The sequence below is a fragment of the Blastochloris tepida genome (assembly GCF_003966715.1).
GTDB classification, from domain to species: Bacteria; Pseudomonadota; Alphaproteobacteria; order Rhizobiales; family Xanthobacteraceae; genus Blastochloris; species Blastochloris tepida.
On sequence record NZ_AP018907.1, the window covers coordinates 3,844,350 to 3,900,983 of the forward strand.

The 56,634-nt window shown below is 69.2% G+C and carries 51 protein-coding genes and 1 other RNA gene (1 of these 52 cut by a window edge); 41 read left to right on the top strand and 11 right to left on the bottom strand.

Features of this window, described 5'->3' with window-relative positions; all coding sequences use genetic code 11:
- Positions 1–68 precede the first annotated feature (68 nt).
- Positions 69–1,178: a CobW family GTP-binding protein gene (locus BLTE_RS17445; protein WP_126401880.1), complete on the bottom strand. Its 1,110-nt coding sequence runs from the start codon at positions 1,176–1,178 to the stop codon at positions 69–71.
- 116 nt (positions 1,179–1,294) lie between these two features.
- Positions 1,295–2,611: a D-alanyl-D-alanine carboxypeptidase family protein gene (locus BLTE_RS17450; RefSeq protein ID WP_126401881.1), complete on the bottom strand. Its 1,317-nt coding sequence runs from the start codon at positions 2,609–2,611 to the stop codon at positions 1,295–1,297.
- 370 nt (positions 2,612–2,981) lie between these two features.
- Between BLTE_RS17450 and BLTE_RS17455 the strand changes: the two genes are divergently transcribed.
- The 9 genes from BLTE_RS17455 to BLTE_RS17495 all read left to right on the top strand — a co-directional run bounded on the left by BLTE_RS17455 (position 2,982) and on the right by BLTE_RS17495 (position 16,316).
- On the top strand, positions 2,982–3,878 hold the full coding sequence (locus BLTE_RS17455; RefSeq protein WP_126401882.1) for an EamA family transporter: 897 nt from the start codon (positions 2,982–2,984) through the stop codon (positions 3,876–3,878).
- A gap of 124 nt (positions 3,879–4,002) precedes the next feature.
- Positions 4,003–5,307 carry a UDP-glucose dehydrogenase family protein gene (locus BLTE_RS17460; RefSeq protein ID WP_126401883.1) on the top strand — a complete coding sequence of 435 codons (1,305 nt, stop codon included), beginning with the start codon at positions 4,003–4,005 and terminating at the stop codon, positions 5,305–5,307.
- Between the two features lie 19 nt (positions 5,308–5,326).
- Complete coding sequence (gene hrpB / locus BLTE_RS17465) at positions 5,327–7,792, top strand: ATP-dependent helicase HrpB (protein ID WP_126401884.1); 2,466 nt, start codon at positions 5,327–5,329, stop codon at positions 7,790–7,792.
- Between the two features lie 320 nt (positions 7,793–8,112).
- Positions 8,113–9,702: a methyl-accepting chemotaxis protein gene (locus tag BLTE_RS17470; protein WP_160140661.1), complete on the top strand. Its 1,590-nt coding sequence runs from the start codon at positions 8,113–8,115 to the stop codon at positions 9,700–9,702.
- Positions 9,703–9,832: 130 nt separating this feature from the next.
- On the top strand, positions 9,833–10,363 hold the full coding sequence (locus tag BLTE_RS17475) for a retropepsin-like aspartic protease family protein (protein WP_126401886.1): 531 nt from the start codon (positions 9,833–9,835) through the stop codon (positions 10,361–10,363).
- A 114-nt stretch (positions 10,364–10,477) separates the two neighbouring features.
- Complete coding sequence (gene pgm / locus BLTE_RS17480; RefSeq protein ID WP_126401887.1) at positions 10,478–12,124, top strand: phosphoglucomutase (alpha-D-glucose-1,6-bisphosphate-dependent); 1,647 nt, start codon at positions 10,478–10,480, stop codon at positions 12,122–12,124.
- Positions 12,125–12,409: 285 nt separating this feature from the next.
- Entirely contained in the window at positions 12,410–13,378 is a 969-nt protein-coding gene (locus BLTE_RS17485; protein WP_126396738.1) for an IS110 family RNA-guided transposase, read from the top strand.
- A 144-nt stretch (positions 13,379–13,522) separates the two neighbouring features.
- Positions 13,523–15,022 (top strand): phosphomannomutase/phosphoglucomutase, encoded by a 1,500-nt coding sequence (locus BLTE_RS17490; protein ID WP_126401888.1) that lies wholly within the window; start codon positions 13,523–13,525, stop codon positions 15,020–15,022.
- 325 nt (positions 15,023–15,347) lie between these two features.
- Positions 15,348–16,316: an IS110 family RNA-guided transposase gene (locus BLTE_RS17495; protein ID WP_126396710.1), complete on the top strand. Its 969-nt coding sequence runs from the start codon at positions 15,348–15,350 to the stop codon at positions 16,314–16,316.
- Between the two features lie 211 nt (positions 16,317–16,527).
- Here BLTE_RS17495 and BLTE_RS17500 read toward each other — a convergent pair whose 3' ends face one another.
- The 3 genes from BLTE_RS17500 to BLTE_RS17510 form a co-directional block, all read right to left on the bottom strand.
- A complete protein-coding gene (locus tag BLTE_RS17500) occupies positions 16,528–17,124 on the bottom strand; it encodes a TadE/TadG family type IV pilus assembly protein (RefSeq protein ID WP_126401889.1) in 597 nt (198 codons plus the stop codon).
- Positions 17,124–17,606: a TadE/TadG family type IV pilus assembly protein gene (locus BLTE_RS17505; protein ID WP_160140662.1), complete on the bottom strand. Its 483-nt coding sequence runs from the start codon at positions 17,604–17,606 to the stop codon at positions 17,124–17,126. Before BLTE_RS17505 ends, BLTE_RS17500 begins: the two co-directional genes overlap by 1 nt.
- A 340-nt stretch (positions 17,607–17,946) precedes the next feature.
- Positions 17,947–18,432, bottom strand: a complete 486-nt coding sequence (locus BLTE_RS17510) for a pilus assembly protein N-terminal domain-containing protein (protein ID WP_126401891.1) — start codon at positions 18,430–18,432, stop codon at positions 17,947–17,949.
- Positions 18,433–18,705: 273 nt separating this feature from the next.
- On the opposite strand from BLTE_RS17510, the gene BLTE_RS17515 reads away from it, so the two are divergent.
- The 10 genes from BLTE_RS17515 to BLTE_RS17560 all read left to right on the top strand — a co-directional run bounded on the left by BLTE_RS17515 (position 18,706) and on the right by BLTE_RS17560 (position 28,067).
- Positions 18,706–18,855, top strand: coding sequence for a Flp family type IVb pilin (locus tag BLTE_RS17515; RefSeq protein WP_126401892.1), 150 nt, complete (start codon positions 18,706–18,708; stop codon positions 18,853–18,855).
- A 223-nt stretch (positions 18,856–19,078) separates the two neighbouring features.
- On the top strand, positions 19,079–19,243 hold the full coding sequence (locus BLTE_RS17520; RefSeq protein ID WP_126402285.1) for a Flp family type IVb pilin: 165 nt from the start codon (positions 19,079–19,081) through the stop codon (positions 19,241–19,243).
- Positions 19,244–19,485: 242 nt separating this feature from the next.
- Entirely contained in the window at positions 19,486–19,992 is a 507-nt protein-coding gene (locus BLTE_RS17525; RefSeq protein WP_126401893.1) for an A24 family peptidase, read from the top strand.
- Between the two features lie 238 nt (positions 19,993–20,230).
- Entirely contained in the window at positions 20,231–20,983 is a 753-nt protein-coding gene (gene cpaB / locus BLTE_RS17530; protein WP_126401894.1) for a Flp pilus assembly protein CpaB, read from the top strand.
- 17 nt (positions 20,984–21,000) lie between these two features.
- Positions 21,001–22,407, top strand: coding sequence for a type II and III secretion system protein family protein (locus BLTE_RS17535; RefSeq protein WP_126401895.1), 1,407 nt, complete (start codon positions 21,001–21,003; stop codon positions 22,405–22,407).
- Positions 22,408–22,424: 17 nt separating this feature from the next.
- Positions 22,425–23,138: a CpaD family pilus assembly protein gene (locus BLTE_RS17540; protein WP_126401896.1), complete on the top strand. Its 714-nt coding sequence runs from the start codon at positions 22,425–22,427 to the stop codon at positions 23,136–23,138.
- The gene (locus BLTE_RS17545; protein ID WP_126401897.1) at positions 23,135–24,412 is read left to right on the top strand and encodes a CpaE/TadZ family protein; all 1,278 of its coding nucleotides are present in this window, start codon (positions 23,135–23,137) and stop codon (positions 24,410–24,412) included. The genes BLTE_RS17540 and BLTE_RS17545 overlap by 4 nt, the downstream gene beginning before the upstream one ends.
- Positions 24,413–24,419: 7 nt before the next feature.
- A complete protein-coding gene (locus BLTE_RS17550; protein WP_126401898.1) occupies positions 24,420–25,895 on the top strand; it encodes a TadA family conjugal transfer-associated ATPase in 1,476 nt (491 codons plus the stop codon).
- 4 nt (positions 25,896–25,899) lie between these two features.
- The gene (locus BLTE_RS17555) at positions 25,900–26,883 is read left to right on the top strand and encodes a type II secretion system F family protein (protein WP_126401899.1); all 984 of its coding nucleotides are present in this window, start codon (positions 25,900–25,902) and stop codon (positions 26,881–26,883) included.
- Between the two features lie 209 nt (positions 26,884–27,092).
- Positions 27,093–28,067 (top strand): type II secretion system F family protein, encoded by a 975-nt coding sequence (locus tag BLTE_RS17560; protein ID WP_126401900.1) that lies wholly within the window; start codon positions 27,093–27,095, stop codon positions 28,065–28,067.
- A 249-nt stretch (positions 28,068–28,316) separates the two neighbouring features.
- On the opposite strand, the gene BLTE_RS17565 is transcribed toward BLTE_RS17560, so the two are convergent.
- The gene (locus tag BLTE_RS17565) at positions 28,317–29,228 is read right to left on the bottom strand and encodes a tetratricopeptide repeat protein (protein WP_126401901.1); all 912 of its coding nucleotides are present in this window, start codon (positions 29,226–29,228) and stop codon (positions 28,317–28,319) included.
- Between the two features lie 151 nt (positions 29,229–29,379).
- Here BLTE_RS17565 and BLTE_RS17570 point away from each other — a divergent pair, with 151 nt between their 5' ends.
- The 5 genes from BLTE_RS17570 (at position 29,380) to BLTE_RS17590 (ending at position 32,751) form a co-directional block, all read left to right on the top strand.
- Positions 29,380–30,759 carry a leucyl aminopeptidase family protein gene (locus BLTE_RS17570; RefSeq protein WP_126401902.1) on the top strand — a complete coding sequence of 460 codons (1,380 nt, stop codon included), beginning with the start codon at positions 29,380–29,382 and terminating at the stop codon, positions 30,757–30,759.
- A gap of 69 nt (positions 30,760–30,828) precedes the next feature.
- Positions 30,829–31,179 (top strand): MarR family winged helix-turn-helix transcriptional regulator, encoded by a 351-nt coding sequence (locus tag BLTE_RS17575; protein ID WP_126401903.1) that lies wholly within the window; start codon positions 30,829–30,831, stop codon positions 31,177–31,179.
- The gene (locus BLTE_RS17580) at positions 31,176–32,045 is read left to right on the top strand and encodes a C40 family peptidase (protein WP_126401904.1); all 870 of its coding nucleotides are present in this window, start codon (positions 31,176–31,178) and stop codon (positions 32,043–32,045) included. The genes BLTE_RS17575 and BLTE_RS17580 overlap by 4 nt, the downstream gene beginning before the upstream one ends.
- 66 nt (positions 32,046–32,111) lie before the next feature.
- Positions 32,112–32,429, top strand: a complete 318-nt coding sequence (locus BLTE_RS17585; protein WP_126402286.1) for a toxin-antitoxin system TumE family protein — start codon at positions 32,112–32,114, stop codon at positions 32,427–32,429.
- The gene (locus BLTE_RS17590; RefSeq protein WP_126401905.1) at positions 32,410–32,751 is read left to right on the top strand and encodes an HVO_A0114 family putative DNA-binding protein; all 342 of its coding nucleotides are present in this window, start codon (positions 32,410–32,412) and stop codon (positions 32,749–32,751) included. The genes BLTE_RS17585 and BLTE_RS17590 overlap by 20 nt, the downstream gene beginning before the upstream one ends.
- Before the next feature lie 165 nt (positions 32,752–32,916).
- Here BLTE_RS17590 and BLTE_RS17595 read toward each other — a convergent pair whose 3' ends face one another.
- Positions 32,917–33,774: a prephenate dehydratase gene (locus tag BLTE_RS17595; protein ID WP_162499895.1), complete on the bottom strand. Its 858-nt coding sequence runs from the start codon at positions 33,772–33,774 to the stop codon at positions 32,917–32,919.
- Positions 33,774–34,544 carry a 3-deoxy-manno-octulosonate cytidylyltransferase gene (locus BLTE_RS17600; protein ID WP_126401907.1) on the bottom strand — a complete coding sequence of 257 codons (771 nt, stop codon included), beginning with the start codon at positions 34,542–34,544 and terminating at the stop codon, positions 33,774–33,776. Before BLTE_RS17600 ends, BLTE_RS17595 begins: the two co-directional genes overlap by 1 nt.
- 424 nt (positions 34,545–34,968) lie before the next feature.
- Here BLTE_RS17600 and BLTE_RS17605 point away from each other — a divergent pair, with 424 nt between their 5' ends.
- The 8 genes from BLTE_RS17605 (at position 34,969) to BLTE_RS17635 (ending at position 43,644) form a co-directional block, all read left to right on the top strand.
- On the top strand, positions 34,969–36,858 hold the full coding sequence (locus BLTE_RS17605; protein WP_126402287.1) for an extracellular solute-binding protein: 1,890 nt from the start codon (positions 34,969–34,971) through the stop codon (positions 36,856–36,858).
- Positions 36,859–36,890: 32 nt separating this feature from the next.
- Entirely contained in the window at positions 36,891–38,786 is a 1,896-nt protein-coding gene (locus BLTE_RS17610; RefSeq protein ID WP_126401908.1) for an extracellular solute-binding protein, read from the top strand.
- A gap of 251 nt (positions 38,787–39,037) precedes the next feature.
- Positions 39,038–40,153, top strand: a complete 1,116-nt coding sequence (locus tag BLTE_RS17615; protein ID WP_126401909.1) for a microcin C ABC transporter permease YejB — start codon at positions 39,038–39,040, stop codon at positions 40,151–40,153.
- Positions 40,153–41,316 carry an ABC transporter permease gene (locus tag BLTE_RS17620; RefSeq protein WP_126401910.1) on the top strand — a complete coding sequence of 388 codons (1,164 nt, stop codon included), beginning with the start codon at positions 40,153–40,155 and terminating at the stop codon, positions 41,314–41,316. Before BLTE_RS17615 ends, BLTE_RS17620 begins: the two co-directional genes overlap by 1 nt.
- A gap of 38 nt (positions 41,317–41,354) precedes the next feature.
- A complete protein-coding gene (locus BLTE_RS17625; RefSeq protein WP_126401911.1) occupies positions 41,355–41,576 on the top strand; it encodes a hypothetical protein in 222 nt (73 codons plus the stop codon).
- Positions 41,577–41,582: 6 nt separating this feature from the next.
- Positions 41,583–41,735: a hypothetical protein gene (locus BLTE_RS18210; RefSeq protein ID WP_160140663.1), complete on the top strand. Its 153-nt coding sequence runs from the start codon at positions 41,583–41,585 to the stop codon at positions 41,733–41,735.
- Positions 41,735–42,019, top strand: coding sequence for a type II toxin-antitoxin system VapC family toxin (locus BLTE_RS17630; protein ID WP_126401912.1), 285 nt, complete (start codon positions 41,735–41,737; stop codon positions 42,017–42,019). The genes BLTE_RS18210 and BLTE_RS17630 overlap by 1 nt, the downstream gene beginning before the upstream one ends.
- Positions 42,016–43,644, top strand: a complete 1,629-nt coding sequence (locus BLTE_RS17635; protein WP_126401913.1) for an ABC transporter ATP-binding protein — start codon at positions 42,016–42,018, stop codon at positions 43,642–43,644. The genes BLTE_RS17630 and BLTE_RS17635 overlap by 4 nt, the downstream gene beginning before the upstream one ends.
- A 143-nt stretch (positions 43,645–43,787) precedes the next feature.
- Here the strand turns inward: BLTE_RS17635 and BLTE_RS17640 are convergent, their stop codons facing one another.
- The gene (locus BLTE_RS17640) at positions 43,788–44,201 is read right to left on the bottom strand and encodes an HIT family protein (RefSeq protein WP_126401914.1); all 414 of its coding nucleotides are present in this window, start codon (positions 44,199–44,201) and stop codon (positions 43,788–43,790) included.
- Positions 44,202–44,329: 128 nt separating this feature from the next.
- Here BLTE_RS17640 and BLTE_RS17645 point away from each other — a divergent pair, with 128 nt between their 5' ends.
- The 5 genes from BLTE_RS17645 (at position 44,330) to recR (ending at position 48,359) form a co-directional block, all read left to right on the top strand.
- Positions 44,330–44,848: a hypothetical protein gene (locus BLTE_RS17645; protein WP_126401915.1), complete on the top strand. Its 519-nt coding sequence runs from the start codon at positions 44,330–44,332 to the stop codon at positions 44,846–44,848.
- Positions 44,849–44,930: 82 nt separating this feature from the next.
- Positions 44,931–45,027: signal recognition particle sRNA small type (gene ffs / locus BLTE_RS17650), an RNA gene on the top strand.
- A gap of 181 nt (positions 45,028–45,208) precedes the next feature.
- The gene (locus tag BLTE_RS17655) at positions 45,209–47,047 is read left to right on the top strand and encodes a DNA polymerase III subunit gamma/tau (protein ID WP_126401916.1); all 1,839 of its coding nucleotides are present in this window, start codon (positions 45,209–45,211) and stop codon (positions 47,045–47,047) included.
- 57 nt (positions 47,048–47,104) lie between these two features.
- The gene (locus BLTE_RS17660) at positions 47,105–47,422 is read left to right on the top strand and encodes a YbaB/EbfC family nucleoid-associated protein (RefSeq protein ID WP_126401917.1); all 318 of its coding nucleotides are present in this window, start codon (positions 47,105–47,107) and stop codon (positions 47,420–47,422) included.
- 334 nt (positions 47,423–47,756) lie between these two features.
- Positions 47,757–48,359 carry a recombination mediator RecR gene (gene recR / locus BLTE_RS17665; protein ID WP_126401918.1) on the top strand — a complete coding sequence of 201 codons (603 nt, stop codon included), beginning with the start codon at positions 47,757–47,759 and terminating at the stop codon, positions 48,357–48,359.
- A 13-nt stretch (positions 48,360–48,372) separates the two neighbouring features.
- Here the strand turns inward: recR and BLTE_RS17670 are convergent, their stop codons facing one another.
- Positions 48,373–49,722, bottom strand: a complete 1,350-nt coding sequence (locus BLTE_RS17670; RefSeq protein ID WP_126401919.1) for an AmpG family muropeptide MFS transporter — start codon at positions 49,720–49,722, stop codon at positions 48,373–48,375.
- A 614-nt stretch (positions 49,723–50,336) separates the two neighbouring features.
- Between BLTE_RS17670 and def the strand changes: the two genes are divergently transcribed.
- Positions 50,337–50,852, top strand: a complete 516-nt coding sequence (gene def / locus BLTE_RS17675) for a peptide deformylase (RefSeq protein ID WP_126402288.1) — start codon at positions 50,337–50,339, stop codon at positions 50,850–50,852.
- Positions 50,853–50,957: 105 nt separating this feature from the next.
- On the opposite strand, the gene BLTE_RS17680 is transcribed toward def, so the two are convergent.
- A complete protein-coding gene (locus BLTE_RS17680) occupies positions 50,958–51,416 on the bottom strand; it encodes a MerR family transcriptional regulator (RefSeq protein ID WP_244600046.1) in 459 nt (152 codons plus the stop codon).
- A gap of 464 nt (positions 51,417–51,880) precedes the next feature.
- On the opposite strand from BLTE_RS17680, the gene BLTE_RS17685 reads away from it, so the two are divergent.
- From BLTE_RS17685 to BLTE_RS17695, 3 genes are all read left to right on the top strand, one after another.
- Positions 51,881–55,078: an SEL1-like repeat protein gene (locus tag BLTE_RS17685; protein ID WP_126401920.1), complete on the top strand. Its 3,198-nt coding sequence runs from the start codon at positions 51,881–51,883 to the stop codon at positions 55,076–55,078.
- Positions 55,079–55,331: 253 nt separating this feature from the next.
- On the top strand, positions 55,332–56,258 hold the full coding sequence (locus tag BLTE_RS17690; RefSeq protein ID WP_165439203.1) for a sulfite exporter TauE/SafE family protein: 927 nt from the start codon (positions 55,332–55,334) through the stop codon (positions 56,256–56,258).
- Positions 56,255–56,634, top strand: partial view of a TIGR02186 family protein gene (locus BLTE_RS17695; protein WP_244600047.1) — the beginning only. Its footprint extends 415 nt past the window's final position; the window shows 380 of its 795 coding nt (coding positions 1–380); it begins with the start codon at positions 56,255–56,257; the stop codon falls past the right edge of the window. The genes BLTE_RS17690 and BLTE_RS17695 overlap by 4 nt, the downstream gene beginning before the upstream one ends.

Genomic DNA, 56,634 nt, shown 5'->3' on the forward strand with positions numbered 1-56,634 from the left:
GCCTGCAAGGGGAAGCCTGCCTGCGGGGGGAATCTGCCTGCCCGGGAGAATGCGGCGGACGGCCGCGTTTACGACAGGCGCAGGCCTGGCACCGCCAGCGGGTTGTCCGTCAGCGCCGCAGCATCGGGCGTGTCGACCTGCGGCTCGCCGAGGAAGGCCGCAAACAGGCGGCGGACCACGGACGCGTCGAGGTCGCGGGCGATCAGAACGAGACGGGTGCGCGCGTCGCCGTCCGGCCAAGCCGGCAGCGTCAGCGGCGGGTGGAAAATGTGCTGGACGCCGTGTAGCACCACCGGCGTATCCGGATGCTCGGCGAGCTTGACCACGCCCTTGAAGCGCAACAGGTTCGGGCCGTGGGCGGCCCGCAGGAGATCGACGAAGCCGTCGAGCGCGGCCCGCGAGATCGCCCGCTCGGTGGTGACGGTGAAGGCGCGAATGCGGTCGTCGTGGCGGTTCGGGCTGTCGCAGCGGCCCTGCGCCTCCGCGGCTGCCACCGATTCCTCCGACAGCCAGCGTATGACGTCGGAGGTCTTGCCCGCCGGATCGAACGGCCCGGCGCCGAGCAACGCCGCCGGCGTGGCCTCGCCGGCCGCCGCATCGAACCTCGGCGCACCCGGTGCCAACTGGTCGAGACGGGCGAGTAGACGGTCGAACGCCGGGCGGGACGCCTCGGTGATCAGGTCGGTCTTGGTCAGCACGATGCGGTCGGCCACCGCCACCTGCTTCACCGCCTCGGGATGGGCGTCGAGGGTCGCCGCACCATTGACGCCGTCGACCACGGTGACGACCCCGTCCAGCCGGTAGCGCTGGACCAGATAGGGGTGCGCCATCAGCGTGTGCAGCACCGGCGCCGGGTCGGCGAGCCCGGTGGTCTCGATCGCGACGCGCGAGATCGGCGGGGCGCGGCCATTGTCGATCCGCCGCAGCAGATCCTCCAGCGCCGAAACCAGCTCGCCGCGCACGCTGCAGCACAGGCAGCCCGACGACAGCAGCACGACGCCCTCATCGACATGCTCGACCAGCAGATGGTCGAGCGCGATCTCGCCGAACTCGTTGATCAGCACCGCGGTGTCGGCCATCGCCGGATCGCGCAGCAGGCGGTTGAGCAGCGTCGTCTTGCCGGCACCGAGAAAGCCGGTCAGCACGGTCACCGGCAGAGCGGCCGGACGGGCGGTCATCGCAAGGTTCCTTCAAGACGGGCGAGGCGCTGTTTGCGCATCGCCTCAGCCTGCGCTGCCCCGCTTCAGTTGCAGCCAAGCCCTATTTGCTGCCAAGCCTCATTTGCTACCCGGCCTCAATTGGCGCGCGGACGGGGCCGCGGCACCGGCACGCTGCCGGTGCCAGCGGTCGGGGCATAGGCCGAAAGGTTCGGCACGGCCGGCGTCATGGGCTTGGTCAGCGGCAGCGGCGCGCCGCCGGCCGCCACGCTCGCCGCCACCGCTCGGCCATCCGGGTTGATCCGGCGCGCAGCCATCAGCGTGGCCGGTGCGGGCGAGGGCGCGATGCCCGCCAGCATGGTGTCGCCGCGCGCCGGGCCGGTATAGACCGGCACCGCCGGGCGGATGACCACCGGCCCGAGCAGGCTCGGCCGCGCCGGCTTGGCGGATTTGGCGGCCGCTGCGCCGGTCGCGCTTGCGGCGGCGGCGCTTGCCCTGGCTGCGGCCGGCCGGTCGCCGTGAATGGTGGCGTAGATGTCGTCAGGGTCGGAGCTGGTCCTGGGCACTGCCGTGCCCGCCGGCTCGTCGTCGTCGGTGTCCTCGGCCTGCTTGCGGCCCTTGCCGCATACCATTTCGCTGATGCTGACCGGGCCGCCGCCGGAATTGGCGATCGAATCGACGCTGGAGGCGGATTCGAACAGGCTGAAGCGCGGCTGGAACCCCTGCTCCAGCAGGGCGGCCGCGGTTTCGTTGCGTTCGTTCGCGGTGGTGCCGCCGAACACCACCGCGATCAGCCGCTTGCCGCCGCGCGTGGCGGTGACCACCACATTGAAGCCCGAGGCGCAGATGAAGCCGGTCTTCATCCCGTCCGTGCCCTCGTAGCGGTGCAGCAGAGCGTTGTGGTTGCGCATCTTGATCTTGCCGAGCTGGATCGCCGGAATACGGAACAGCGCCTCGGCCTGGGGAAACTCGTGGATCAGCGCGCGGGTCAGCACGGCCATGTCGCGCGCCGTGGTGTACTGCTCGGCGTCGGGCAGGCCGTGCGGATTGACGAAGTTCGAGCCGCTCATGCCGAGCCGTCGGGCATAGGCGTTCATGTCGGCGGCGAAGCCCGCCACCGAGCCGCCCAGCGTCTCGGCGATGGCGACGGCGACGTCGTTGGCCGACTTCACCATCAGCATGCGCAGCGCATTTTCGAGCGTAATCTGGGTGCCGGCCTTGAAGCCCATCTTGGAGGGCGACTGCGCCACCGCATTGTCGGAGAAGGTGACGATCGTCTCCGGCCAGGCGCGGCCCTCGCGGATGCGCGACAGTGCCACATAGGTGGTCATCAGCTTGGTGACGGAGGCGGGATACCAGGGCCGGCCGGCCTCGCGCTGGTGCAGAACCTGACCGCTGTCGGCGTCGACCACCAGCGTCGGCGCCGCGCCGGCCGGGGCGGCGGCGAGGAGCATCCCGGCCACAGCGAGCCAGCGGACCGAACGGGACTGAAACGTCGGCAAGACCTCACTCCTGTCTCGGCTCTGATCGTGGACGCCCGAGGCGGCGCGCGGCGCCGCTGTTCCGTTTGGGCAGTCGCGGGCCGGCCGCTCACCAGACGTCGTCGGCACAAGGCCTCTTTCTAGCCCATTTGCACCGGGGCGCAAACCGAGCCGGCCGGGCGGCAGACACGCTCCGGGCGAGATGCGGTTTCCGCGCAACAGCGCCGGTTTCGGCGCTATAGATGAAGGCGCGTCCTTTCCGCCGGCGGCCGGGGCCGGTCCGGCGAGGACGATCGGGCATCAGACGGAAACCGTACAAGACGCGGCGGAGCGGCCGAAGCGAATGGCTTTCGAACTCCTGTGGATCCCGGCGACGCTGTTCGCGGCCGCCACCCAGACCGCCCGCAACGTGCTGCAGCGAAACCTCACCGACAGCCTCGGCACGGTCGGCGCCACGCTGGTGCGCTTCCTCTACGGCCTGCCGTTCTCCCTGCTGTTCCTGGCGCTGGTCGCGGCCGCCTCGGGCGTGCTGCCGCCGCTGCCGGGGCAGAAGACGTTGGCCTGGGCGGCGTGCGGCGGGCTCGCCCAGATCGGCGGCACGGCGCTGATGCTGGCGGCGATGCAGCGCCGCTCGTTCGCCGTCACCATCGCCATGCTGAAGGCGGAGCCGGTGCTCGTGGCGCTGGCAGGTTTCTATATGCTTAACGATTTGCCGAGCGTCGCCGACGCCGCCGGCATCGCCACCGCCACCTGCGGCGTGGTGCTGGTGTCGCTGGCGCCTTCGCGCGGGCGCGGCGACACCGCCGATCTCGGCGCGGCCGGGCTCGGGCTTGCCGCGGGCGCGCTGTTCGCGGTGGCGGCGGTCGGCTTCCGCGGCGCCATCCTCGCCGTTCCGGCGGCCAATCCGCTGCTGGCGGCCTCCACCGTCCTGGTCGTGGCGCTCGCCTTCCAGACGGCAATTCTCGTTGTCTGGCTGGCACTTGCCGACCGCGCTCGGCTATTTGCGACGTTCGCGGCGTGGCGGCCGTCGCTGGCCGCCGGCTTCACCGGGGCGCTCGCCTCGCAGTTCTGGTACATCGGCTTCGCCCTCACCTCGGCCGCCAATGTCCGCACCCTGGCGTTGGTCGAGGTGCCGTTCGCGCACGTCGTGTCCGGCCGGCTGCACGAGGCGGTGACGCCGCGCGAGATCGCCGGCATGGCGCTGATCGTTGCCGGGGTGGCCGTGCTGCTGCTGGGCTGAGGCGGGCGGATCGCCCTCCTTCGCCCGTGGTGGCGCCGTGGCCGATCTCGCCTTCCGCCGCCGCCATTGCTAGAACGTGGCCTCTGTCCGGCCTGGACGCCGGCTGCAGCGGGGAGTTGAGCCGATGCGTGTCGCAATGATCGGAACGGGCTATGTCGGGCTGGTGTCCGGCGCCTGCTTCGCCGATTTCGGCCATCAGGTGATTTGCGTCGACAAGGATGCCGGCAAGATCGCCGCGCTGGAGCGTGGCGTGATGCCGATCTACGAGCCGGGGCTCGACGATCTGGTGGCGAACAACGTCAAGGCCGGCCGGCTGTCGTTTGCCACCGACCTTGCCGAGCCGGTGCAGAGCGCCGATGCGGTGTTCATCGCCGTCGGCACACCGTCCCGCCGCGGCGACGGCCACGCGGATCTGTCCTACGTCTATGCGGCCGCCCGCGAGATCGCGGCGAGCCTGTCCGGCTATACCGTCGTCGTCACCAAATCGACCGTGCCGGTCGGCACCGGCGACGAGGTCGAGCGCGTGATCCGCGAGGCGCGCCCCGATGCCGATTTCGCGGTGGTCTCCAATCCGGAATTCCTGCGCGAGGGCGCGGCGATCTCCGACTTCAAGCGGCCGGACCGCATCGTCGTCGGCACCGAGGATCCGCGCGCCCGCGAGGTGATGGCGGAGCTCTACCGGCCGCTCTACCTCAACGCCGCGCCGATCCTCTACACCCAGCGCCGCACCTCGGAGCTGATCAAGTACGCCGCCAACGCCTTCCTGGCGATGAAGATCACCTTCATCAACGAGATCGCCGACCTGTGCGAGCAGGTGGGCGCCAATGTGCAGGAGGTGGCGCGCGGCATCGGCCTCGACAACCGCATCGGCTCGAAGTTCCTGCACGCTGGGCCGGGCTATGGCGGCTCGTGCTTTCCCAAGGACACCCAGGCGCTGGTCAAGACCGCGCAGGATGCCGGCGTGCCGCTGCGCATCGTCGAGACGGTGGTGGCGGTCAATGACGTGCGCAAGCGCGCCATGGCCCGCAAGGTGATCGCGGCGCTCGGCGGCGCGCCGCGCGGCCGTACCGCGGCGGTACTGGGCCTCACCTTCAAGCCCAACACCGACGACATGCGCGATTCCCCCGCGCTCGCCATCGTCACCGCGCTGGAGGATGCCGGGGTGACGGTGCGCGCCTACGATCCCGAGGGCATGGAGCACGCCCGCGCGCTGCTGCCCAACGTCACCTATTGCGAGGGGCCGTATCAGGCGGCCGAGGGCGCCGACGTGCTGGTGATCGTCACCGAATGGGACGCCTTCCGCGCCCTCGATTTCGCCCGGCTCAAGACCATCATGAACCAGCCGGCGCTGGTCGATCTGCGCAACATCTACCGTTCGGATGACGTGGCCAAGGCCGGCTTCACCTATACCTGCGTCGGGCGCGGCTGAGCGGGTGTCTGCGGCTGCGATGGCGGGGGATCCACTCCCGGTCGACGAGGCGTTGCCGGGGCTGACCGCGGCGCTCCGAGAGCGCGCGAACGCCGTGCTGGTGGCGCCGCCCGGCGCCGGCAAGACCACGCGCGTGCCACTGGTGCTGCTCGACCAGGACTGGGCCGCGGGCAGGAAGATCCTGCTGCTGGAGCCGCGGCGTCTCGCCGCCCGGGCCGCCGCTGCCCGCATGGCGGCGACGCTCGGCGAGCGGGTCGGCGACACGGTGGGCCTGCGCGTGCGCTTCGCCTCGCAGGTCTCGGCCCGCACCCGGCTGGAGGTGGTCACCGAGGGCGTGTTCACCCGGCTGATCCTCGACGACCCGACGCTGGAGGGTGTCGCGGCGGTGATCTTCGACGAATATCACGAGCGCTCGCTCGATGCCGATCTCGGCCTCGCGCTGGCGCTCGATGCGCAAGGGGCGCTGCGGCCGGATCTGAAGCTCCTGGTGATGTCGGCGACGCTGGACGGCGCCCGCGTCGCCCGCCTCTTGGGCGAGGCGGACGTGATCGAGAGCCAGGGCCGCGCCTTCCCGGTCGACACCCGCCATGTCGGGCGCAACCCGGCGCTGCGGCTGGAGGACGAGGTGGCGGCGTGCGTGCGCCGCGCACTGGCGGAGGAGGACGGCTCGCTCCTGGTGTTCCTGCCCGGTGCCGCCGAGATCCGGCGCGTCGCCGAGCGCCTCACGGAGAGCGTGCGCGACCCGGCGGTCGACATCGCCCCGCTCTATGGCGCCCTCGATGCCGCTGCGCAGGACCGCGCGGTCGAGCCCTCGCCGCCCGGGCGGCGCAAGGTGGTGCTGGCGACCTCGATCGCCGAGACCAGCCTGACCATCGCGGGCGTGCGGGGCGTGATCGATTGCGGGCTCGCCCGCGTGCCCCGCTATGAGCCGGACGTCGGGCTGACGCGGCTTGAGACCGTGCGGGTGTCGCGGGCCGCCGCCGACCAGCGGCGCGGCCGCGCCGGGCGCACCGAGCCCGGCGTGTGCTGGCGGCTGTGGGACGAGCCGCAGACCATGAGCCTGCCGGCCTTCGCCACGCCCGAGATCCTCGCCGCCGACCTCGCCTCGCTGGTGCTCGATCTCGCCGCCTGGGGCGTCACCGACCCGGCGACGCTGGCCTGGCTCGATCCGCCGCCGGCCGGCGCTTGGGCCGAGGCCCGCGCGCTGCTGGTCGAGCTCGATGCGCTCGACGCGGGAGGCCGGCTGACCGAGGAGGGGCGGGCGCTGCGACGCCTGCCGCTGCATCCGCGGCTTGCCCGCATGGTGGTGGACGGCGCCCGGGCCGGTGCGGCGGGGCTTGCCGCAGAGGTCGCCGCCATCCTGTCCGAACGCGGCCTCGGCGGCGATGATGTGGATCTCGATAGCCGGCTGCAGTCCTTCCGGCGCGACCGCTCGCGCCGCGCCGAGGATGCGCGACGGGCCGCGGCCGGCTGGGCGCGGCTCGCCGGCGGCGCGCCGAAGGGGCAGACCTCCGCCCTGTCGCCGGCGCTGCTGCTGGCACTGGCCTATCCCGATCGCCTCGCCAAGGCGCGCGGCCGGCCCGGCGCCTTCCTGCTCGCCAATGGCCGCGGCGCCGGGCTCGATCCGGCGACCGCTTTGGCGAAGAGCCCGTTCCTGGCGGTCGGCGAACTGGCCGGTGCAGCCGCCGAGCCGCGCATCCTCATTGCCGGTGCGCTCGATCTTGCCGACATCGAGACGCATTTCGCGGCGCACATCGAGGCCCGCACCGAGCTTTCGTTCGATACCGGGGCGGCGGCGCTGCGTGCGCGCAAGGTCCGCCGGCTCGGCGCGCTGGCGCTCGCCGAGGCGCCGCTGCCGGTGCCGGGCGATGACGCCGCTGCCCGCGCGCTGGCCGAGGGCGTGGCAAAGCTCGGGCTCGCTCGCCTGCCCTGGACGAAAGCGCTTGTGCAATGGCGCGACCGCGTCGCCTTCCTGCGCAAGGCGGAAGGCGAGGTGTGGCCCGACCTTTCGGATGCCGCGCTCGCTGCGGCCGCGGCTGGCTGGCTGGCGCCGCACCTCGTCGGCAGGAGCGCGCTGGCCGACATCGACGCGGCGACGCTGGAGGCGGCACTGCACGCGCTGGTGCCGTGGGACATGGCGCGGCGGCTCGACGCCGAGGCGCCGACCCATTTCACCGCGCCGACCGGCTCGCGCCTCGCCGTCGATTACGCCGCTGAGGCCGGTCCCACCGTGTCGGTGCGGGTGCAGGAACTGTTCGGCCTTTCTACTCATCCGGCGCTGGCCGGCGGCCGGGTGCCTCTGGTGCTGGAGCTGCTGTCGCCCGCCCACCGGCCGATCCAGGTGACGCGCGACCTGCCGGGGTTCTGGAAGGGCTCGTGGAGCGCGGTGCGGGCCGAAATGCGCGGCCGCTATCCTAAGCACCCCTGGCCGGAAGACCCGGCGGCGGCCGTGCCCACCACTCGCGCCAAGCCCCGCGGCACCTGATTACGTCGCGCCGAACCTGAACGCGCCGGTCGGGCGTGTGTTTGCGCTGCAATATGATTATGCACGGCAGGCGCGAGTTTCGCAGCGTAATGCAGGTGCCGATCGCGTTAAACTTTGGTTCAAGCTAGCATTGCGAAAGTTAAACTCAGCAATCATTCCGTTTGGAACCATTCGTACAGGCTTTTGTGTCTCAATTGAGTGACCGGCCCTGCCTCCGGGGGTCGCCTGTACGGGGAACTGCAATGCGCCTGGGTGTGCGAGGACGTCTTTATCTGTTGGTTGGCCTGTTCGCACTGGGGTGCGGCATCCTCGCGGGTGCGATGGTCTGGCTGCAACGCGGACAATTGGTGGAAGCCCGCCGTGTCCAGCTTGAGGCGCTGGTCCAGTCCACCCTCGGCATTCTCGACGCCTATGACAGGCTCGCCAAGTCCGGTGCCATGAGCGAGGACAAGGCCCGTGAGGCCGCCTTCACGGTGCTCGGCAACATCCGTTTCGGCGAGGGCGACTATTTCTTCGTGCAGGATCGTGAGGGCGTCATCCGGGTGCATCCCAACCCCAAGCTGGTCGGCGCGACGCTTCTCGACTTGAAGGACAGCAACGGCGTCTATTTCGGGCGCGAGCTGAAGGCGGCGGTCGATCGCGACGGCCAGGGCTTCGTCGACTATGCCTTCCCGCGGGCCGGCAGCGACGTGGCCGCCGACAAGACCACCTTCATCAAGCTGTTCAAGCCGTGGGGCATGGCGGTCGGCACCGGCGTCTATGTCGACGACATCAATGCCGAGGTGGCCGAGGCGGCGCTGAAGAGCGGCGCCGTGACCCTGGTCATCGTCCTGGTGCTCGGCGCCGTGGTGTTCTGGATCGCCCGCGGCATCGCCGGGCCGCTGCAGTCGTTGCGCAAGGCGATGCTCGACCTCGCCGAGGGCCGCGACATCGCCACTATCGACACCTCCCGCAAGGACGAACTCGGCGAGATGGGCGGCGCGGTGCTGGTGTTCCGCGACAACGCCCGCAAGCGCGCCGAGCTGGAAGCGCAGGCCAAGGCCGAGGAGGCCGCCCGTGCCGAACGTCAGGCCCGCGTCGAAGCGGCGATCGCGGCCTTCCGCGCCGACGTGCAGACCGTGCTCGGCGCGCTCAACGTCAATGTCGAAGGGCTGGAGGCCACCGCCAAGTCGCTGACCGGCGTCTCCCAGGAGGCGAGCGAGCAGGCGGTCTCGGCGGCCGGCGCCTCCGAGCAGGCGGCGAGCAACGTTCAGAGCGTGGCCTCGGCGGCCGAGGAGCTCGGCTCCTCGGTCCAGGAGATCGCCCGCCAGGTGACCCAGGCCAACGACATCGTCACCAAGGCCGCAGAGATGGCCGAGAAGACCAACGGCCAGGTCGGCGCGCTCGCCGCCTCGGCGCAGAAGATCGGCGACGTGGTGGATCTGATCCGGGCGATTGCCGAACAGACCAATCTGCTCGCGCTCAACGCCACCATCGAGGCGGCGCGCGCGGGCGAGGCCGGCCGCGGCTTCGCGGTGGTGGCGAGCGAGGTCAAGACGCTGGCCAGCCAGACCGCCAAGGCCACCGAGGACATCGGCGCCCAGGTCGCCGGCATCCAGTCGGCCACCGGCGAGGCGGTGCAGGCGATCGGCGCGATCAGCGCCACCATGGACGAGGTGCAGCGCTTCACCGCCGGCATCTCGGCCGCGGTGGAGGAGCAGGGCGCCGCCACCCACGAAATCTCGCGCAACGTCTCCGAAGCCTCGACCGGCACCGCGACGGTGGCCCAGAACGTCTCCTCGGTCACCACGGCGATCAGCGAGGCCAACCGCTCGGCCCGCCACGTGCTGGACTCGACCGGCGAGTTGGCCCAGGCCGCGCAGCGGCTGCAGGGCTCGGTCGACACCTTCCTGAAGCAGGTGGCGGCCTGACCGTCCGTCCCCTGATCCTGGCCGCAAGGCCAATCCGCGAGCCCGCCGGATCCCCCGTCCGGCGGGCTTTGCTTTGGCGGGGTCTTAACGTGTGTGGGTTAGAGTGGTGCCGCCCTGGGGAGACACCGGCATGTTCAAATGGGCGATCATGACCGCGTTCGCGGTCGGCGCGGCGGCAGTGTTCGTGGTCCAGGCCATCGATCCGGACCAGCTCGGGTCGAGCGCGCCGCCCGGTCAGCCGGACCGGCCCGCCCGCGAGACGGCGGCCGGTTGCGAGGATGCCAAGCCCGAGCCGCTGTCGCTACGCATGGATGGCAGCGGCCATGCCTGGGGCACGCTGGCCACCAAAGACGGCGAGATCCGCGTCATCGTCGACACCGGCGCCTCGATGACCTCGCTGTCGCAAGAGGATGCGCGCCGGCTCGGTCTCGCGCCGCACGATCCCAGCCGCCGCAAGGCCCGGTTCCAGACCGCCAACGGACTGGTGGTCGCCGAGCTCGACCGGCTGCTCAATGTCCGGGTCGGGCATCTGTGCGTCTACACGCTCGACGTGGCGGTGATGCCGCCCGGCGCCCTGAAGGGCAGCCTGCTGGGGATGAACTTCATGCGCAAGATGCGCAAGGTCGAGGTCGGCCAGGGCCGCGTCGTCATCAGCCAGTGATCCCTATTCCGGCCCGCCGGGCGGCTGGACTTCGGCCGCATTCCGCAGCAAAGCTGCCGGCATTCACGCCCGTGCCGCTCCCCCGCCTCATTTGTTCGAGCGCAAGGATCTCCGATGACGATTTCGCCCCTCGCCGGCAAGCTTGCGCCTGCCGATCTCCTGGTCGACCTCGCCCGCCTGGAGCGCGCCTATTACGACCGCGCGCCCGACATGGACGATCCGGCCCAGCGGGTCGCCTTCGGCACCAGCGGCCATCGCGGCACCTCGCTCTCAGGCTCGTTCAACGAGGCCCACATCCTGGCGGTCACCCAGGCGATCTGCGAGTACCGCGCCGGCCAGGGCATCGACGGGCCGCTCTATCTCGGCAAGGACACCCACGCGCTCTCGGCGCCGGCCGAGCGCACGGCGCTGGAGGTCCTGGCCGCCAATGGCGTGACGGTGGCGGTCCAGCCCGGCCACGGCATCACGCCGACGCCCGCGGTCTCGCGCGCCATCCTGGTGCACAATCGCGGCCGCACCGATCGCTTCGCCGACGGCATCGTCATCACGCCCTCGCACAATCCGCCCGAGGATGGCGGCTTCAAGTACAACCCGCCACACGGCGGCCCGGCCGACACCGACGCCACCAAATGGATCGAGGCGCGCGCCAATGCGCTGCTGCGCGAGGGCAATCGCGGCGTGAAGCGGGTGCCCTACGAGACCGCGCGCAAGGCCGACACCACGCTCGGCTTCGACTTCGTGGCGCCCTATGTCGATGATCTCGGCAGCGTGCTCGACATGGCGGCGATCCGCTCAGCCGGCCTCAAGCTCGCGGCCGATCCGCTGGGCGGTGCGGCTCTGCCCTATTGGGAGCCGATCAACGCCCGCTGGAGCCTCGATATCGACGTCGTCAACACCACGGTCGACGGCCGCTTTGCCTTCATGAGCGTCGATCATGATGGCAAGATCCGCATGGACTGCTCCAGCCCCTACGCCATGGCCAGCCTGGTGCGGCTGAAGGATTCCTATCAGGTGGCGTTCGCCAACGACACCGACGCCGACCGCCACGGCATCGTCACGCCGTCGGCCGGGCTGATGAACCCGAACCACTATCTGGCGGTGGCGATCCGCTATCTCCTCACCCACCGCGCCGACTGGCCGGCGGATGCGGCGATCGGCAAGACGCTGGTATCCTCCAGCATGATCGACCGGGTGGTGGCAAAGCTCGGGCGGAGGCTCGCCGAGGTGCCGGTCGGCTTCAAATGGTTCGTGCCGGGCCTGATCGACGGCTCGTTCGCGTTCGGCGGCGAGGAGAGCGCGGGCGCGAGCTTCCTGCGCCGCGACGGCACGGTGTGGACCACCGACAAGGACGGGCTGATCATGGATCTGCTCGCTGCCGAGATCACCGCGGTGACCGGCAAGGATCCCGGTGTTCACTACCAGGAGCTGACGGCGGAGTTCGGCGCGCCGCTCTACACCCGCATCGATGCCCCGGCGACGCCGGAGGAGAAGGCGCGGCTCGGCAAGCTGTCGCCGGACGCGGTGACGGCAAGCGAGCTCGCGGGCGATGCCATCACCGCCAAGCTCACCAATGCGCCGGGCAATGGCGCGGCGATCGGCGGCCTGAAGGTGACGACGGATGCCGGCTGGTTCGCGGCGCGGCCCTCGGGCACCGAGAACATCTACAAGATCTACGCCGAGAGCTTCCGCGATCAGGCCCATCTCGATGCCATCGTGTCGGAGGCCAAGGCGATCGTCGGCGCGGCGCTGGCGGGGGCGTGACGCGTCCTTCCGATGGTGGGGAGAGAGCGTCGTCCCGGACGGCGTGCAGCGCCGAGCCGGGACCGTCTTCCGGAAGGAGTGTCTTGTTCGGATGGCGATCCCGGGTTGGAACGGCGAACTGTGCTTTGATGGGTGCACCGGCTCGGGGTGGCCACCCCGAGCCGGTGCGGGCGGCACGCCGTATCCCGGGTGAGCCTTCGAGGCCGTCGCGAGCAGAAGCGGCCGTCCGTCCCAAGCCAACCCGAACAGTTGCACGGGGCTTTTGACCCCGCTTCCAAGCCTGGGATGCTTGTCATGCTGCCACACCCGACGCCGTTTGCCACCCACCTTGTGGGCATCGATGTCTCCAAGGACTGGCTCGACATCGCCTTCGACGACACCAAGGTCGAGCGCGTCGATAACACCCCCGCGGCTCTCCAGCGCTTGGCCAGGCGCCTGGTGAAGGCCGGGCTCACCACCGCCGGCCTGGAGCCGACCGGCGGCTATGAACGCCTGGCGGTCGCGGTGCTGCGCGAGGCCGGCCTCACCGTGCTGCAGGTCGACAGCTGGCGCTGCCGCCAGTTCGCCAAGGCCTGCGGCCAGCGCGCCAAGAGCGATCCGCTCGACGCCCGCATCATCCGCGCCTTCATGCTGCATCACCCCTGCCGGCCGTTCCCGGAGCCCTCGCAAGCGCAGAGCGACCTGACCGCCTGGGTGCGCGAAATCACCCGCGCCGAGGCCGACATCCGCCGCCTGGAGAACCGCAAGGCCCACCCCACCCTGGCGGCCATCACCGCCCGGCTCGATGCCGAAATCGCCGCCCTGCGCGAGACCGTCGCCGCGGCCGAACAGGCCATCGAGGCGTTGATCGCCGCCGATCCGGCGATGGACGCCAAGGCCAAGATCATCACCTCGGTGCCGGGGATCGCCAACAAGACGGCCCGCGTCCTGCTCGCAGAAGCTCCCGAACTCGGCCGGTTCACCCCCCGCCAAGCCGGTGCCATCGGCGGCTGCGCACCCTATCGCAACGACAGCGGCAAAGCGCGGCGGCCGGCCCATATCGAGGCCGGACGCCGCGCGCTCAAGCGCGCCTGCTATCTCGCCGCCTTCGCCGCCATCCACTGGAACCCGTGGGCCAAACAGCTCTACGCCGACCTCAAAGCCCGCGGAAAACCCGCCAAGGTCGCCCTCATCGCCATCGCTCGAAAGCTCCTGACCATCCTCAACGCCATGATTCGAGACAACAAACCCTGGCGAGACCCCAAAACCGCATGACAGTTGCTCGTCGCTGCGCGCCGCCCGGGATGACGACTGAACCCGCCCGGGATGACACCGTGCTGATGTCCGCCGCCATCGATCCGTCCGAAACGGCGGTGTATAGGGAGGCGAGTGCAGCTTCCGGTCGCCAAGGTTTTTTCGATGTATCCCGTCCCGCATCCCGCGCTTCCGCCCAACAGCCTCGCCTATGAGACGCGCCCGCTGGTGAAGCCGACCGGCTTCCGCGAATACGATGCGCGCTGGCTGTTCGAAAAAGAGATCAACCTGATGGGGGTGCAGGCGCTGGGCTTGGGGCTCGGCACCTTCATTCGCCGCAGCGGCGTGCGTCCCGAGATCGTGGTCGGCCACGATTTCCGCAGCTACTCGGCATCGATCAAGTATGCGCTCACCGCGGGCCTGATGGCGGCGGGGATGAAAGTGCACGACATCGGCCTTGCGCTGTCGCCGATGGCCTATTTCGCCCAGTTCGCGCTCGACGTGCCGTGCGTCGCCATGGTCACCGCCTCGCACAACGACAATGGCTGGACTGGGGTGAAGATGGGCATGCAGCGGCCGCTCACCTTCGGCCCCGATGAGATGGCGCGGCTGCGCGACATCGTGCTCGCCGCCGATTTCGACCTCAAGCCGTCCGCCGGCTATGTGTTCGTGCCCGATTTCGCCGAGCACTACATCGCCGACCTGCTGGAGCGCCCCAAGCTCACCCGCCGGCTCAAGGTGGTGTGCGCCTGCGGCAACGGCACCGCCGGCGCCTTCGCGCCGCGGGTGCTGGAGGGATTGGGCTGCGAGGTGGTGCCGCTCGATGTCGAGCTTGATCACACCTTCCCGCGCTACAATCCCAACCCCGAAGACCTCAAGATGCTGCACGCCATCGCCGATACGGTGACGGCGACGGGCGCCGATGTCGGGCTCGGCTTCGACGGCGATGGCGACCGCTGCGGCGTAGTCGACGATCATGGCGAGGAGATCTTCGCCGACAAGGTCGGCGTCATGCTGGCGCGCGATCTTTCGGCGATCCACCAGGGTGCGACCTTCGTGGTCGACGTCAAGTCGACCGGCCTTTTCGCCACCGATCCGGTGCTGAAGGCCAACGGCGTCAAGGCCGACTACTGGAAGACCGGCCACTCCTACATCAAGCGCCGCGTCGCCGAGCTTCAGGCGCTCGCCGGCTTCGAGAAGAGCGGGCACTTCTTCTTCGGGGCGCCGGTCGGCCGCGGTTACGACGACGGGCTGGTGTCGGCGATCGCGGTTCTCGACATGCTCGACCGCAATCCGGGCCGCTCGCTGTCGGACCTCAAGAATGCGCTGCCCAAGACATGGTCGTCGCCGACCATGTCGCCGCACTGCGACGACGAGGTGAAGTATCGCGTGGTCGAGGCGGTGGTGGCGCATTTCACGTCGGCGAAGGCGATTGGCGAGCCGGTTGCCGGCCAGCCGGTCCGCGACGTCAACACCGTCAATGGCGTGCGGGTCACGGTCGAGGACGGCACCTGGGGTCTGGTGCGCGCCTCCTCCAACAAGCCCGAGCTGGTGGTGGTGGTGGAAAGCCCGGTGTCGGAGGCGCGCATGCGCGAGATGTTCGCGGCGGTGAACGACGTGCTGCGCACCCACGAGGAGGTCGGCGCCTACAATCAGACGATCTGAGCGGGAGCCGGGCCTTTCGTCGTCCCGGACGGCGCGCAGCGCCGAACCGGGACCGTCCCCGCCTCACGTCGTCCCGGACGGTGCGTAGCGCCGAGCCGGGACCGTTTTCAGGAGGGGGACCTCTTTCGGATGACGATCCCGGGTCTTGGAACGGCGAACTGTGCTTTGATGGGTGCACCGGCTCGGGGTGGCCACCCCGAGCCGGTGCGGGCGGCACGCCGTATCCCGGGTGAGCCTTCGAGGCCGTCGCGAGCAGAAGCGGCCGTCCGTCCCAAGCCAACCCGAACAGTTGCACGGGGCTTTTGACCCCGCTTCCAAGCCTGGGATGCTTGCCATGCTGCCACACCCGACGCCGCTTGCCACCCACCTTGTGGGCATCGATGTCTCCAAGGACTGGCTCGACATCGCCTTCGACGACACCAAGGTCGAGCGCGTCGATAACACCCCCGCGGCTCTCCAGCGCTTGGCCAGGCGCCTGGTGAAGGCCGGGCTCACCACCGCCGGCCTGGAGCCGACCGGCGGCTATGAACGCCTGGCGGTCGCGGTGCTGCGCGAGGCCGGCCTCACCGTGCTGCAGGTCGACAGCTGGCGCTGCCGCCAGTTCGCCAAGGCCTGCGGCCAGCGCGCCAAGAGCGATCCGCTCGACGCCCGCATCATCCGCGCCTTCATGCTGCATCACCCCTGCCGGCCGTTCCCGGAGCCCTCGCAAGCGCAGAGCGACCTGACCGCCTGGGTGCGCGAAATCACCCGCGCCGAGGCCGACATCCGCCGCCTGGAGAACCGCAAGGCCCACCCCACCCTGGCGGCCATCACCGCCCGGCTCGATGCCGAAATCGCCGCCCTGCGCGAGACCGTCGCCGCGGCCGAACAGGCCATCGAGGCGTTGATCGCCGCCGATCCGGCGATGGACGCCAAGGCCAAGATCATCACCTCGGTGCCGGGGATCGCCAACAAGACGGCCCGCGTCCTGCTCGCAGAAGCTCCCGAACTCGGCCGGTTCACCCCCCGCCAAGCCGGTGCCATCGGCGGCTGCGCACCCTATCGCAACGACAGCGGCAAAGCGCGGCGGCCGGCCCATATCGAGGCCGGACGCCGCGCGCTCAAGCGCGCCTGCTATCTCGCCGCCTTCGCCGCCATCCACTGGAACCCGTGGGCCAAACAGCTCTACGCCGACCTCAAAGCCCGCGGAAAACCCGCCAAGGTCGCCCTCATCGCCATCGCTCGAAAGCTCCTGACCATCCTCAACGCCATGATTCGAGACAACAAACCCTGGCGAGACCCCAAAACCGCATGACAGTTGCTCTCGGCTCCGCCTCGCCCGGGACGACGCGGAAAGAGTCGTCGTCCCGGCCAAGCGAAGCGCGAGCCGGGACCGTTTTCCGGAAGGACCGTAGGGCGGAATAGCGAAGCGTATTCCGCCGTCACCAGCCGGCATGTCGGATTGGCGGAATACGCTTCGCTATTCCGCCCTACTCATGGCAACTCACGGCGCACTGGCGGCCGCCTCAGCTCCGCGAGCGCATGTAGATCTGGTCGGACAGGTTGAACGTTCCGGTCAGCACGTAGCCGATGGTTGGCGTGTAGGCGTAGGTGGCCTCGCCCAGCAGCCAATAGGTGGTCTTCGTGGTGTCGACGAGGCCGGCCGGCACGGCGACCGTGCTGCCCGGGGCGCGCGCGCTGCCGCGCCGGGTTCGGCTCCATTTCACCGTTGCGGTGCCGTTCTTGTCGAGGGCGAGGCAGCTCACCACCACTCCCATCTCGGCCGTCGAATAGGGCGTCATCACCGCCTCCGTGACGTCGAGCAGGCCGGTGATCTTGGTCTCCTCGGGCGTCGGCGCGACGGCGCTCCAGCATCCGGCCACGGTCTTGGTGGGGTCGCTCGGCTGCGGATTGCGCAACTGCGAGGACAGATCGGCGACCGTGCGCGCCACTTGCGAGGTCTTGCGGTCGATGCTGAGGAGCTGGCCCACCTCGATGGCGCCGAAGAACAGCGCCAGCATGAAGGGCGCGATCAGCGTGAATTCGACGATCGCCATGGCGCGCCGCGACCGGCCGAAGCGGCGAAGACGGCGCAGGCGAAAGGGCGTGCGGGGGATGTTCATCACGGCGAACCCGTTCCGCCGCTCGCCGAAGCGTAGGGCTCGTTGGTAAATGCCAATGTCGAAACCAGCAGACGCTTGCCGTTGCCGAGGTCGGCGAGGTCGAAGCCGAAGGTACGGATCAGCACCGGGTACTGGTAGAGCGCACGCACCACCACGACGCTGCCGGCGGCGCCGGGATCCCAATTGTCGCCGGTGGCGGTGACATTGCCGGCCTCGTCGGTCGGCGACGGCAGGCTCGGCACGCCGCTGGTCGAGGACTTCACGTCGATCAGCACGCCATTGTCGCAATCGATCAGCGCGGTCACATTGGCGCAGAGGGCCTGCTTGAACTGCTCCCGGGTGAAGTTCTGCGTCTGCGCCTGCCCGGTCAGGATCAGCCGTGCCGCCTCGGTGGTGGCGGTGTCGAGCTGCATGCTGGCGAGCTGCACCAGCCCGGTCTCCAGGATCGCGAACATCAGGCCGAGGAACAGCGGTCCGATCAACGCGAACTCGACGGCGGTTGCGCCGTCCTTGTTCGCCTTGAGGCGGCGAAAAGGCTGCCCGCCGCACCTGCGTGCCAGGGCGTGTGCAAGGGATCGTCGAAAGCCCGGCCTGTCTGCCCGCGCCATCTTTCCGGCTCCGCCTCTTCACGGTTTCCGGCTGATCCCGTCGGGATGCCGGACGCCGCCTCAATTGGACGTTGCCGGACGCTATCGCAGGGCCGTTGATTTCAGGTTAGGGCGAGGCGGCAAAAGCCGGGGGTGCCGGCAAGGTTTCGTCAAGCATGCCGGGATGGGAAGCACCCGGGTTCGGGGTCCCGAAAGGGATCGACCGGAAACCGCATCAGTGCGCCGTTGCGCCGCTTGCGAGCTTGTTGCGGTCCTCGGACTGCTTCTTCATGTTTTCGAAGTAATCCTTGGAGTCGCCGAGGACGACGGCGCCCTCGCACCGCGGCGCGCAGGCATAGGTCAGGCGGTCCATCTCCTTGCCGCCGCGAAACACGGTCACGGTGCTGTCGCGCGGCGACACCACGCGGACCAGATGCTCGGCGACGGTCTTGCCCTTGGCGTCCAGCATCATCAGATTGGTCAGGCCATAGCCCTTGCCGGTCACCACCATCAGCGAGCCGTTCTGGGTGGTGGCGTCGGCGATCGCCGGGTTGCCGACCACGATGGTGGAGACGTCGGCCGGCAGCGGCAGCACCCGCGCCTGATCGAGCACCACCGTCATCGTCTCGGTGGCCTGCGCCCGGTCCGAGACCGCCAGCGGCGCAGCGGCGAGCACGCCCGCCGACATGATGGCCCAGGCGAGAGCATGGATACGGCGCATGGTGGCCCTCCCGAGTCGAACCGCGCGGGCGAAACCCGCACGTGCGGCGAGATTGATCCGAAAATGGTGAAGAAAGTCCGAACGGCACCGGCGGCGGTGCCGCCGGCCGGAGGTCCGGTTCGGCGGAAAGCTTGCCTTAACCACGCCAACCGTTTGCCGCAGGCGAACCGATGCCGGCAATTTGAGTTAATCCGCCGTGAAACGGCCGACGACTAGCATCCGGGCGCGGGCGCCCCAGGGCGCCGGGAAACGCGAACCGGTGTGGAGAGTGTCGTGAAGAGTCTCATCGTGCGTCTGTGGCGGGACGAGCGGGCGGTGGTGGCCGCAGAATATGGCTGGGTCGCTGCCGGGCTGTCGGTGGCGACGCTGGTCGCCGCGCTGGCCATCGCGGAGCGGCTCGAACGGGCGGCGCCGCTGTGGTGAGACGCAACGGAAGCTGTGCTTCGGTAATTCCCAAGATTCGAGAGATCTTGATCAGCATCGGTTAACCCTGAAGCAGGCAACGACTGTTGCGGGTCGAGTCCTTGATCGGTTTAACCGGATGGAAAGAGCCGGTGGCTTAAGGTCCAGACCGATCCCGAGAGGCCGGAACGACAACGGTTATCGGGTCGTGCGCAGACAGACACTTGTGGACCGAAGGACACTGATCATGAAGATTCTCGCGCGTTTCGTTAAGGACGAGTCGGGTGCCACCGCCATCGAGTACGGCCTGATCGCCGCCGGCATCTCGGTTGTCATCATCACCGCCGTGCAGCTCGCTGGCACCAACCTCAATGCCACTTGGGGCACGATTGCGGCAGCTCTCAAGTAAGCCGCTGGGCCAAACAGAATAGACTTCTGCAGATGGGGCCCCGGCATCGTCCGGGGCCTCTTTGCGTTGGGGTGGCGGCAACGGAGCGTTTAGGCCGGTTGCATATATTGACGGCCAATATGGACGGCTAGGCATCCTTCGCCGCGCGCACCTGACGCGGCCGGCGGCGGGGCCGCGCGCCGGGGCGGACCTGGGTCGGACGTCTTGCGGACGCTGCCGCGGACTGCGGCGAGGAGGTGGGCATGAGCGTGTTGATGGTGGTGCTGCTGGTCTTCCCGATGGCGATGGCGTTCGCGGCGGCGAGCGATCTCCTCACCATGCGCATCTCCAACAAGGTGTCGCTGGCGCTGGTTGGCGGTTTCGCGCTGGCGGCGCTGTTCATCGGAATGCCGCTCAAGGACATCGGTTGGCACGTTGGCGCCGCCGCCCTGATGTTTGCGGTGTGCTTCGGCTTCTTCGCCGCCGGCTGGATGGGCGGCGGCGACGCCAAGCTTGCCTCGGCCACCGCGCTGTGGCTGGGCTGGGGCCACCTTCTCGATTACGCGCTCAGCGCCTCGCTGCTCGGCGGCCTGCTGACGCTCGTGCTGCTGTCGGCGCGGGTTGTGCCGCTGCCGGCGGTGATGATGCGGCAGGACTGGGTGGCCCGCCTCCACTGCGCCAAGAGCGGCATTCCCTATGGCATCGCGCTCGCCGCTGCCGGCCTGCTGATCTATCCGAACACGGTGTGGATGGCGGCTCTGCAACCTTGACTAGTATTTTCCAGCGCGACTTCTCGCGCAGGTTTTAAGATCTCGTACAGTTGTGGCGCCACAACCCCAAAACGAATTTATAAAATACGACAACTCAAAGATACATCTCTCGGTATTCGTTGCGGTTTGTTAATCGACTTTCTCAGGTGGTGAACGCCGGTTAACCATAAATTGACCATTCCCTGATCTAATCCGCCATCGATCGGGCCGTCTGGCCGGGTCGATCAGGGAAGACGTCATGAAAAGCGCTCGCGTCGTGGTTCTGCTCATCGCGCTCGGAGCGGGGGGCGTGGCCGCACTGCTGGCCACCAAATCCAAGGCTCCGGCTCCGGTTGCCGCGCCGGTCAAGACGATCGACACGGTCGAGGTGCTGGTGGCGCGCGCCGACATCGGCACCGGCAATGTCGTCAAGCCGGCCGACATCGACTGGGAAACCTGGCCCGCCGCCGCCGCCGGGGCGCACTTCATCACCCGCGCCCAGAAGCCCAATGCGCCCGAGACGCTGGCCGGCGCGATCGCCCGCACCCCCTTCCTGAAGGGTGAGCCGATCCGCGAATCCAAGCTGATCAAGGCCGACGGGTCGGGCTTCATGGCGGCGATGCTGCCGGCCGGCATGCGCGCCATCTCGGTGGAGATTTCGCCGGAGACCGGCGCCGCCGGATTCATCCTGCCGAACGACCGCGTCGACGTCATCGTCACCAAGAAGTCGGGCGGCGACAGCAATGAGACCCTCGCCGAAACGGTGCTGACGAATGTGCGGGTGCTCGCCATCGACCAGACCATCGAAGAGAAGAACGGCGAGAAGGTCGTGGTCGGCAAGACGGCGACGCTCGAGTTGAGTGCCAGGCAGACCGAGATCCTGGCCCAGGCACGCCAGAGTGGACATCTCTCCCTGGCACTGCGCTCGCTTGCCGATGCCAACGATCAGGAGCCGGTGCGCACCGGCGTGACGATCGTCCGCTTCGGCGCCGCAACCACAGCGCCGCGTTGAAGATCGGGGGGCGGGTCATGACAGGGTGGATCCACCGGACGGCGCTGGCGGTCATGGCCGCGGCTCTCCTCTTGCCGGCATCGGTGCCGGTGCCGGCCCGCGCCAGCGAGCCGGTTATCCGAATCAACACCGCGGAGCATCAGGCGCGCTTCATCTCGCTCGGCCGCGGCAAGTCGGTGGTGGTCGAGCTGCCGCGCGACGCCAAGGACGTGCTGGTGGCGAATCCGGCCGTGGCCAATGCCGTGGTGCGCTCGGCGCGCCGGGTGTTCCTGATCGGCGTCGACTACGGCCAGACCAATGTCGTGTTCTTCGACGGCGACGGCCAGCAGATCGCCGCCTTCGACATCGAGGTCGGCCGCGATGCCGCGGGCGTGCAGAATGCGCTGCGCCGGCTGATCCCGAGCGCCAATATCCGCGCCGACCAGGTGCAGGATTCGGTGGTGCTGTCGGGCACCGTCGCCAATGCCGCCGAATCCGCCCAGGCCGCCGAGGTGGCGGCCCGGCTGGTCGGCGATCCCAAGAAGGTGGTCAACGGCCTCACCATCAAGAGCAAAGAGCAGATCATGCTCAAGGTGGTGGTGGCCGAGGTGCAGCGCACCGTGGCGAAGCAGTTCGGCGTCGATCTCAAGGGCCAGATCGATGCCGGCACGATCGTCGACTTCGCCACCGTCAACGTGCCCGGCGTCGCCGGCAAATGGCTGGCCGAAGGCGCCTATATCAACACCCAGACCACGTTCAACAGCGGCAGGAGCGCGGTCGACATCAAGCTGCGCGCGCTGGAGCAGGCCGGCGTGATCCGCACCCTGGCCGAGCCGACGCTCACCGCGATCTCCGGCGAGTCGGCCAAGTTCACCGCCGGCGGCGAGTTCCCGATCATCGCCGGCTACACGCTCATCAGCGGCTACCAGATCGACTGGAAGAAGTTCGGCGTGATGCTCGACTTCACCCCGGTGGTGCTGTCGGAAGGCCGGGTCAGCCTCAACATGTCGACCGAGGTGTCGGAGCTCGACTACGACAACGGCGTCAAGATGACGGGCATCACCATTCCCGGCATCAAGCTGCGCCGCGCCTCCTCGACCCTCGAACTGCCCTCCGGCGGCTCGCTGGTGCTGGCCGGCCTGATCAAGGAAGAAACCAAGGCGGTGATGACCGGTCTGCCCGGGCTGCAGAGCGTGCCGGTGCTCGGCGCGCTGTTCCGCTCGCGCGACTTCCAGAACGGCGAGACCGAGCTGATGATCATCGTCACGCCCTACATCGTGAATCCGGTGGCGCGCCAGCAGCTCCAGACGCCTGAGGACGGCTTCGTCCCGGCCTCCGATCCCGCCGCCGTCCTGCTCGGCCGGATCAACCGCGTCTACGGCATCGCCGGCCGGATCGACCCGACCCGGCCCTATCACGGCACCTACGGCTTCATCATCGATTGAGCGGACCGGAGATCACCATGCCGCGTTCCCGACTGATCGCCCGCGTCGCCGCCGGTGCCGCTCTCGCAACCGCGCTTGCCGGCTGCCACGCCAATCATGTGGTGGAAAGCGGCTACCCGGTCACGGTGGCCGACCGCCACCCGATCCGCATCGTCGAAGGGCGCGCCACGCACGAGGTGCTGATCGGCACCGGCCGCGGCTCGCTGACGGCGGTGCAGCGCGCCGAACTCACCGCCTTTGCCGGCGGCTGGCGCCGCCGCGGCACCGGGCCGGTGTTCATCGAGGTGCCGGCCGGCACCGACAACGAGCAGGCGGCCCGGGCGGCCTCGCGCGAGGTGCGCTCGCTGCTGGTTGCCACCGGCATCCCCTCGCACGGCATCTCGGTGCTGCCCTATCAGCCCTTCCCGGAAGACACGCTGGCGCCGGTCCGCGTGGTCTATCCGGTGGTCAAGGCCGAGGCCGGGCCGTGCGGCGTCTGGCCCGACGACCTCGGCGTGCAGGACATGTTCCATCAGGCGGAGAACCGCCAATACTGGAACTTCGGCTGCGCCAATCAGCGGGCGCTCGCCGCGATGGTCGACAATCCCGCCGACCTCGTACAGCCGCGCCGCGAGCAGGCGCCCAGCGCCGCGCGCCGCCAGACGGTCGTCGAGAAGTACATCAAGGGCGAGGATCCCGCGACCAAGACGAAGGAATTGGAGTCCAAGCTGAGCGACGAGGTCAAGCAATGACCAGACATCTGGCCATCGCCGCCGATACGCCGGCCGCGGCGCCGGGCGACGATCACATCGCGCCGGTGCCGCGGGTATCGATCCAGGCGTTCTGCGAAAGCCACGAGGTGGGCGCCGTCATTGCCGCCGCCGCCGAGGACCGTCGCATGGCCAAGGCGCACCTCAAGGTGCAGGCCGGCGGCATCGCCGCCGCGCTCGAGGCCTATCGCGGCGCGCCGACACCCAACGTCATCATCATCGAGCATTCGGGCTCGCGCACGGAGCTGCTCGACGGGCTCGACCGGCTGGCCGAATGCTGCGACCTCGGCACCAAGCTCATCGTCGTCGGCCGGCTCAACGACGTCCAGCTCTATCGCGAGCTCACACGCCGCGGCGTGTCGGACTATCTGATCGCGCCGATCAGCAGCCTCGATATCGTGCGCGCGGTCTCGGGCGTGTTCGCCGCGCCCGACGCCGAGCCGGTCGGCCGCACGCTGGCGGTGGTCGGCGCCAAGGGCGGCGTCGGCTCCTCCACCGTGGCGCACAACATCGCCTGGGCGATCGCCCGCGACATCGTCATCGACACGGTGGTGGTCGATCTCGACCTGCCGTTCGGCACCGCCGGCCTCGACTACAATCAGGATCCGCCGCAGGGCGTCGCCGACGCCATCTTCTCGCCCGAGCGCGTCGATTCCGCCTTTGTCGATCGGCTGCTGTCCAAGTGCGCCGACCATCTGTCGGTGCTGGCGGCGCCGGCCACGCTGGAGCGCACCTACGACATCGAGGCCGAGGCGCCCGACCCGATGCTCGACGTGCTGCGCACCAGCGTGCCGTGGATCGTGCTCGACGTTCCGCATCTGTGGACCGGCTGGGCCAAGCGGGCGCTGATCTCGGCCGACCACATCCTGATCGTCGCCACGCCCGACCTGGCGTCGCTGCGCAACGCCAAGAACCTGATCGACCTGATCCGCACCGCCCGTCCCAACGACCGGCCGCCCTATTACATGCTGAACCAGGTCGGCGTGCCGAAGCGGCCCGAGATTCGCGCGGCCGATTTCGCCAAGGCGCTGGAGGCCCAGCCGGTGGTGTCGATGCCGTTCGAGCCGCAGCTGTTCGGCGCTGCCGCCAACAACGGCCAGATGATCGCCGAGGTCGACGCCAAGCACCGCGCCACCGAGATCTTCCGTCAACTTGCCCAGACCATCACGGGAAAGACCGATCCCCGCAAATCGCGGGCATCCACCCTGCTGACGCCGCTTCTGGAGAAGATGCGCGCCAAGTTGGCAAAGAGCTGAGGTCGCCATGTTCGGCAAGCGCTCGGGTGTCGGAGCAAACCAGAACGACGGCGGCACCGGAGTTGCCGTGAAGCCGGCGATGCCGGCCGTGCCGGCGCCGCCTCTGGTTTCCGAACGCAGCCCCGAGGCGAGCCGGCCGATCGAGCCGGTGCGCGCGCCCCCCGCGCCGCCGCCGGACCAGCGCCGCTCCGAACGCTTCTACGAGGTCAAGAGCCAGATCTTCGGCGCCCTGATCGAGGCGATCGACCTCACCCAGCTTGCCAAGCTGGAGCCCGAGAGCGCGCGCGAAGAGATCCGCGACATCGTCGCCGAGATCATCGCCATCAAGAACATCGTGATGTCGATCGCCGAGCAGGAATATCTGCTCACCGACATCTGCAACGACGTGCTGGGCTACGGCCCGCTGGAGCCGTTGCTGGCGCGCGACGATATCGCCGACATCATGGTCAACGGCGCCAGCACCGTCTACATCGAGACCCAGGGCAAGATTCAGCGAACCGCGGTCCGCTTCCGCGACAATCAGCAGCTGATGAACATCTGCCAGCGGATCGTCAGCCAGGTCGGCCGCCGCGTCGACGAATCGAGCCCGATCTGCGACGCGCGCCTGCCGGACGGCTCGCGCGTCAACGTCATCGCCCCGCCGCTGGCGATCGACGGGCCGGCGCTCACCATCCGCAAATTCAAGAAGGACAAGCTCACCCTCGACCAGCTCGTCCGCTTCGGCTCGATCAGCCCCGAGGGCGCCGAGATCCTCAAGATCATTGGCCGCGTCCGCTGCAACACCGTCATCTCCGGCGGCACCGGCTCGGGCAAGACCACGCTGCTCAACTGCCTCACCAACTATATCGACCACGACGAGCGCGTCATCACCTGCGAGGACGCCGCCGAGCTGCAGCTGCAGCAGCCGCACGTGGTGCGCCTGGAGACGCGTCCGCCCAACCTCGAAGGCGAGGGTCAGGTGACGATGCGCGATCTGGTCAAGAACTGCCTGCGTATGCGCCCCGAACGCATCATCGTCGGCGAGGTGCGCGGACCCGAGGCGTTCGACCTGCTGCAGGCGATGAACACCGGCCATGACGGCTCGATGGGCACGCTGCACGCCAACTCGCCGCGCGAGTGCCTGTCGCGTATCGAATCGATGATCACCATGGGCGGCTATGCGCTGCCGTCCAAGACCATCCGCGAGATGATGGTGTCCTCCATCGACGTGATCGTGCAGGCGGCGCGCCTGCGCGACGGCTCGCGCCGCATCACCCATATCACCGAGGTTCTCGGCATGGAGGGCGACGTCATCATCACCCAGGATCTGTTCCTCTATGAGATCCTGGGCGAGGATGCCAATGGCCGCATCATCGGGCGTCACCGCTCGACCGGCATCGGCCGGCCCAAATTCTGGGAACGTGCACGCTATTTCGGCGAGGAGAAGCGGCTGGCGGCGGCGATCGACGCGGCCGAGGTCGACGACGCGCCGCTGCGGGGCTGAGCCGATGGAACTCGAAACCCTTGCCGTCATCATGCTCGCCGTCGTCGCCGCCGGCGGCGCGGCGTGGGTGTTCCTCTATCCGCTGCTGTCGGGCGAACGGCAGGCCGAGAAGCGCATGACGCAGGTGTCGGCGCAGTCGGTCGCCACCGTGCGCCGGACGCGCCGCGACGACCCGGCGGCGAGCCGCCGCCAGCAGGTCGAGGAATCGCTGAAGGCGCTCGAGGAGCGTCAGAAGAACGCCAAGAATCCGCCGCTGGCGGCGCGGCTGGGACAGGCCGGCCTGAGCTGGTCGAAGAAGCAGTATTATCTGATCAGCGTCGCCATCGGCCTGGGCTTCGCCCTGCTGGCGCTGCTGACGAAGCAGCACATCCTGATCGTGATCGGCGCCGGCTTCGCCGGCGGCTTCGGCGTGCCGCGCTGGCTGCTCGGTCATCTCAAGAAGAAGCGCGAGAAGCTCTTCAACCTCGAATTTCCCTCGGCGGTCGACGTCATCGTGCGCGGCGTCAAGGCCGGCCTGCCGCTCGCCGACTGCATCGGCATCATCGCCAAGGAAGCGCAGGAGCCGGTGCGCAGCGAGTTCCGCCTGATCGTCGAGACCCAGGCGATGGGCGTGCCGCTGCACGAGGCGGTGAGCAAGCTCTATGAGCGCGTGCCGCTGCCCGAGGCCAACTTCTTCGCCATCGTGGTGGCGATCCAGCAGCGCTCCGGCGGCAATCTGTCCGAAGTGCTGGGCAATCTGTCGCGGGTGCTGCGCGACCGCAAGAAGATGAAGGCCAAGATCAACGCGATGTCGATGGAGGCGAAGGCCTCGGCCGGCATCATCGGCGCGCTGCCGGTCATCGTCGGCGTCCTGGTCTATCTCACCAGCCCGAAATACATCGAGCTTTTGTGGATCACCCCGGTCGGGCGGATGATGCTCGCCGGCTGCGTCATGTGGATGGGGATGGGCGTGCTGGTGATGAAGCGGATGATCAATTTCGATTTCTAGAGCGTCAGATCCGATCGCATCGGATCGGACGCTCCAGGCTCTTGGACTGTCGCATTCTCGCTCGCAAAACCGGTATCCACTTTTGCGGAGAATGCTCCGGGGCGTCAGATCCGATCGCATCGGACCGGGTGGCCCAGGTTCGCCGGTTCGTACACGTTTGTCCGCAGGTCGCTGGGTCTGACCTGCAGCGATGCCCCAGGAGCGCCGCCATGCTCGACCTCATCATTTCCAGGCTGCACGATACGACCTTCCTGGTGGGGCTGTTCACCGCGATCGCGGTGACGGCGACGGCGTGGACGCTGATCAGCTCGCTGTTCCCTGCCGACGAGCTTGACAAGCGCATGAAGGCGGTCGCCGTCGAGCGCGCCGCCATCCGCGCCCGCGAGCGCGAGCGACTTGCCGGCGGCGAGCGCGTCGGCCTGCGCGGGCAGAGCCCGAAGGAATACATGCGGGTCACGGTCGAGCGCCTCAATCTGCGCAAATGGCTGGGCGAGGACCATATCCGCGAGATGCTGCGCAAGGCCGGCTATCGCGGCCATGGTCCTTACACCGTCTACTTGTTCTTTCGGCTGGTGGCGCCGGTGGCGCTGTTTGCGGTCGCGGCGCTCTACGTGTTCGTCATCGTGCCGCTGCAGGTCTCGATGACGGTGAAGGTGCTGATCTGCCTTGGCGGCGCCTATGTCGGCCTCAAGGCGCCCGATCTGTTCCTCAGCAACCAGATCCAGAAGCGCCAGGAGTCGATCCGGCGCGCGTTTCCGGACGCGCTCGACCTGCTCCTGATCTGCGTCGAATCGGGCATGTCGATCGAGGCGGCGTTCCGCAAGGTGTCAGAGGAGGTCGGCACCAGCTCGGTTCCGCTGGCCGAGGAATTCACGCTGACGACCGCCGAGCTGTCCTATCTGCAGGACCGGCGCACCGCCTATGAGAACCTCGCCAAGCGCGTCGATCTCGAAGGGGTCAAGGCGGTGTGCATGGCGCTGATCCAGTCGGAGCGCTACGGCACGCCGCTCGGCCAGACGCTGCGGGTGATGGCGCAGGAAAACCGCGACATGCGGATGATGGAAGCCGAGAAGAAGGCCGCGGCGCTGCCGCCCAAGCTGACGGTGCCGATGATCCTGTTCTTCCTGCCGGTGCTGTTCGTGGTGATCCTCGGCCCGGCCGGCATCCAGATCGCCAACCGGTAGGGATACGGTATCCGGTCTGGTCGAGGCGCCGGCCGGCCGCGGAAAATCCTCTTTCCGAACCGGAATTTTTCGGAGACGCGGCATACCAGCGGCCCCAGACGCTGACGCGTGGGGCCATTGACTCTCGCGGATTTTCTCATCCGAAATCAATAATTTGGCGAAAATCCGCGACCGGAGCCAACGGGCCGCGTTAGCTGCCGTCGGTGCAACAGGGGCGCATCATCGCGCACGTCGGGCCGCGTGCCGGCGTCAGTGTTCCGGCTGGTCGGCCGTTCCGCGCAGCTCGGCGGTGAGGCTGCGGTTTTCCGAGCGGGCCGGCGCGCGGCGGGCGGTGGCGGTCGTCTTCTGCTTCGCCTTTGCCGGGGCGGCCGCGTCGCCGATCTGCTTCCAGCTGTTCGGCTGCGACAGCATCTCGCGCAGATAGGCGACATTGGCCTGGGCCTCGGCCGGGGGCAGGTCCTTGGAGACGATCTGCTCGGCATCCTCGAACCGGCCCTGCAGGCCGACGACGAGCGCCAGATTCTGGCGCACGCGGGCATCGGCGCCCGCCTGGGCGGAGGCGCGGCGCAGCACCGCCTCGGCCTGCGTCAGGTCCTTCGACAGCATGTAGGACAGGCCGAGATTGGACAGCACGGTCGGCTCTTCCGGGTTGATGGCCAGCGCCTGCTGATAGGCGCCCTTGGCCTCGGCGTTGCGCCCCATCTGGTCGAGCACGGCGCCCTGCACATTGAGGATTCGCCAGTCCGGCTGGTCGGGCGAATGGGCGCGCGACAGCGCCTCCAGCGCCTCGTTGTATTGGCCGTTGTCGGCCAGCGCCCGGCCATAGGCGCCGGCCACTTTCGGATTCTTCGGATTGCGCAGCGCCGCCTGCTGCAGCACGGCGGCGGCCTGGGCGCGCTGGCCGGAGGCGCGCAGCGCCCGCGAATATTCGATGGCCACCTCGGCATTGCCCGGGTCGCGGCGATAGCGCTCGGCCAGACTGTCGGCGCGCTGGCGCCAGTCGGTCTGGCTCTGGGCGGCGGTGCTGCCGGACCCCAGCGAGCCGGTGATGTCGCCGGTGGCGGCGCAGCCGCCGAGCATCAGCCCGAGGCCGGTGGCCAAGGCCAGCACGGAAAAGCGAGCGCGATGCACGCCTGGCGAATAGCGCCTGCAACCGGACATGAGCGACTCCGACGCGGGACTTCGATCGCCCGCCTCGGGTCGAAGCAATAAACGCTTAACCCTAACGCCCGGTTAAACTCACCGTGGCGCGCGCTTCCCCGCCGGCCCGGCGCGTGCTATCGGCGGGGCTCCCCCCGCTGGAAGAGCCCCGATGCATCCCATTCTGATCGCAGACGATTCCGACGCGCTCCCGATCTGGTTCGCCACGCCCGCGGACTGGTCTTCGGTGCGCGAGGCGCTCGACGCCGGGGCGGCGGCCTTCGCGGAGGCTGCGGGATTCGTGCCCGACGCCGGCCGCCATCTGCTGCTGCCGGCCGAGCATGGCGGCGTCGGGGGGCTGCTGTTCGGCCTGGGCGAGGCCGGGCCGACGCGCGACCGGCTCATCGCCGGCCGGCTTGCCGAGCTGCTGCCGGCGGGTTTCTGGCGCTTCGCCAATCTGCCGCCGGAGCCGGCGTTGGCGGTGCTGGCCATCCTGCTTGGCGCCTACCGCTTCCAGCGCTACCGCACCGTCAAGCCGCCCCGGTTCCGGCTGGTGGTGCCGGCCGGGGTGGACGGCGAGGAGGTGTCGCGGCTGGCCGACGCCGTCGCCTTCGCCCGCGATCTGGTCAATACGCCGGCAAACGATCTCGGTCCGGCCGAGCTGGAACAGGCGGTGCGGGAGCTCGGCGCGGCGCACGGCGCCGAGGTCTCCGCCATCGTCGACGACGATCTGCTGACGCACGGCTTTCCACTGATCCATGCGGTGGGCAAGGGCTCGGTGCGGGCGCCGCGGCTGATCGACCTCGTCTGGGGCGATCCGGGCGCGCCGAAGCTGACGCTGGTCGGCAAGGGCGTGTGCTTCGATTCGGGCGGGCTCGACATCAAGCCGGCCGCGGCCATGCTGCTGATGAAGAAGGACATGGGCGGCGCCGCCGCGGCGCTGGCGCTGGCGAAGCTGGTGATGGAACGGCGCCTGCCGGTGCGGCTGCGGCTGCTGGTGCCGGCGGTGGAGAATGCGGTCTCGGGCTCCGCCTTCCGCCCCGGCGACGTCTATCCCAGCCACAAGGGGCTCACCGTCGAGGTCAGCGACACCGACGCCGAGGGTCGGCTGGTCTTGGCCGACGCTCTCGCCCTCGCCGATGCCGAGGCGCCGGACCTCTTGATCGACTTCGCCACCCTGACCGGCGCCGCCCGCGTGGCGCTCGGGCCGGACATCGCGCCCGCCTTCACCGACGACGAGGAGCTTGCTTCAGCCCTCGCCCGGCACGCCGCCGCCACCGCCGATCCGCTGTGGCGGCTGCCGTTGTGGCGGCCCTACGCGGCGGGGCTCGACTCGCGGATCGCCGACACCGCCAGCGTGGCGGCGGGCGGCTTCGCCGGCTCGATCGTGGCGGCGCTGTTCCTGTCGCGCTTCGTCGAGCGGGCGAAAAGCTGGCTGCACCTCGACATCTATGCCTGGACGCCCAAGCCCAAGCCCGGCCGGCCGGAAGGCGGCGAGGCCAGCGCGGTGCGGGCGCTCGATTCGCTGCTCGTGGAGAAATTCTCGCGCTGATTCGTGGCGTTGACCTTGCGCACGGCAGGCGGGAGAGAATAATACGCGGGCGTAACGATCCCGCAGCCGATGGCCGTCGAACTCCGCACCTCCCAGGCGCTCAAACTGTTGCACGACCTTGCCTTGGACCAGGTCCGCGACAGCGAGCCCGATTTGACTCAGCGACAGCTCGCCATTCTGCTGACGGTGTATCTGGAAGTGCCCCCCCACACCGTTCGTGGTCTTGCCGCCAAGCTCGGCGTCACCAAGCCGGTCATCACCCGCGCCCTCGACACCATGGGCAAGCTCGGGCTGGTCACCCGCCGCCGCGACGAAACCGACCGCCGAAATGTCATCATCCAGCGCACCGTCCGGGGCTCGCTCTTTGTCGAGCGTCTCGGCGACCTCGTGGTGGCGCGCGCCAGGGAGCTTCCCGTATGACCGGTTATGATCCGCGTATCACCCCTGCCCGCCCGGATCTCGCCGCCCTCCACCTCGAAGGCAAGGTGCCCGCGGCGCGCTATGTCGCCGGCACGGTCTGCGAGGTGGCGGTGCCCGCCGCGCCGATGCGGCGCGAGCCGATCCCCGACCAGCCGATGGTGACCGAGGCGCTGTTCGGCGAGCGGGCCACCATCTACGAGGCGACGCCCGAGGGCTGGGCCTGGGGCCAGCTCGAGGTCGACGGCTATGTCGGCTGGCTGCCGAGCGCCATGCTGGCGCCGCCGGGGCCGGAGCCGACCCATTGCGTGCGGGTGCCGCGCACCTTCATCTTCCCGGGGCCGGACATCAAGCTGCCGCCGCTGACGGCGCCGCCGCTCGGCGCGCGCATCGCCATCGCCGGCACCGAGGGCCGGTTCGCTGTCACCGCCGCCGGCGGCTATATCCCCGCCCACCACGTCCGCCCGATCGCCGGGCCGGTGGAGCGCGACTTCGTCACCGTCGCCGAGCGGCTGCTCGGCGTGCCCTATCTGTGGGGCGGCAAGACGCCGCTCGGCTTCGACTGCTCGGGTCTGGTGCAGGTGGCGCTCGACGCCGCCGGAATCCGGGCGCCGCGCGACAGCGACCTGCAGGAGGCGGCGCTCGGCCGGCCGGTCGATCCGGGCGTCGATTTCGCCAACGTCCAGCGCGGCGACCTGGTGTTCTGGCGCGGGCATGTGGCGATCGTCAGCGATCCGCAGACGCTGGTCCACGCCAACGCCTTCCACATGATGGTGGCGATCGAGCCCCTGGCGCAGGCCCTGGCCCGCATCGTCAAGAGCGGGCTGGTCGTGACCTCGGTGTGCCGGCTGCCGTCGCTCGGCGGGTGAGGCGTCGGCGGCACGGGGCAGCCGCTCTTGGCTTTGATCGTCCCGATTGTTGGTGTAAGCTCCAACATTCCCGCGGATCGCCTGCTTCGTGAACGCCATGTGCTCGACGAGCGGGTTTTCGTGGAAGTCGCGGTTTGGCGCGTGCTTCAGCCGGTTCCCGGCTCGCGACACAGCTTGAAGTATCGTTTGGCGCTGGTCGTTTCGGGCGAATGCATCCTTCGCTACGACAACGAGGCTGGCAAGGGCGACCACCGGCATGTCGGGCGCCGTGAGGAACCTTACTTCTTTCAGGGTCCCGAACGGTTGCTGGCCGATTTCTGGGCCGAGGTCGAGGCGCTGCGGGCGGCAGATTGGAGGATCGAGCATGACGACGGTGACGCTTGATGTGGCATCCCCCGCCGAGGTCAGCCGGCGTGCGCTCGCGGCGTTTACCGGCGCGGATCAAGGTGCGCGGATCAGCTTCGCCTCGCCGGAACTCCTGTGGAAGGTGCTGACCGCCAAGCGGTGGGAGCTGCTCAAGGCCATGGCCGGCGCCGGCCCCCTGACCATCCGCGCCGCCGCCCGCCGGGCCGGCCGTGACGTCAAGGCGGTGCACGGCGACATCCACGCCCTGCTCGAAGCCGGGCTGCTTGATCGCACCGACGACGGCCGGGTGGAGTTTCCCTTCGATGCGGTTCGCGTCGAGTTCACGCTGCAGGCGGCGTAGCGCCGGCCCGGCCAGGATCGACGCCGCGTGCCGGAAACCGAATCGTACGGTTTCCGGTTGATCCCTTCGGGATGCCGGAAACGCCCTCGCCGAAAATCCTTGAGCGGATGAGGATTTTTCGGCGATCGGAATACGGTTTCCCGGCTTGATCAGCCGGAAACCGCATCACCCCGCTCTGCCGTTCAGCGTCTTGCGGAACGGGTCGGCCGGGTAGACGCCGAGGATCTTCAGCTCCTCGCAGAAGAACCCCAGCTCCTCCAGCGCCAGCTTCACGGGCCGGTCGTCGGGGTGGCCCTCGATGTCGGCGTAGAACTGGGTGGCCGAGAAGCTGCCCTCGATCATGTAGCTTTCCAGCTTGGTCATGTTGACGCCGTTGGTGGCGAAGCCGCCCAGCGCCTTGTAGAGCGCGGCGGGCACGTTGCGCACCCGGAACATGAAGGTGGTCATGGTCGGCCCGTTGCCGGGCGGCGCCCAGTTCGGCTCGCGCGCCAGCACCACGAAGCGGGTGGTGTTGTGCGATTCGTCCTCGATGTCCTCGGCCAAAATGGTGAGGGCGTAGATCCTGGCGGCGAGGCGCGAGGCGATGGCGGCGCGGGTGGGATCGTGCGCCTCGGCGACGTGGCGGGCCGAGCCGGCGGTGTCGGCGGCGATCACCGCCTTGAGGCCGAGCTTGCGGATGGTGCGCCGGCACTGGCCGAGCGCCTGGACGTGGCTCTCGACCGTTTTGATGGTGGCGAGCGTGGCGCCCGGGATCGCCATCAGCTGGTGGCGCACCGGCAGAAAGTGCTCGGCAATGATGTGCAGGCCGGAGGTCGGCATCAGATGGTGGATGTCGGCGACGCGCCCGGCCACCGAATTCTCGATTGGGATCATGCCCAGCGCCGCCGAGCCGTCCTTCACCGCGGCCAGCGCGTCCTCGAAGGTCGCTGCCGGCAGCGCCTTGTGTTCGGGGAATGCCTCCTGGCAGGCGATATGCGAGTTGGCTCCGGGTTCGCCCTGGAACACGATGGTCTTCTGCGACATCACACGTCTCGTCGGTTGGATACGGCGCCCTGCAGCAGGTGCTGGGCGCGGGCGAGGTCGGCCGGCATGTCGACACCGAGCGGCACGGTGTCGACAAGGGCGACGTCGATACGCATCCCGGCCTCCAGGGCGCGGAGCTGTTCCAGCCGCTCGCGCCGCTCCAGCGGCGAGGGCGGCAGGGCAACGAAGCGGGCGAGCGCCGCCCGCCGGTAGGCATAGAGTCCGATATGGTGATAGAGCGGCCCCGGCCCGGTTGGTGCTGTGGCGCGGGTGAAATAGAGCGCGCGCAGCCGGCCGGGCGCGACCTCCGAGCCCACCACCTTGACCACGTTGGGGTCGTCCCTTTCCTCCTCGCGCACGATCTCGGCCGCCAGCGTGGCGATATCGACGGCGGGATCGGCGAGCGGCGCCAGCGCAGCGCGGATGGCATCGGCCGAGATGGTTGGCAGGTCGCCCTGCACATTGACCACGAGATCGATGGCGCCCTGCGGGTCGATGGTGGAGAGCGCCTCGAAGATGCGGTCGGAGCCCGAGGCGTGGTCCGCCCGGGTCATCACCGCCCGGGCGCCGGCGGCTTCCGCGGCTTGGGCGATCGCCTCGGCGTCGGTCGCCACCACCACTTCGCCGAGGTCGGCGTCGCGGGCGCGCTCGACCACATGGGCGATCATCGGCCGGCCGCCGATGTCCGCCAGCGGCTTGCCGGGCAGGCGGGTCGAGGCGAAGCGGGCCGGGATCATCAGGACGACGCGGTCGGCGGGCTCGGCAGACATGATGGACTCGGTGGCGGCGGACTTGGTTCTGCGGACCGGGTGGCGGCGGGTCCGGCGGACCAGGGGATCGCGCCCCCGTTGCCTCTGCCGGAACGGCTGGCGCCGCTTATAAGGGTTGGCCGGGAGGGCGCAACGTGGTTGGCTTGCGCAGCCGGCGGGCGGGCGATCGTGTCGCCTGCGACCATCGCGTGGCGCGGACACAAAATCGCGCCATAATTGTCGCATCAGACCATTTCCGGGACCCTCTCGCGGGCTTCCGGGCAATCCTGCCGAAACCCCTTGTTCGAAAACGGGATCTTCGGCAACCGGACTGCGGAACTTCGGCCCTTGGGCCGGAGACCCGATCAGAGACGCCCCCCGGTCCTTCCGGTTTCGACCATTTGGAGCATTTCGCGTGGCCTGGCTCGATTTCCGTGCTGTTCGCTTGCCCGTTGCCGTCTGTGCGGCCTTCCTTGCCGCCGCGCTGGCTGCGGCCCCCGCCCACGCCCAGGAGGCGGCCAAGGACGCCGCCGGGGCCGCCGCCCCCGCCAAGGTCTGGCGCCACGGCCTGTCGCTGCTCGGCGAGCCCAAGGAGAAGCCGGACTTCGCCCATTTCGGCTATGTCAATCCGGCGGCGCCCAAGGGCGGCACGGCGCGGCTCGCCGCCATGGGCACGTTCGACAATCTCAATCCGGTGGTCGCCAATGTCCGCGGCAACATCGCCATGGGCCTCGACCTGATCTACGACACGCTGATGACCCCGTCTTCCGACGAGGTCGGCACCGCCTATGGGCTCCTGGCCGAGGCGGTGTCGTTCCCGCCCGACTTCTCCTCCGTCAGCTACCGGCTGCGGCCCGAGGCGCGCTGGCATGACGGCAAGCCGGTCACGCCCGAGGACGTGATCTGGTCGTTCGAGGTCTGGCGCAAGAACTCGCCGACCTCCCAGCGCTACTACCAGCATGTGAAATCGGTGGCGAAGACCGGCCCGCACGAGGTGACCTTCACCTTCGACGAGCCCGGCAACCGCGAGCTGCCGCAGATCGTCGGCGAGTTCCAGGTGATGCCACGGCACTGGTGGGAGGGTACCGATTCCTCCGGCAAGAAGCGCGACATCACCGCCACCACGCTGGAGGCGCCGCTCGGCGGCGGCGCCTACCGCATCAAGTCGGCCGAGCCGGGCCGCACCATCGTCTATGAGCGCGTGCCGGATTATTGGGGTGCCAAGCTGCCGGTCAATGTCGGCATCAACAATTTCGACGAGATCCGCTTCGAGTATTTCCGCGACACCACGGTGGCGCTGGAGGCGTTCAAGGCCGACCAGCTCGACTGGCGCACCGAATCGAGCGCCAAGGACTGGGCCACGGCCTACGACTTTCCGGCGGTGGCCGAGAAGCGGGTGGTGCTTGAGGAGTTCCCGATCCGCAATCTCGGCATCATGCAGGCGTTCGCGTTCAACCTGCGCCGCGAGAAGTTCCAGGACTGGCGGGTGCGCCGCGCCTTCGACCTCGCCTTCGACTTCGAGGATCTGAACCAGGCGCTGTTCTACGGCCAGTACCACCGCATCGGCAGCTATTTCGACGGCACCGAGCTTGCCGCCTCCGGCGTGCCCGCGGGCAAGGAGCTGGAGATGCTGGAGGCTGTGCGCGACAAGGTGCCACCGGCTTTGTTCACCGAGCCCTACCCGACGCCCAAGGGCGGCAGCCCGGAGGCGACCCGCGCCAATCTGCGCGAGGCGCTGAAGCTGCTGGGCGAGGCCGGCTGGGAGGTGAAGGACCGGCGGCTGACCAATGTGAAGACCGGCGAGCCGTTCATGGTCGAGTTCCTGATCGCGCAGCCGAACTTCGAGCGGGTGGTGCTGCGCTACAAGCCCTCGCTGGAGCGGCTCGGCATCGTCGTGTCGGTGCGCACCGTCGACGAGACCCAGTACCAGAACCGGCTGCGCCAGTTCGATTTCGACATCGTCGTCAATTCCTGGGGCCAGTCGCTGTCGCCCGGCAATGAGCAGCGCTACTTCTGGGGCTCGGAGGCAGCCGACGTGCCCGGCACCGGCAATGTCGGCGGCATCCGGAACCCGGCGGTCGATGCGCTGATCGAGCGGGTGATCTTCGCCAAGACCCGCGAGGAGCTGGTGGCGGCCACCCGCGCGCTCGACCGCGTTCTGATGTGGAACCACTACGTCGTGCCGCAGTGGACCTACGGCAAGCAGCGTACCGCGCGCTGGGACCGCTTCGCCCGGCCCGAGCGCATGCCGGCCTATGGCGCCGCGTCGTTCCCGACCATCTGGTGGTGGGATGCCGAGAGGGCGGAGAAGACCCGCCAGCCCGCGCGGCCCTGAACGCCGCGACCCCTCCAGCCAAAGGGCCGCCCATGACCGTGCTTCGCCTGACCCGCCGCGGCACGCTCGCGGTATTTGCCGGGGCCGCCGCAAGCCCGTTCGCAACAAGCCCGTTCGCAGCCCGCGCCGGCGCGGCCGCGTCGCCCCCCGCGGCGGCCGCGCCGGTCCCCGAAGTCCACGGCATGTCCGCCTTCGGCGACCTGAAGTATCCGGCCGGGTTCTCGCATTTCGACTATGTCGACCCCGAGGCGCCCAAGGGCGGCTCGTTCTCGCAGATCGGCCCGACCTTCGCCTACAACCAGAATCCCAACACCTTCAACACGCTCAACATGTTCGTGCTGCGCGGCGACGGCGCGCAGGGGCTGGAGCGGACGTTCGCGTCGCTGATGGCGCGGGCGCTCGACGAGCCGGATGCGATGTACGGCCTCGCCGCGCAGGCGGTGGCGATCGATCCCAAGGGGCTCGACGTGCGCTTCCGCCTGCGGCCGGGCATCACCTTCCACGACGGCACGCCGATCACGGCCGAGGACGTGGTGTTCTCGCTCGACATCCTGAAGCGGGAGGGGCACCCGCGCATCACCCAGGTGCTGAACCGGCTGGAGAGCGCGAGCGCCGAGGGCGACGTGGTGGCGGTGCGCTTCGCGCCCGACCGGGCCCGCGATGCGCCGCTCTTTGTCGCCGGCCTGCCGATCCTGTCGAAGGCCTATTATGCCGGCAAGACGTTCGACGCCGCGACGCTGGAGCCGCCGCTCGGCTCCGGCCCCTACCGGGTCGGGCGGATGGAGCCCGGCCGCTTCATCGAGTACGAGCGGGTGAAGGACTGGTGGGGCGCCGACCTGCCGGCGATGCGCGGCACCAACAATTTCGACGTCATCCGCTACGAGTATTTCCGCGACCGCGACGTCGGCTTCGAGGCGTTCAAGGCCGGCGAGTACCTGTTCCGGGAGGAGTTCACCTCGCGGGTATGGGCGCGCGGCTACGACTTCCCGGCGCTCAAGGACCGCCGGGTGGTGCGCGACGAGACGCCCGACAACACGCCGTCTGGCACCCAGGGCTGGTTCCTCAACACGCGGCGCGCGGTGTTCAAGGACCGGCGGGTGCGCGAGGCGCTGCAGTTCGCGTTCGATTTCGAGTGGGTCAACCAGAACGTGATGTTCGGCTCGTACCTGCGCGCCTACTCGTTCTTTCAGAACTCCAACCTCGAGGCGCACGGCGCCCCCGACGTGGACGAACTGGCGCTGCTGGAGCCGCTGCGCGACCGGCTGGATCCGGAGGTGTTCGGCGCCGCGGTGATGCCGCCGGTGAGCGACGGCTCGGGCCAGGACCGCTCGCTGCTGCGGCGGGCGTCGCAGCTCCTCGACGCGGCGGGCTGGCGCGTCGAGGGCGGCCGTCGGGTCAATGACCGCGGCGAGCGGCTCGCCATCGAGTTCCTGATGTTCGAGCGCAGCTTCGAGCCGCACCATGCCGCTTTGATCAAGAACCTCAAGCTTATCGGAGTCGAGGGGACGATGCGTCTCGTCGATCCGGTGCAGTACCAAGCGCGCCGCGCCGACTTCGATTTCGACGCCATCGTCCAGCGCTTCAATCTCGGCCCGACGCCCGGCGAGGTGCTGCGCTCGCTGTTCGCCTCGTCGGCGGCCGGGCTCAAGGGGTCCGACAACCTCGCCGGCGTCGCCGATCCGGCAGTGGACCTGCTGATCGAGGCGGCGCTGTCGGCGCCGACCCGTGCCGACCTCGTCGCCGCCTGCCGGGCGCTCGACCGCGTGCTGCGCGCCGGCCGCTATTGGGTGCCGCACTGGTACAAGGCGAGCCACTGGCTGGCCTATTGGGACGTGTTCGGCCGGCCGGCGGCCAAGCCGCACTATGACCGCGGCGTGCCGGAAACCTGGTGGCGCGACGCTGCCAAATCCGCAAGGATCGGGCGTTGAGGGCCGTTCCGTCCGCACCGCAAGACGGCACGATACCTCTCGCATCGTGACGACACTTGCATCGTGATGAGCCTTGCATCGTGACGCAGGAACCGTTTCCGGCATCCCGAAAGGATTAACCGGAAACCGTATGATACGGTTCTCCGGCCGGACCGGCCGGATTTCGTATCGCCCGCCGCGCGATCCGACGACCGCCCGGCATCCTCGCCCGCAAGGCGTAGAGGACCAGGGCGCCCGCAGGAAGGACACCCATGACGGCCTACATCATCCGCCGCCTGCTCCTGATGGTCCCGACGCTGCTCGGCATCATGCTGGTGTCGTTCCTGGTGGTGCAGTTCGCGCCGGGCGGGCCGATCGAGCGCATCATCGCCCAGGTGTCGGGCACCGACGTCTCCGCCACCGCCCGCTTCACCGGCCAGGGCTCGGGCGATTTCAGCGCGGGCGCGCGGCGCGAAGGCGCGGGCGGCGCCGACGTGACGCTGTCGAAATACCGCGGCGCCCAGGGCCTCGACCCCGAATTCATCAAGCAGCTCGAAGCGCAGTTCGGCTTCGACAAGCCGGCGCACGAGCGCTTCCTGATCATGCTGTCGAACTATGTCCAGTTCGACTTCGGCAAGAGCTATTTCCGCGACATCAGGGTGGTCGATCTGATCAAGGAGAAGCTGCCGGTGTCGATCTCGCTCGGCATCTGGATGACGCTGCTCACCTATCTGATCTCGATTCCGCTCGGCATCCGGAAGGCGATCCGCGACGGTTCGAACTTCGATGTCTGGAGCTCAGGCGTCATCGTCGTCGGCTACGCCGTGCCGGGCTTCCTGTTCGCCATCCTGCTCATCATCCTGTTTGCCGGCGGCTCGTTCTTCTCGTGGTTCCCGCTGCGCGGGCTGGTCTCCGACAATTGGCACGAGCTGTCGCTCGGTGCCAAGGTCGTCGATTACTTCTGGCACCTCGCGCTGCCGCTGGTGTCGATGGCGCTGTCGTCGTTCGCCACCATGACGCTGCTGACCAAGAACTCGTTCCTCGACGAGATCCGGAAGCAATATGTGCTGACGGCGCGGATGAAGGGCTGCGGCGAGACGCGGGTGCTCTACGGCCACATCTTCCGCAACGCCATGCTGATCGTCATCGCCGGCTTTCCCGGCGCCTTCGTCAGCGCCTTCTTCACCGGCTCGCTGCTGATCGAGACCATCTTCTCGCTCGACGGGCTGGGCCTTCTCGGCTTCGAAAGCGTGCTGAACCGCGACTATGCCGTGGTGTTCGCCACGCTCTATATCTATTCGCTGGTCGGGCTCGTGGTGAACCTGATCTCCGACCTCACCTACACCTGGGTCGATCCACGCATCGACTTCGAGGCGCGCGAGGTGTGATGGACGCGACCCCTGACACGACGCTTGAGCTTCAGTCCTCCAGCCCGGCGCCGCGGCGCGGCCGGTTCGCGCTGTCGCCGCTCAACCGGCGGCGGCTCGCCAATTTCCGTGCCAACCGGCGGGGCTACTGGGCGTTCTGGATCTTCACGGTGCTGTTCATCGTGTCGCTGTTCGCCGAGTTCGTCGCCAACGACCGGCCATTTCTGGTGAAGTATGATGGGCGCTATTACGTGCCGGTGCTGTTCAACTATTCGGAGACGACGTTCGGCGGCGATTTCGAGACCAATGCCGACTATCGCGATCCCTATCTCGTCAAGCAGATCGACAAGACCGGCGGCTGGATGATCTGGCCGCCGATCCGCTACCGCTACGACACCCACAATCTCGATCTGCCGACCCCGGCGCCCTCGCCGCCGACCTGGATGCTGACCGAGGCGCAGTGCGAGGCGGTGGCGGCGAAGAAGGGCGTCGCCGGCTGCAGCGGCCTGGAGATGAACTGGCTCGGCACCGACGATCAGGGCCGCGACTTGGTGGCGCGGCTGATCTATGGCTTCCGCCTGTCGGTGCTGTTCGGGCTGACGCTGACCATCATTTCCTCGGCCATCGGCGTCGCCGCAGGCGCGGTGCAGGGCTATTTCGGCGGCTGGACCGACCTCCTGTTCCAGCGGGTCATCGAGATCTGGACGGCGATCCCCTCGCTCTACCTGCTTCTCATCATCTCCTCGGTGCTGGTGCCGGGCTTCTTCGTGCTGCTCGGGATTCTGCTGCTGTTCTCCTGGGTCTCGCTGGTTGGCCTGGTGCGGGCGGAATTCCTGCGCGGGCGAAATTTCGAGTACGTGCAGGCGGCGCGCGCGCTCGGCGTCTCCAACTCCTCGATCATGTTCCGGCATCTGTTGCCCAACGCCATGGTGGCGACGCTGACCTTTCTGCCCTTCATCCTGTCGGGGGCGGTGATGACGCTGACCGCGCTCGACTTTCTGGGCTTCGGCCTGCCGCCGGGCTCGCCCTCGCTGGGCGAGCTGTTGGCCCAGGGCAAAGCCAACGTTCAGGCGCCCTGGCTCGGCCTCACCGGCTTCTTCGCCGTGGCGATCATGCTGTCGCTCCTGATCTTCATCGGCGAGGCGGTGCGCGACGCCTTCGACCCGCGAAAGACGTTCGGGTGAGGGTGCGGTAGGATGCGGCCGAGTGACGGAGTCGCCAGATGAACAGGATCGTGCGGGAGAACTATCCGGCCTCCAAGCTGCCGGAGGATCTGCGGGGGGATATCGAGCCCGGCGCGAGCGTCACCGTGACCGTCGTTGCCGAAACCAGGGGCGCGCCGCAACGCTTCGCCGAGCTGCGGCAGAGGCTGGGCCAGGGTCGCCTCTCGCTGGTGGATGCCGTCGAACGGGTGCGGAAGATCCGCGAAGGCGAGGCGTTCTAGGTCCCGATGCTGCGCCTTTATCTGGACGCCAACGCGGTCATTGGCCTTGCCGAGGGAACGGGCGACGGCATTGAGGCCCTGGGCCGAATGCTCGATCTTGGGCTCGATGGCCGGCTGATCCTGGTCAGTTCGCGCTGGTTCTCGGTGAGGTGCTGGTGATGCCGATTGCCGACAGGAACGAGACGTTGCTCAAGTTCTATGGACAAGACCTGTCGCGATATGTCGACCTGCGCGATATCGACGACGGCGTGATCCGTCAGGCCGCCGCCATCCGGGCGAAATGGCGAACCGTCAAGTTGCCCGACGCCCTTCACTTGGCGACCGCAGAGCTGACCGGCTGCGCCGTCATTGTCAGCGCCGATAAGCGCCTCCCGGCCGATTTCAGCGTCCCTCGCTGCGACCCGGCCACGGACCTTGATTTGTTGCTGGATCGGCTCCCATGACCCACCCCCTCCTCACCGTCGAAGACCTGTCCGTCGCCTTCCGGCAGGGGGCGCGCGAGACGCTGGCGGTCGACCGCATCTCCTTCACCGTCAACAAGGGCGAGACGGTCGCGCTGGTCGGCGAATCGGGCTCGGGCAAGTCGGTCTCGGCGCTGTCGATCCTGAAGCTCCTGCCCTATCCGGCCGCCTTCCACCCCTCGGGCCGTGTGCGCTTCAAGGGCGAGGACCTGCTCGACCTCGCCGAGCGCGACATCCGGCGGGTGCGCGGCGACGACATCACCATGGTGTTTCAGGAGCCGATGAGCTCGCTCAACCCGCTCCACACCATCGAGAAGCAGATCGGCGAGATCATCGAGATGCACCGGCCCCTGCGCGGCGCCGCGGTGCGGGCGCGCATCCTCGAGCTTCTCGCCCAGGTCGGCATTCCCGATCCGGCGACGCGGCTCGGCAGCTATCCACACCAGCTCTCGGGCGGCCAGCGCCAGCGGGTGATGATCGCCATGGCGCTCGCCAACGAGCCCGACCTCTTGATCGCCGACGAGCCGACCACCGCGCTCGACGTCACGGTGCAGGCCCAGATCCTCACTTTGCTGAAGGAGTTGCAGGCGCGGCTCGGCATGGCGATCCTGTTTATCACCCACGATCTCGGCATCGTGAAGAAGATCGCCGACCGGGTGTGCGTGATGAACCGGGGCAGGATCGTCGAGCAGGGGCCGGTCGCGCGCGTCTTCGAGGCGCCCGAGCACCCCTATACCAGGGCGCTGATGGCGGCCGAGCCCAAGGGCGAGCCGGCGCCGCCCCGGCCCGAGGCGCCGGTGGTGGTGGAGACACGGGATCTCAAGGTGTGGTTCCCGATCCGGCGCGGCGTGCTGCGGCGCACGGTCGGCCACATCAAGGCGGTGGACGGGGTGTCGCTCGCCATCCGCAAGGGCGAAACGCTGGGCGTGGTCGGCGAATCGGGCTCGGGCAAGACCACGCTCGGCCTCGCCATCCTGCGGCTGATCTCCTCCGACGGCCCGATCGTGTTCATGGGCGCGCCGGTGCAGGGTCTCGGCTTCAAGGAGATGCGGCCGCACCGGCGCAACATGCAGATCGTGTTCCAGGACCCTTACGGCTCGCTGAGCCCGCGCATGTCGGTCGAGGACATCATTGCCGAGGGGCTGCTCGTCCATCAGCCCAAGCTCACCGAGGCCGAGCGGGCGGCGCGGGTGGTGGCGGCGCTTGAGGATGTCGGGCTCGACCCGGAGACGCGGTTCCGCTACCCGCACGAATTCTCCGGCGGCCAGCGCCAGCGCATCGCGGTGGCCCGCGCCATGGTGCTGGAGCCGTCCTTCGTGGTGCTGGACGAGCCGACCAGCGCGCTCGACATGCTGGTGCAGGCCCAGATCGTTGATCTGCTGCGCGACCTGCAGCGGCGGCGCGACCTCACCTTCCTGTTCATCTCGCACGACCTCAAGGTGGTGGCGGCGCTGGCCAGCCGCCTCTTGGTGATGAAGGCGGGCAAGGTGGTGGAGGAGGGGCCGGCCGAGCGGCTGTTCCGGGCGCCCGAGACCCCCTACACGCGGGCGCTGTTCGCCGCCGCCTTCGCGCTGGAGACCGCCGGGGAGGGCGCCGCCAGCCAGTGATACGGTTTCCGGCTGATCAAGCCTTCGAGCCGTATTCCGGTCGCCGAAAATCCCGTTATCGAACAAGGGATTTTCGGCGAGACCGTTTCCGGTATCCCGAAGGGATCAACCGGAAACGGTATGAGGTCCGCCCCGCCGAAAAATCACACCGCGAGGCTCGCTCGCAGCGACTTCACCAGCGATTCGCGGGCTTCGGCGGCGTAGGGTACCCGCACGCCCTTGCCCCACACCGGGTCCGGCCAGGCCGCGTCGCCGCGGAAGCGGGCGATGACGTGAACGTGAAGCTGCGGTACCTGGTTGCCCAGCGTCGCCACATTGAGCTTGGTGCAGCCGGTGGTCTCCTTGAGCGCGCTCGATGCGGCGGCGATCTCCTCGATCAGCACCGCCCGGTCGGCCGGCGCGATGTCGATCAGGTCGACGACGCCGGCAAGGCGCGGAATCAGCAGGAGCCAGGGGAAGCGGGCATCGTCGACCAGCCGCACCACGGACAGCGGCAGGTCGGCCAGCGGAACGCTGCCCTGCTCAAGGCGCGCATCCATCGCGAAAGAAAGCGTCATGGGACTATCCTTCGAACCTTGCCTTCGAACCTTGTCGTTAGAATTTGTGACTAAGACGCATGAAACCAGCCCGGTCTGGGGCCGTTGTGAGACAGGGAAGCTCATTCATGCGCCACGGTGAACCTCCGATGAAACACGATAGGGATCGGCAGCGGTTCGATCGCCGCCGGCTGCTGGCCGGGGCGGTGCTGGCCGGCGCCCTCTTCGCCGGCTGGGGGCCGGGTGCGCTGCGGCCGGCCCAGGCCGCCTCGTCCGACGATCCGGTCGCACTGGTGCGAAGCGTCTACACCAAGGCGGAGGCGAACGGCCTGCCCGAGCGGGATTTCGTGGCGCTGCTCAGCGCCGACCTGCGGCGGCTGTGGCAGGCGCGGGCCAAGCCGGTCGGCCTCGCCGAGGCCGAGCGGCTGCGGGCGGCGGTGTTCGGCCCCGGTGCCGGAAGCGACCTTGCGGTGAAGCGCGTCACCAATATTCCGGGCCTGCCGAAGGAGCGCATGGTCGCGGTCGAGTTCCTGATGGGCAGCGAGCCGCGGCAGGTGTTCGTCCACCTCGCGCCGGCCGATGGCGGCTGGACCATCATCAACATCATCTACGACCAGGGCGACGACTTCCGCCGCATCGCCGAGCAGGGCTCGCGGACGGCGAGCTGAGGGCGCGAGGCCGGGGATATCCGGACAGTCCCGATCATCTGCCGGCTTGCCATCGCGGCGCGGGCAGACGATATAGGGGCCGGGAGGTTGGCGGTGGACGGACCACTCGCCAACCGGGTCAGGTCCGGAAGGAAGCAGCCCTAACGAGACCGGGCCGGGTCGCTCGTCCAACCTCCCACTTTCGACCAGTCGCCCAAGACCTGCGGCCAGTCGCCTGAGAGCTGCCGCTCGAAAGAGCCGTTGCTGCTCGAACGAGATTTGGCACGAGAAAGAGATTTGCCGCTCGCGCTGGACCTGCCGCTCGCCAGCGCCGGTTCGTTCCCGTGAGGCCGCGAGCGCCGACGAGGCCGCTTCCCCGCGATGACCGACGCGACCCCGCTTCCCCTCCCGGCGCACGGCCAGGCCCCCGCCGGGCCGGAGACGGCGTTGCAGGCGGGCGTGCCGCCGCCGGCCGCCGCCGGCTACCGGGTGCTGGCCCGCAAGTACCGCCCGCAGCGCTTCGAGGATCTGATCGGCCAGGAGGCGATGGTCCGCACCATCGGCAATGCCTTCTCGACCGGCCGCATTCCCCAGGCGTGGATCCTCACCGGCGTGCGCGGCGTCGGCAAGACCACCACCGCGCGTATCCTCGCCCGCGCCCTGAACTATGAGGCGCCGGGCGTCACCGGCCCGACCATCGAGCTTCCCGCCGAGGGCGTGCATTGCCGCGCCATCATGGAGAGCCGGCACGTCGACGTGATCGAGATCGACGCCGCCTCCCACAATGGGGTCGCCGACATCCGCGAGCTCACCGACAATTCGCGCTACCGGCCGGTCTCGGCGCGCATGAAGGTCTATATCGTCGACGAGGTGCATATGCTCTCGACGGCGGCCTTCAACGCGCTCCTGAAGACGCTGGAAGAGCCGCCCGAGCACGTGAAGTTCATCTTCGCCACCACCGAGATCCGCAAGGTTCCGGTGACGGTGCTGTCGCGCTGCCAGCGCTTCGACCTGCGCCGCATCGAGGGCGGCGTGCTGGTGCGCCATCTCGCCGGCATCTGCGACAAGGAGGGCGTCGCCGCAGAGCCCGAGGCGCTGGCGGTGATCGCCCGCGCCGCCGAAGGCTCGGTGCGCGATTCGCTGTCGCTGCTCGATCAGGCGATCGCCCACGGCGCCGGCCGCATCGAGGCGGAAGCGGTGCGCACCATGCTGGGGCTCGCCGACCGCGCCCGCATCATCGACCTCTACGAGGCGCTGATGCGCGGCAACATGGCGGCCGCCTTGAGCGAGTTCCGCGCCCAGTACGATGCCGGCGCCGACCCGGCGTCGATCCTGGTCGATCTCGCCGACTTCACCCACCTCGTCACCCGCGTGAAGATCGTGCCGGCGGTGGCCGACGATCCGGCGCTGGTCGAGGCCGAGCGCCGGGCCGCCCGGGAGCTTGCCGGCGCGCTGTCGATGCGGGTGCTGGGGCGGGCCTGGCAGATGCTGTCGAAGGGCATCGCCGAGGTGAACGCCGCGGCCCGGCCGGTGCAGGCGGCCGAGATGGTGCTGGTGCGCATCGCCTATGCCGCCGACCTGCCGACGCCGGACGAGGCGCTGCGCAGGCTCGCCGAGCTTGCCAATGGAAATGCTGCGCCATCCCTGTCGGCGGGGCCCAATGGCGGGGCGCGCGCCCAGCTCGTCGCCCCAGTCGGCGGCTCGATCGGCGGTCCGGTGGCGAGCGCGCTGGCGCGGCCTTCGCCGCAGGCAGAGGCGGGGATACGCCTCGAGACGTTCGAGGAGCTGGTGGCGCTGGCGGCAAGCCGCCGCGACATCCTGCTCAAGACCCAGCTCGAGACCGGGGTGCGGCTGGTCGCCTTCCAGGACGGGCGGCTGGAGATCGCGCTGGCCGGCGCCTCGCCGTCGATCATCGCCGAACTGGGCGAGAAGCTGAGGACGTGGACCGGGCGGCGCTGGGTGGTGACGCTGTCGCGCGAGGGCGGCGGCCAGACGCTCGCCGAGAAGCGCGCGGCCGAGCATGCGCGGATGCGCCACGACATCAGCGCCCACCCGGCGGTGCGCGCGGTGATGGAACACTTTCCCGGCGCGGAGATCGTCGAGGTGCGGCGGTTGGCCCCCGAACCGCCGGCCCCCGGCGACGGACCGGACGGCAGGGACCCCGACGACATGGGCCTCGACGGCCCGTTCGCCGACCCCGACGAGGACGACGCGTTCTGACGGACGCCGGAGCCTGAGACGAAGACCCGAGATCAACGAGCAGCAAGAGGGGACGACATGGATATCATGGGAATGATGGGCAAGGCCAAGCAACTCCAGGCCAAGCTCGAGGCGCTGCAGGCCGAGATGGACACCATCGAGGTCGACGGATCGTCCGGCGGCGGGCTGGTGACCTGCCGCACCACCGCCAAGGGCGAGTTGCGGGCGCTGTCGATCGACCCCAGCCTGCTCAAGCCCGAGGAGAAGGAAGTCGTCGAGGATCTGGTCATTGCCGCGATCGCCGATGCCCGCAAGAAGGGCGAGGCGGCGATGGCCGAGAAGGTGTCGGCGCTGGCCGGCGGCCTGCCGCTGCCTCCCGGCATGAAGCTGTTCTGAACAGCAACCGGTCGTCCCCGGCGAGCACCGCGAAGCGGTGCGAGGGAAGGGGACCCAAGGACCATGATGTCTCGGGTGGGGCTGAGCGGCCGCCTTTGCGACGAGCGTTGTGTTTTTCTGCGGCGTGGTTCTTGGGTTCCCTTCCCGACCGCCTGACGGCGGTCGCCGGGAACGACCGGTGGCGTCTCCGCGCCGACTTCTCCAGCGGCTGCAAGATGTGGATTCCGGGCGACCCATTCGGGATCCCGGAGAGGCTCTCGCCAAGAGCATCTGTCTGTTGTGGTTGACGACCGCTCCGCGTTGGCGCCGCAAAACCCTTGAACATTATCCCCCGATGCCTGCTGCCGCCGGTCCCGAGATCGAACGTCTGGTCCAGCTCCTGGCCCGCCTGCCGGGGCTCGGGCCGCGCTCGGCGCGACGCGCCGTGCTGCATCTGATCAAGAAGCGCGAGCAGCTGATGGCGCCGCTCGCCACCGCGCTCGATGACGCGCTGGCCAAGGTCTCGGTCTGCCGCATCTGCGGCAATATCGACTCGGTCAATCCCTGCAGCGTCTGCGCCGACCCGCGGCGCGATCCGAGCCTGCTGGTGGTGGTCGAGGACGTCGCCGACCTGTGGGCGCTGGAGCGGGCCTCGGTGATCCAGGCGCGCTACCATGTGCTGGGCGGCACGCTTTCGCCGCTCGACGGCGTCGGGCCGGACGACCTCAATCTCGCCGGTCTCGTCGGGCGGGTGACGGGGAGCGATGTGCGCGAGGTGATTCTGGCGCTCGACGCCACCGTCGACGGCCAGACCACCGCCCATTACGTCACCGACCTGCTGCGCCCCACCGGCGTCAAGGTCTCGCGCCTCGCCCATGGCGTACCGGTCGGCGGCGAGCTCGATTATCTCGACGAGGGCACGCTGGCCCAGGCGCTGCGCGCCCGCACGCCGGCGTGAGGCCTGCGCCTTCCTACTTTGCCTTGGCCCGGTCGGCCTGATCGAGTCCGGCGAAATGGCCGCGCACCTGCAGGACGGCCAGCAGCACGAGACCGGGCACCGCGGCGAGCGACGACAGCGCGAAGAACATCGGCCAGCCGGTCGCCTCTGCCACATAGCCGGCGCCGGCCGAGAGATACGTCCGCCCCACCGCGGCGAGCGCGGTCAGGAGCGCGTACTGGGTTGCGGTGTGGGCCGGGCTCCAGCACAGCGCCGACAGATAGGCGACGAAGATCACCGTGCCGATGGCGCCGGCGAAATTCTCGGCGATGATCGCCGCGGACAGCGCCCACAGATTGGTGCCGGCGAAGGCGAGCCCCACGAACACCAGATTCGAGACCATCTGCAGCAGCGCGCCGACCCACAGCGCGGTGGCGAGCGGCAGCGCGCGGGCGATGAAGCCGCCGGCAAAGCCGCCGATGAGGGTCGCCGCCAGCCCGACGCCCTTGACGATGGCGGCGTATTCGTCGCGCGTGAAGCCGAGGTCGATGACGAAGGGCGCGGTCATGGTGCCGGCGAAGGCATCGCAGAACTTGAACAGCACCACGAAGGCCAGCACGGCGACCGCCAGATCGCGGGTCAGGAACTCGGAGAAGGCGCCGGCCGCGGCCTTGGCCACCCGCACCAGCGCGCCGTCGCCGGCCTGCTGGCGGATGGCCTCGGCCGAGCGATCGGGCTCGGTGGCGAGAAGCGTGGTGACGAGGCCCGCCGCCATCAGCGCCGCCATGGCGAGATAGCCGGCGGTCCAGGCGCCGGCCCGGTCGAAGCCGTAACGCTCGAAGCCGGTGACCAGGAACAGGGCGCCGGCGGTCGAGGCGAGCATGCCGAGCCGGTAGGCGGCGACATAGCTCGCCATGCCGGCGGCCTGCTCGCGCTCGTCGAGGCTCTCGACACGGAAGGCGTCGATGACGATGTCCTGGGTGGCCGAGGCGGCGGCGACCAGGAGCGCGCCGAACGCCACCGCCCAGGGCGAGACGGCGGGATCGCGGGTGGCGAGCAGCACGATGGCGCCGATCAGCAGGATCTGGGAAAAGATCAGCCAGCCGCGCCGCCGGCCGAGCAGGCGCGACAGCACCGGCACGTTCAGCGCGTCCACCACCGGCGCCCACAGGAACTTGACCGTGTAGGGCGTGCCGACCAACGCGAACAGGCCGATGGTGCCGAGATCGACATTGGCCTCGCGCATCCACACCAGCAGCGTCGAGCCGGACAGCGCCAGCGGCAGGCCGGAGGCGAAGCCGAGAAACAGCACGATGAGCACGCGCGGCCGCAGATAGACGGCGAGCGTGTCCATCCAGTCGGCGTGGGACGGGGTGGCGGTCATGCGGCGGATCGCTGGTGCGCCGCAGGGCGCGGCGGGTGACGGGAGCCGGCAGTCTGGCGATTCGCGCGGCTCGCGCAAATCCGTTTCGGCAGCGGCGTCCGCGCTCGGGGCGCCGGCAGCGCGCGGGGCATCGCGCCTGGGCCGGCGGGAGACGGAATGGTCGCGGATGCAACCAAAGGCTTTGCGGCAGTGCACGATGCGGCGGCGGTTCGCCCCGGCCGGCGGGACGCTGCCGGAGCGGCGCGGTGACACCATGATACCGCGCGAAGCTGCCGGGGCTGTTCCGAACAGAACGGGAACGTTTCGGCAAAAAGAGAGGCCGGTACGGCGTCATCCGATGACGAAGCGCGTACCGGCCTTTGAGTCTCGGGAAGACCACGGTGCAACTCGACGACAGACGGACAAGACGCGATCTTGAATCGGCAGCGTCCGCCGGTCGCCGTGTCAACCAGGCGGGCGGATATGACCATGCGCGAGTGCAGTGCACATTGACATGAATCAGGCCGCCGCTACGGTCTAATGCCTACACGCGATGCGGGTGGCCGGGCCTGGCGGCGGCAAAAGCGTTGGGCCCGTTCGTTGACCCGCCGGGTTCCATCGCCTATTTCGCCTGTATGGCCATTCGCGACATTCTTGTTCTGCCCGATCCCCGGCTCAGGCTGACCTCGGCGCCCGTCGAGGCCGTCGACGACACCGTGCGGCGTCTCATCGACGACATGTTCGAGACCATGTACGACGCGCCCGGCATCGGGCTGGCGGCGATCCAGGTCGGCGAGCCGCGCCGCATCGTCACCATCGATCCCGCCCGCAAGGGCGAGGAGAAGCGGCCGCTGGTGCTGATCAATCCGGAGGTGGTGTGGTCCTCGGAGGAGAAGCGCTGCCACGAGGAGGGCTGCCTGTCGATCCCGGACTATTATGAGACGGTCGAGCGGCCGGACCGGGTGCGGGTGCGTTTCCTCGACCGCACCGGCGCGCCGCAGGAGCAGGAGTTTTCCGGCATCCTCTCCACCTGCATCCAGCACGAGATCGACCACCTCAATGGCGGCCTGTTCATCGACTACATCTCGCGCCTCAAGCGCGAGCGGGTGATGAAGAAGTTCACCAAACAGGCGCGCCGCGCCGCAGAGTGATCAGAGCCACCGAATGATCAGTCGGTCGCACCGCGCCGCCGGGTGATGAGCCCGGCGCGCCGGTCGCGTGCAGCGGGAGGCCGGCCCTCGGGGCCGGATGCCGCGTCAGTCCGCCGGGGTGAGACGGCCGGCGCTGCTGCAGAGCGGCAGGCTGCTGCGCAGCTCCGCAATCGCCTCGTCGATCTCCTGGCGCTGCTTCTCGAGCACGGCGATCTGCTGCAGGATCGTCTCCTGCGACAACGCCAGATTGGCGGCATCGTCGCGGCCCTCGTGCAGGGCGATCATCGCCTTGATCTCGGACAGCGTGAATCCGTAGCGCTTGCCCTTGAGAATGAGGACCAGCCGGTTGCGGTCGGTGCCGCTGTAGAGGCGGGTCAGGCCTTCCCGCTTCGGGCTGAGCAGGCCCTTGTCTTCGTAAAAACGCAGCGCCCTTAAGGTTACGCCGAACTCCCGAGCGAGGTCGCCAATCGTGAAATAATCGGATCGATTCGCGATCTTGGTTTCGCTGTACCCTGTGCGTGCCTCGACGCCGCTTGCGGCGATTTCGTGCTCTTTCATCATCATCCCAACTCTTGTTTATCTTTATTGTGCGAATCCGTTCCGCCCGTGGACCTTCGGAAAGACGGTCACTTGTGAAAGGGCCGTCAACGGCTGCAGTCCCTGCAACTACCGTTCTGTAGGAAATTACCTCCAAAAGTGTCTCGTTCCGCACATACGCAATTTCCTCGTCTCACATGCAACAGGAAAGAGCAGACCCCCTATCCGAGCGGAATGATTAATTAGACTAATTCAAAATTCCCCCGTGTTGAAGAGACTGCGCCGCCGCACCGTCCGTCAACGGGGGATTGAGGCCGAAACGACACACGTTGCCTCAACGCAAAGGTGCCACTGAAGTTGCATCGGCGTTAACCGTACATTTACCGTGGCAGGAAAAAGTGCGCGGGGACGCACAGCGCCCGCGTGCCGCCGGCAATTCCGGCTCCGGCGGCCCATCCAGCGGTGCCGGCAAACGCCCGACGGGTTTGACCATGACGCAAAGTGGATCGTGGAACCGACGCAGCACCGCTCCCGACGCGGCCGCGGATCTTGCCGCCGACGCGCTGGATGCCGCGCGGGCGGCGGCGGAGCGGGAAGGAGTTTCCCTGGAGCGCTGGCTTGAGCGCGCGCTTCAGGCCGAGGGCGGCGAGCCGGGCGAGCGCAGCGCTCCGCGGCGCGCCGCCGCCAGCGAGCGCCCCGAAGGACCGGATGTCCGGCGCGAGCCGCCGGCCCGCGAGCCCGAACCGCCCGCGCCCGGCGCCGAGGGGGTTGCGGCCGCGCTCGGCGAGGTGTCGCGCCGACTCAATGCTCTGCTTGGCGAGGTCGCCGGCGCGCCGCCGCGCGGCGCCGCACATCCGCGCGACGGCCTGGGACGGCCGGCCGGCCGCACCGGTTCGGAGCGGCGCAGCGGCCTGGAATCGCCGCAGCTCGATCTCCACCGCCGGCTGAACGAGCTTGCCGGCAATATCGAAGCCATGAACGAGCGTCTGTACAGCGCGGCCGAGGCGCGGCCGGGCCGGCGCCCGCTGCTCGACTCGGCGGTGGCCGAGATCAATGCCCGCCAGCGCCTGCTCGACGAGCGGGCGGGCCTGCGCGGCTACCGCTCCGATTATGATGAGGTGGCATCGCTGCGCCGCGACGTCTCCGAACTGTCGCGCAGCGTCAGCTATCTGTCGCCCTGCCGTTCGCTGGAGGCGCTCGACGCCTCGGTGCGGGCGCTGCACGCGCACGTCGAGGCGACCGCCCAGCCGGCGATCGACATCGACCAGCTCAACGACATGACGCGCATGCTGATCGAGGTGCGCGAGGGCGTGCGCGAGATGCAGGCCGAGGCCGGCATCGCCGCGCTCGGCGAGGAGCTGAAGGGCCTGCACCAGCGCTTCGACGCCCTCGACGAATCGCGACTGGAGCCGGGGGCGATCGACCGCCTCACCGGCCAGATCAGCGAGCTGCGGGCCACGCTCGAACAGTTTCCCGCCCTCACCGCCGCCGACGGCTTCACCGGCGAGCTGCAGCAGCTTGCGGCCAAGGCCGAGCGCATCGGCAGCGTGCTGGAGGATGCCGCCGCCGCACTCGAGACCCTGGAGGGGCTCGACCGCAAGATCGACAAGCTTGAGGAGTCGCTGGCCGCGACCTCGGCCGGCAGCGCCGAGGACGAGGCGCTGGAGGAGATTCGCGAGCGGCTCGACCGCCTGCAGGTCGCGCTCGAGAACACCGTCCGCAATGCGCCGATCGCCGTCGAGCGCTCGATGCTGCTCTTGGTCGACAAGCTCGATCGCCTCCAGGCGCTGGTCGCCGACGGTCCGGATCTCGGCTCGATCGACTCGCGTCTCGAGCAGATCGTCGAGCGGCTCGACCAGTCGGACAGCCGCCTCGGCCAGCTCGACGCGATCGAGCGCGGCCTGAACGACCTGTTCGCGCAGATCGAGGAATCGCGCTGCAGCGCCATCGACGCGGCGCGCGACGCGGTGCGCAATCTCGGCATGACGCCGGTCAACGACCTGATGCGCGACCTGTCGGAGCTGCGCACGGCCCAGCGCGAAACCGAGGTGCGCACCCACGGCACGCTGGAGACGGTGCACGGCACCCTGGAGCGGGTGGTCGACCGGCTGGCGATGCTGGAGGAGGACATTGCGCGCCGCGGCGATGCGGCGCCCGGCGAGCGGGCCGAGCGCCCGGCCGCCGTCCCGCCGCCCGCTGCTTCGGTGGCACCGGCGGCGCAGGTGGCCGAGGCCGCATCTGCGCTGGTGCGCGATCTGCCGCCGGCACTTGCGCCGGACCTTTCGTCGGATCTTGGGCCGGGGCTTGCACCGAATCTTGCGCCGGAGCCGGTGTCCGAGCTGCCGCCCGATTTGCCGCTCGAACCCGGCTCGCGCATGCCGCTGCTGCGGAGCGGAACGGTCGCCACCGGGGCCGCCGCAGGCGCCGCCGCGCCCGGTCTCGGCGCCAAGCCGCTGTCGGATGCCACCTCCAAGGCGAGCTTCATCGCCGCCGCCCGCCGCGCCGCCCAGCAGGCGACCGCCGAAGGGATGCCGCCCGCCGCCGCGTCGGACGACGATCCGGCCGAGAGCGGCGTGCGCGCCGCGCTCGCCCGCCACCGGACGCTGATCCTGGCCGGCGTGGTGCTGATGGTGATGGCCGCCGCCGCGCCGATCGTCCTGCCGCCGATGCTCGGCAAGCTGTCGAAGGCGCCGAAGGCCGAAGCCCCGGCGATCGAGGCGCCGGCCACCGTGCCGTCCGCGCCGCCGGGCGATCCGGCGCAAGTGCCGGCGGCTGGGCCGGCCCAGGCACCCGCCGAAACGCCTGCCGTGGCGCCTAACGTTCCTGGGCCGCAATCGTCCCTCCAGCGCGATCCGGTCATCGCCCAGGCGCCGTCGTCCGGCGTCGTGCAGCCGGCCCTCTCCGCCGCGTCGATGCCGGCGTTCTCGGCCGGGCTCCTGGGCAGCAGCGATCCCGACATCACCGGCTCGACCCAGCCGGCCGCCGTCACGCTCGCCCCCACCGCGCCGCAACCGCTGCCGGCGGCGATCGGCCCGCAGGCGCTGCGCGAGGCGGCGCTGGCCGGGGATGCGGCGGCCCAGTTCGAGATCGCCACCCGCTATGCCGAAGGCCGCGGCGTGCCGCAGAGCTTCTCCGAGGCCCTGCGCTGGTACGAGCGCGCGGCGCAGCAGGGCTCGATCCCGGCGGCCTACCGCCTCGGCAGCCTCTACGAGAAGGGCCAGGGCGTGACCCGCGACCTCGTCAAGGCGCGCAGCCACTACACGCGCGCCGCCGAGGCCGGCAACGCCAAGGCCATCCACAATCTCGCGGTGCTGTACGCCGAGGGGATCGACGGCAAGCCGGACTACCGGCAGGCCGGCCAGCTGTTCCGCCGCGCCGCCGATCACGGCCTGCGCGACAGCCAGTACAATCTCGGCATCCTCTATGCCCGCGGCCTGGGCGTGGAGCAGAACATGGCCGAGTCGTTCAAGTGGTTCGCACTGGCGGCGAGCCAGGGCGATACCGAGGCGCAGAAGAAGCGCGACGACGTTGCCGGCCGGCTCGATGCCCAGACCCTGCTCGCCGCCCGGCTGGCGGTGCAGACCTGGGCGCCGCAGCCGCTCGATCCGGCCGCCAACGAGGTCCGCCCCTCAGCCGACTGGGACCGCGCCGCCGGCACGCCGAGCCGGAAGGCCATCGGCCGCTCCTGAGCGCCGCCGGGGCCGCGGCCTGCGGCCGTGACCGAGTTTGAATAATAAACGAGGCGCCGGCAGGCCATGCCGGCGCCTCGTTCGTTCGGGCGTCCGCCAGCCTGGGCTTGACCGGTGTTAGGGACGAATTTCGCCCCGTGTGGCCGGTGGAGCACGACGCGACCGTCCGGATCCCGTATGAAGCGGTTGCGGAAGGTCCGGCGTGCGCTTCGGGCGAGCCCGGGCCTTCGGTTGCGTTGCAAGGCCGAACCCCGTGCAGATCTATCTCCCGATCGCGGAACTGCCCGTGAACGTGTTCCTCATTCTCGGAATGGGGATCGCGGTCGGGTTCATCTCCGGCATGTTCGGCGTCGGCGGCGGGTTCCTGATGACGCCGCTGCTGATCTTCGTCGGCATTCCGCCGGCGGTGTCGGTGGTCACCGTCACCGCCCACATGGCGGCGTCCTCGGCGTCGGGCGCGATCGCCTATTGGCGGAAGGGGACGATCGATTTCGGCCTTGCCGGGGTGCTGCTGCTCGGCGGCATGGTCGGCACCGGGCTCGGCGTGTGGGTGTTCACCATCCTGCGCCGGTTCGGCCAGCTCGAACTGGCGATCGGCATCTCCTACGTGCTGCTGCTTGGCATCATCGGCAGCCTGATGATCGGCGAGAGCGTGCGGGCCATCCTGCGCAGCCGACGCAAGACGGCACAGCCGCCGCGGCTGGCGGCCAAGCCCTGGTGGTTCGCCGAGCTGCCGCTCCGCATGCACTTCCGCCGCTCCAACCTCGACGTCTCGGCCCTGCCTGTGCTGGCGATCGGCGGCGCCATCGGCTTTCTCGGCGCGGTGATGGGCATCAGCGGCGGCTTCATGCTGGTGCCGGCGCTGATCTACCTGCTGCGTGTGCCGACCGGCGTGGTGCTCGGCACCTCGCTGGTGCTGACGCTCGCCACCATGCTGGCGGCGGTGCTGATGCACGCGCTCTCCAGCCTGTCGCTCGATGTCGTGCTCGCCCTGATCCTGATGGTCGGCGGGGTGATGGGGGCGCAGTTCGGCGCCCGCGCCGGGCAGGCGATGCGCGGCGAGCAGCTTCGCCTGCTGCTCGGGCTCCTGGTCCTGGCGGTGGGGCTGCGCTTCCTGGTCGATCTGGCGCTGCCGCCGGAGGAGATGTTCACCGTGCTGCAGACGGAGCGGGTGCGGTGAGGGCGCCAGCCCCGGTGCGCCTCGCCGTCGCGGCGCTGCTGGCGCTTCCGGCTTTGCTTCTGCTGCCGGCGGCGGCCATGGCCGAGAAGCTGGTGATCTCGCTCTCCACCGACCGGGTGCAGATCGCCTCCAACTTCACCGGCGACGACATCGCGGTGTTCGGCAGCATCGACCTGCCGGCCTATCTCACCGAAGGCATCGCCTACGACGTGGTGGTGACGGTGCAGGGGCCGCGCCAGTCCTTCACCACCCGCCGCAAGGAGCGGGTGCTCGGGTTGTGGGTCAATGTCGATTCGCGCGAGTTCGTGGAGGCGCCGGCCTATCTCGCGGTGCTGTCCAACCGGCCGCTGGCCGACATCGCCGATGGCGACGTGCA

Bases quoted from the DNA above. Each gene is read 5' to 3' on its own strand.
- BLTE_RS17445 (WP_126401880.1), bottom strand. From the start codon at position 1,178: ATGACCGCCCGTCCGGCCGCTCTGCCGGTGACCGTGCTGACCGGCTTT.
- BLTE_RS17450 (WP_126401881.1), bottom strand. From the start codon at position 2,611: ATGCTCCTCGCCGCCGCCCCGGCCGGCGCGGCGCCGACGCTGGTGGTC.
- BLTE_RS17455 (WP_126401882.1), top strand. From the start codon at position 2,982: ATGGCTTTCGAACTCCTGTGGATCCCGGCGACGCTGTTCGCGGCCGCC.
- BLTE_RS17460 (WP_126401883.1), top strand. From the start codon at position 4,003: ATGCGTGTCGCAATGATCGGAACGGGCTATGTCGGGCTGGTGTCCGGC.
- hrpB (WP_126401884.1), top strand. From the start codon at position 5,327: ATGGCGGGGGATCCACTCCCGGTCGACGAGGCGTTGCCGGGGCTGACC.
- BLTE_RS17470 (WP_160140661.1), top strand. From the start codon at position 8,113: ATGGTCTGGCTGCAACGCGGACAATTGGTGGAAGCCCGCCGTGTCCAG.
- BLTE_RS17475 (WP_126401886.1), top strand. From the start codon at position 9,833: ATGTTCAAATGGGCGATCATGACCGCGTTCGCGGTCGGCGCGGCGGCA.
- pgm (WP_126401887.1), top strand. From the start codon at position 10,478: ATGACGATTTCGCCCCTCGCCGGCAAGCTTGCGCCTGCCGATCTCCTG.
- BLTE_RS17485 (WP_126396738.1), top strand. From the start codon at position 12,410: ATGCTTGTCATGCTGCCACACCCGACGCCGTTTGCCACCCACCTTGTG.
- BLTE_RS17490 (WP_126401888.1), top strand. From the start codon at position 13,523: ATGTATCCCGTCCCGCATCCCGCGCTTCCGCCCAACAGCCTCGCCTAT.
- BLTE_RS17495 (WP_126396710.1), top strand. From the start codon at position 15,348: ATGCTTGCCATGCTGCCACACCCGACGCCGCTTGCCACCCACCTTGTG.
- BLTE_RS17500 (WP_126401889.1), bottom strand. From the start codon at position 17,124: ATGAACATCCCCCGCACGCCCTTTCGCCTGCGCCGTCTTCGCCGCTTC.
- BLTE_RS17510 (WP_126401891.1), bottom strand. From the start codon at position 18,432: ATGCGCCGTATCCATGCTCTCGCCTGGGCCATCATGTCGGCGGGCGTG.
- BLTE_RS17525 (WP_126401893.1), top strand. From the start codon at position 19,486: ATGAGCGTGTTGATGGTGGTGCTGCTGGTCTTCCCGATGGCGATGGCG.
- cpaB (WP_126401894.1), top strand. From the start codon at position 20,231: ATGAAAAGCGCTCGCGTCGTGGTTCTGCTCATCGCGCTCGGAGCGGGG.
- BLTE_RS17535 (WP_126401895.1), top strand. From the start codon at position 21,001: ATGACAGGGTGGATCCACCGGACGGCGCTGGCGGTCATGGCCGCGGCT.
- BLTE_RS17540 (WP_126401896.1), top strand. From the start codon at position 22,425: ATGCCGCGTTCCCGACTGATCGCCCGCGTCGCCGCCGGTGCCGCTCTC.
- BLTE_RS17545 (WP_126401897.1), top strand. From the start codon at position 23,135: ATGACCAGACATCTGGCCATCGCCGCCGATACGCCGGCCGCGGCGCCG.
- BLTE_RS17550 (WP_126401898.1), top strand. From the start codon at position 24,420: ATGTTCGGCAAGCGCTCGGGTGTCGGAGCAAACCAGAACGACGGCGGC.
- BLTE_RS17555 (WP_126401899.1), top strand. From the start codon at position 25,900: ATGGAACTCGAAACCCTTGCCGTCATCATGCTCGCCGTCGTCGCCGCC.
- BLTE_RS17560 (WP_126401900.1), top strand. From the start codon at position 27,093: ATGCTCGACCTCATCATTTCCAGGCTGCACGATACGACCTTCCTGGTG.
- BLTE_RS17565 (WP_126401901.1), bottom strand. From the start codon at position 29,228: ATGTCCGGTTGCAGGCGCTATTCGCCAGGCGTGCATCGCGCTCGCTTT.
- BLTE_RS17570 (WP_126401902.1), top strand. From the start codon at position 29,380: ATGCATCCCATTCTGATCGCAGACGATTCCGACGCGCTCCCGATCTGG.
- BLTE_RS17575 (WP_126401903.1), top strand. From the start codon at position 30,829: ATGGCCGTCGAACTCCGCACCTCCCAGGCGCTCAAACTGTTGCACGAC.
- BLTE_RS17580 (WP_126401904.1), top strand. From the start codon at position 31,176: ATGACCGGTTATGATCCGCGTATCACCCCTGCCCGCCCGGATCTCGCC.
- BLTE_RS17590 (WP_126401905.1), top strand. From the start codon at position 32,410: ATGACGACGGTGACGCTTGATGTGGCATCCCCCGCCGAGGTCAGCCGG.
- BLTE_RS17595 (WP_162499895.1), bottom strand. From the start codon at position 33,774: ATGTCGCAGAAGACCATCGTGTTCCAGGGCGAACCCGGAGCCAACTCG.
- BLTE_RS17600 (WP_126401907.1), bottom strand. From the start codon at position 34,544: ATGTCTGCCGAGCCCGCCGACCGCGTCGTCCTGATGATCCCGGCCCGC.
- BLTE_RS17610 (WP_126401908.1), top strand. From the start codon at position 36,891: ATGACCGTGCTTCGCCTGACCCGCCGCGGCACGCTCGCGGTATTTGCC.
- BLTE_RS17615 (WP_126401909.1), top strand. From the start codon at position 39,038: ATGACGGCCTACATCATCCGCCGCCTGCTCCTGATGGTCCCGACGCTG.
- BLTE_RS17620 (WP_126401910.1), top strand. From the start codon at position 40,153: ATGGACGCGACCCCTGACACGACGCTTGAGCTTCAGTCCTCCAGCCCG.
- BLTE_RS17625 (WP_126401911.1), top strand. From the start codon at position 41,355: ATGAACAGGATCGTGCGGGAGAACTATCCGGCCTCCAAGCTGCCGGAG.
- BLTE_RS18210 (WP_160140663.1), top strand. From the start codon at position 41,583: ATGCTGCGCCTTTATCTGGACGCCAACGCGGTCATTGGCCTTGCCGAG.
- BLTE_RS17630 (WP_126401912.1), top strand. From the start codon at position 41,735: ATGCCGATTGCCGACAGGAACGAGACGTTGCTCAAGTTCTATGGACAA.
- BLTE_RS17635 (WP_126401913.1), top strand. From the start codon at position 42,016: ATGACCCACCCCCTCCTCACCGTCGAAGACCTGTCCGTCGCCTTCCGG.
- BLTE_RS17640 (WP_126401914.1), bottom strand. From the start codon at position 44,201: ATGACGCTTTCTTTCGCGATGGATGCGCGCCTTGAGCAGGGCAGCGTT.
- BLTE_RS17645 (WP_126401915.1), top strand. From the start codon at position 44,330: ATGAAACACGATAGGGATCGGCAGCGGTTCGATCGCCGCCGGCTGCTG.
- BLTE_RS17655 (WP_126401916.1), top strand. From the start codon at position 45,209: ATGACCGACGCGACCCCGCTTCCCCTCCCGGCGCACGGCCAGGCCCCC.
- BLTE_RS17660 (WP_126401917.1), top strand. From the start codon at position 47,105: ATGGATATCATGGGAATGATGGGCAAGGCCAAGCAACTCCAGGCCAAG.
- recR (WP_126401918.1), top strand. From the start codon at position 47,757: ATGCCTGCTGCCGCCGGTCCCGAGATCGAACGTCTGGTCCAGCTCCTG.
- BLTE_RS17670 (WP_126401919.1), bottom strand. From the start codon at position 49,722: ATGACCGCCACCCCGTCCCACGCCGACTGGATGGACACGCTCGCCGTC.
- def (WP_126402288.1), top strand. From the start codon at position 50,337: ATGGCCATTCGCGACATTCTTGTTCTGCCCGATCCCCGGCTCAGGCTG.
- BLTE_RS17680 (WP_244600046.1), bottom strand. From the start codon at position 51,416: ATGATGATGAAAGAGCACGAAATCGCCGCAAGCGGCGTCGAGGCACGC.
- BLTE_RS17685 (WP_126401920.1), top strand. From the start codon at position 51,881: ATGACGCAAAGTGGATCGTGGAACCGACGCAGCACCGCTCCCGACGCG.